This is a genomic window from Streptococcus parauberis NCFD 2020 (assembly GCF_000187935.1).
In the GTDB taxonomy this organism is placed as follows: Bacteria; Bacillota; Bacilli; order Lactobacillales; family Streptococcaceae; genus Streptococcus; species Streptococcus parauberis.
This window is the reverse complement of the sequence record NZ_AEUT02000001.1, coordinates 345,053-402,723: the sequence shown is the minus strand read 5'-3', so window position 1 is coordinate 402,723 and position 57,671 is coordinate 345,053. Positions and strand designations below refer to the sequence as shown.

General features: G+C 34.2%; 53 protein-coding genes, 4 pseudogenes and 1 other annotated feature (2 of these 58 running past the window's edge). Of the genes and pseudogenes, 9 read left to right on the top strand and 48 right to left on the bottom strand.

The genetic code is table 11. The annotated features are described in order from the left end of the window. The 6 genes and pseudogenes from SPB_RS01995 to SPB_RS01970 form a co-directional block, all read right to left on the bottom strand. Positions 1-572, bottom strand: the 5' portion of a protein-coding gene (locus SPB_RS01995) for a Crp/Fnr family transcriptional regulator (protein WP_003106078.1). It extends 133 nt beyond the left edge of the window; 572 of the gene's 705 nt are visible here — the first part of the coding sequence; it begins with the start codon at positions 570-572; its stop codon lies beyond the left edge, outside the window. Between the two features lie 144 nt (positions 573-716). After that, complete coding sequence (locus tag SPB_RS01990; protein ID WP_002292150.1) at positions 717-1,289, bottom strand: Dps family protein; 573 nt, start codon at positions 1,287-1,289, stop codon at positions 717-719. Between the two features lie 314 nt (positions 1,290-1,603). Next, positions 1,604-2,086, bottom strand: a pseudogene (locus SPB_RS01985) (IS6-like element IS1216 family transposase); the annotation flags it as partial. A gap of 113 nt (positions 2,087-2,199) precedes the next feature. Next, positions 2,200-3,915, bottom strand: coding sequence for an arsenical pump-driving ATPase (arsA, locus tag SPB_RS01980; RefSeq protein ID WP_003103190.1), 1,716 nt, complete (start codon positions 3,913-3,915; stop codon positions 2,200-2,202). Positions 3,916-3,927: 12 nt separating this feature from the next. Continuing rightward, a complete protein-coding gene (gene arsD, locus SPB_RS01975; protein ID WP_003102917.1) occupies positions 3,928-4,323 on the bottom strand; it encodes an arsenite efflux transporter metallochaperone ArsD in 396 nt (131 codons plus the stop codon). 14 nt (positions 4,324-4,337) lie between these two features. Next, positions 4,338-4,661, bottom strand: coding sequence for an ArsR/SmtB family transcription factor (locus SPB_RS01970; protein WP_003102602.1), 324 nt, complete (start codon positions 4,659-4,661; stop codon positions 4,338-4,340). 318 nt (positions 4,662-4,979) lie between these two features. Between SPB_RS01970 and SPB_RS11685 the strand changes: the two genes are divergently transcribed. Next, the gene (locus SPB_RS11685) at positions 4,980-5,453 is read left to right on the top strand and encodes a helix-turn-helix domain-containing protein (protein ID WP_139058242.1); all 474 of its coding nucleotides are present in this window, start codon (positions 4,980-4,982) and stop codon (positions 5,451-5,453) included. Then, a pseudogene (locus tag SPB_RS11680) lies at positions 5,402-6,097 on the top strand (IS3 family transposase); the annotation flags it as partial. The gene SPB_RS11685 and the pseudogene SPB_RS11680, both read left to right, overlap by 52 nt. A 90-nt stretch (positions 6,098-6,187) precedes the next feature. On the opposite strand, the gene SPB_RS01960 reads toward SPB_RS11680, so the two are convergent. Next, positions 6,188-6,742, bottom strand: coding sequence for a recombinase family protein (locus SPB_RS01960; protein ID WP_003105478.1), 555 nt, complete (start codon positions 6,740-6,742; stop codon positions 6,188-6,190). 554 nt (positions 6,743-7,296) lie between these two features. On the opposite strand from SPB_RS01960, the gene SPB_RS01955 reads away from it, so the two are divergent. Genes SPB_RS01955 through SPB_RS01940 form a run of 4 tightly spaced genes read left to right on the top strand, consistent with a single transcriptional unit; the run spans position 7,297 to position 9,260 of the window. Continuing rightward, positions 7,297-7,536 carry a GlsB/YeaQ/YmgE family stress response membrane protein gene (locus tag SPB_RS01955; protein WP_003105238.1) on the top strand — a complete coding sequence of 80 codons (240 nt, stop codon included), beginning with the start codon at positions 7,297-7,299 and terminating at the stop codon, positions 7,534-7,536. A 29-nt stretch (positions 7,537-7,565) separates the two neighbouring features. Next, positions 7,566-8,051 (top strand): alkaline shock response membrane anchor protein AmaP, encoded by a 486-nt coding sequence (amaP, locus tag SPB_RS01950; protein WP_254655058.1) that lies wholly within the window; start codon positions 7,566-7,568, stop codon positions 8,049-8,051. Further along, positions 8,017-8,298, top strand: coding sequence for a CorA family divalent cation transporter (locus SPB_RS01945; RefSeq protein WP_050795555.1), 282 nt, complete (start codon positions 8,017-8,019; stop codon positions 8,296-8,298). The genes amaP and SPB_RS01945 overlap by 35 nt, the downstream gene beginning before the upstream one ends. A 38-nt stretch (positions 8,299-8,336) precedes the next feature. After that, positions 8,337-9,260: a N(5)-(carboxyethyl)ornithine synthase gene (locus SPB_RS01940; RefSeq protein WP_003105807.1), complete on the top strand. Its 924-nt coding sequence runs from the start codon at positions 8,337-8,339 to the stop codon at positions 9,258-9,260. Between the two features lie 214 nt (positions 9,261-9,474). Here the strand turns inward: SPB_RS01940 and SPB_RS01935 are convergent, their stop codons facing one another. The 34 genes and pseudogenes from SPB_RS01935 to rplJ all read right to left on the bottom strand — a co-directional run bounded on the left by SPB_RS01935 (position 9,475) and on the right by rplJ (position 46,979). Next, a complete protein-coding gene (locus tag SPB_RS01935; protein WP_003105043.1) occupies positions 9,475-10,155 on the bottom strand; it encodes an IS6-like element ISTeha2 family transposase in 681 nt (226 codons plus the stop codon). A 430-nt stretch (positions 10,156-10,585) separates the two neighbouring features. After that, positions 10,586-11,281 carry a hypothetical protein gene (locus SPB_RS01925; protein WP_003102683.1) on the bottom strand — a complete coding sequence of 232 codons (696 nt, stop codon included), beginning with the start codon at positions 11,279-11,281 and terminating at the stop codon, positions 10,586-10,588. 457 nt (positions 11,282-11,738) lie between these two features. Next, a pseudogene (locus SPB_RS01920) lies at positions 11,739-12,330 on the bottom strand (site-specific integrase). A 104-nt stretch (positions 12,331-12,434) separates the two neighbouring features. Beyond that, positions 12,435-13,169 carry a GIY-YIG nuclease family protein gene (locus SPB_RS01915; RefSeq protein ID WP_003105789.1) on the bottom strand — a complete coding sequence of 245 codons (735 nt, stop codon included), beginning with the start codon at positions 13,167-13,169 and terminating at the stop codon, positions 12,435-12,437. 122 nt (positions 13,170-13,291) lie between these two features. Then, positions 13,292-14,452, bottom strand: coding sequence for a restriction endonuclease subunit S (locus SPB_RS10860; RefSeq protein WP_003105166.1), 1,161 nt, complete (start codon positions 14,450-14,452; stop codon positions 13,292-13,294). Beyond that, positions 14,445-16,040 carry a type I restriction-modification system subunit M gene (locus tag SPB_RS01900; RefSeq protein WP_003103147.1) on the bottom strand — a complete coding sequence of 532 codons (1,596 nt, stop codon included), beginning with the start codon at positions 16,038-16,040 and terminating at the stop codon, positions 14,445-14,447. Before SPB_RS01900 ends, SPB_RS10860 begins: the two co-directional genes overlap by 8 nt. Further along, positions 16,040-19,117, bottom strand: a complete 3,078-nt coding sequence (locus SPB_RS01895) for a type I restriction endonuclease subunit R (protein ID WP_003104424.1) — start codon at positions 19,115-19,117, stop codon at positions 16,040-16,042. Before SPB_RS01895 ends, SPB_RS01900 begins: the two co-directional genes overlap by 1 nt. 10 nt (positions 19,118-19,127) lie before the next feature. Then, positions 19,128-19,388 (bottom strand): annotated as a pseudogene (locus tag SPB_RS01890) (hypothetical protein); the annotation flags it as partial. Positions 19,389-20,639: 1,251 nt separating this feature from the next. Then, positions 20,640-20,774 carry a hypothetical protein gene (locus tag SPB_RS11580; RefSeq protein WP_003105827.1) on the bottom strand — a complete coding sequence of 45 codons (135 nt, stop codon included), beginning with the start codon at positions 20,772-20,774 and terminating at the stop codon, positions 20,640-20,642. Between the two features lie 61 nt (positions 20,775-20,835). Beyond that, positions 20,836-22,479, bottom strand: coding sequence for a helical hairpin domain-containing protein (locus SPB_RS01885; RefSeq protein ID WP_003105056.1), 1,644 nt, complete (start codon positions 22,477-22,479; stop codon positions 20,836-20,838). A 3-nt stretch (positions 22,480-22,482) separates the two neighbouring features. Continuing rightward, the gene (locus SPB_RS01880; protein ID WP_003105086.1) at positions 22,483-22,854 is read right to left on the bottom strand and encodes a plasmid mobilization protein; all 372 of its coding nucleotides are present in this window, start codon (positions 22,852-22,854) and stop codon (positions 22,483-22,485) included. A 204-nt stretch (positions 22,855-23,058) separates the two neighbouring features. After that, positions 23,059-23,319 carry a hypothetical protein gene (locus SPB_RS01875; protein WP_003103735.1) on the bottom strand — a complete coding sequence of 87 codons (261 nt, stop codon included), beginning with the start codon at positions 23,317-23,319 and terminating at the stop codon, positions 23,059-23,061. A 64-nt stretch (positions 23,320-23,383) separates the two neighbouring features. Beyond that, on the bottom strand, positions 23,384-27,235 hold the full coding sequence (locus SPB_RS01870; protein ID WP_003102858.1) for a PBECR4 domain-containing protein: 3,852 nt from the start codon (positions 27,233-27,235) through the stop codon (positions 23,384-23,386). After that, positions 27,236-28,963, bottom strand: coding sequence for a type IA DNA topoisomerase (locus SPB_RS01865; protein WP_003105435.1), 1,728 nt, complete (start codon positions 28,961-28,963; stop codon positions 27,236-27,238). It abuts the gene before it with no gap. Between the two features lie 44 nt (positions 28,964-29,007). Beyond that, positions 29,008-29,334, bottom strand: coding sequence for a hypothetical protein (locus SPB_RS01860; RefSeq protein WP_003105373.1), 327 nt, complete (start codon positions 29,332-29,334; stop codon positions 29,008-29,010). 74 nt (positions 29,335-29,408) lie between these two features. Beyond that, complete coding sequence (locus SPB_RS01855) at positions 29,409-31,241, bottom strand: VirD4-like conjugal transfer protein, CD1115 family (protein WP_003103727.1); 1,833 nt, start codon at positions 31,239-31,241, stop codon at positions 29,409-29,411. After that, positions 31,242-31,778 (bottom strand): DUF3801 domain-containing protein, encoded by a 537-nt coding sequence (locus SPB_RS01850; RefSeq protein WP_003103611.1) that lies wholly within the window; start codon positions 31,776-31,778, stop codon positions 31,242-31,244. It abuts the gene before it with no gap. 71 nt (positions 31,779-31,849) lie between these two features. Continuing rightward, entirely contained in the window at positions 31,850-32,590 is a 741-nt protein-coding gene (locus SPB_RS01845; protein ID WP_003102354.1) for an LPXTG cell wall anchor domain-containing protein, read from the bottom strand. A gap of 32 nt (positions 32,591-32,622) precedes the next feature. Continuing rightward, positions 32,623-33,423, bottom strand: a complete 801-nt coding sequence (locus tag SPB_RS01840; protein ID WP_254655057.1) for a hypothetical protein — start codon at positions 33,421-33,423, stop codon at positions 32,623-32,625. A gap of 46 nt (positions 33,424-33,469) precedes the next feature. Beyond that, the gene (locus tag SPB_RS01835; RefSeq protein ID WP_003104435.1) at positions 33,470-33,745 is read right to left on the bottom strand and encodes a hypothetical protein; all 276 of its coding nucleotides are present in this window, start codon (positions 33,743-33,745) and stop codon (positions 33,470-33,472) included. Between the two features lie 25 nt (positions 33,746-33,770). Continuing rightward, positions 33,771-34,406, bottom strand: a complete 636-nt coding sequence (locus SPB_RS01830) for a hypothetical protein (RefSeq protein ID WP_003104064.1) — start codon at positions 34,404-34,406, stop codon at positions 33,771-33,773. A gap of 16 nt (positions 34,407-34,422) precedes the next feature. After that, positions 34,423-37,014, bottom strand: a complete 2,592-nt coding sequence (locus SPB_RS01825) for a phage tail tip lysozyme (protein WP_037621091.1) — start codon at positions 37,012-37,014, stop codon at positions 34,423-34,425. Positions 37,015-37,028: 14 nt separating this feature from the next. Continuing rightward, the gene (locus tag SPB_RS01820) at positions 37,029-39,395 is read right to left on the bottom strand and encodes a VirB4-like conjugal transfer ATPase, CD1110 family (protein WP_003104744.1); all 2,367 of its coding nucleotides are present in this window, start codon (positions 39,393-39,395) and stop codon (positions 37,029-37,031) included. Further along, positions 39,355-39,705 (bottom strand): PrgI family protein, encoded by a 351-nt coding sequence (locus tag SPB_RS11435; protein ID WP_254655056.1) that lies wholly within the window; start codon positions 39,703-39,705, stop codon positions 39,355-39,357. Before SPB_RS11435 ends, SPB_RS01820 begins: the two co-directional genes overlap by 41 nt. A 73-nt stretch (positions 39,706-39,778) precedes the next feature. Next, complete coding sequence (locus tag SPB_RS01810; protein WP_003103337.1) at positions 39,779-40,084, bottom strand: hypothetical protein; 306 nt, start codon at positions 40,082-40,084, stop codon at positions 39,779-39,781. Positions 40,085-40,131: 47 nt separating this feature from the next. Continuing rightward, positions 40,132-40,863, bottom strand: a complete 732-nt coding sequence (locus tag SPB_RS01805; protein ID WP_003105550.1) for a type IV secretion system protein — start codon at positions 40,861-40,863, stop codon at positions 40,132-40,134. A gap of 20 nt (positions 40,864-40,883) precedes the next feature. Further along, on the bottom strand, positions 40,884-41,108 hold the full coding sequence (locus tag SPB_RS01800; protein ID WP_003104561.1) for a hypothetical protein: 225 nt from the start codon (positions 41,106-41,108) through the stop codon (positions 40,884-40,886). A gap of 3 nt (positions 41,109-41,111) precedes the next feature. Further along, complete coding sequence (locus SPB_RS11430; protein ID WP_254655055.1) at positions 41,112-41,699, bottom strand: YdbC family protein; 588 nt, start codon at positions 41,697-41,699, stop codon at positions 41,112-41,114. Further along, positions 41,635-42,024, bottom strand: a complete 390-nt coding sequence (locus tag SPB_RS01790) for a hypothetical protein (RefSeq protein WP_003102799.1) — start codon at positions 42,022-42,024, stop codon at positions 41,635-41,637. Before SPB_RS01790 ends, SPB_RS11430 begins: the two co-directional genes overlap by 65 nt. Positions 42,025-42,110: 86 nt before the next feature. Continuing rightward, positions 42,111-43,949: a hypothetical protein gene (locus SPB_RS01785; protein ID WP_003105145.1), complete on the bottom strand. Its 1,839-nt coding sequence runs from the start codon at positions 43,947-43,949 to the stop codon at positions 42,111-42,113. Between the two features lie 396 nt (positions 43,950-44,345). Continuing rightward, the gene (locus tag SPB_RS11315; protein WP_003104080.1) at positions 44,346-44,507 is read right to left on the bottom strand and encodes a hypothetical protein; all 162 of its coding nucleotides are present in this window, start codon (positions 44,505-44,507) and stop codon (positions 44,346-44,348) included. After that, positions 44,504-45,358: a replication initiator protein A gene (locus SPB_RS01780; protein WP_003103501.1), complete on the bottom strand. Its 855-nt coding sequence runs from the start codon at positions 45,356-45,358 to the stop codon at positions 44,504-44,506. The genes SPB_RS11315 and SPB_RS01780 overlap by 4 nt, the downstream gene beginning before the upstream one ends. Positions 45,359-46,047: 689 nt before the next feature. Next, positions 46,048-46,413: a 50S ribosomal protein L7/L12 gene (gene rplL / locus SPB_RS01775; RefSeq protein ID WP_003103838.1), complete on the bottom strand. Its 366-nt coding sequence runs from the start codon at positions 46,411-46,413 to the stop codon at positions 46,048-46,050. Between the two features lie 65 nt (positions 46,414-46,478). Beyond that, complete coding sequence (gene rplJ, locus SPB_RS01770) at positions 46,479-46,979, bottom strand: 50S ribosomal protein L10 (RefSeq protein WP_003104757.1); 501 nt, start codon at positions 46,977-46,979, stop codon at positions 46,479-46,481. A gap of 31 nt (positions 46,980-47,010) precedes the next feature. Further along, positions 47,011-47,144 (bottom strand) — a sequence feature (ribosomal protein L10 leader region). A 284-nt stretch (positions 47,145-47,428) separates the two neighbouring features. Between rplJ and SPB_RS01765 the strand changes: the two genes are divergently transcribed. Beyond that, entirely contained in the window at positions 47,429-49,537 is a 2,109-nt protein-coding gene (locus SPB_RS01765; protein ID WP_003105519.1) for an AAA family ATPase, read from the top strand. 22 nt (positions 49,538-49,559) lie between these two features. Here the strand turns inward: SPB_RS01765 and SPB_RS01760 are convergent, their stop codons facing one another. From SPB_RS01760 to SPB_RS01740, 5 genes are all read right to left on the bottom strand, one after another. Continuing rightward, positions 49,560-50,018 (bottom strand): hypothetical protein, encoded by a 459-nt coding sequence (locus SPB_RS01760; protein ID WP_003103232.1) that lies wholly within the window; start codon positions 50,016-50,018, stop codon positions 49,560-49,562. Positions 50,019-50,387: 369 nt separating this feature from the next. After that, complete coding sequence (gene yihA, locus SPB_RS01755; protein ID WP_003104323.1) at positions 50,388-50,987, bottom strand: ribosome biogenesis GTP-binding protein YihA/YsxC; 600 nt, start codon at positions 50,985-50,987, stop codon at positions 50,388-50,390. Between the two features lie 8 nt (positions 50,988-50,995). Then, positions 50,996-52,225 (bottom strand): ATP-dependent Clp protease ATP-binding subunit ClpX, encoded by a 1,230-nt coding sequence (gene clpX, locus SPB_RS01750; RefSeq protein ID WP_003103169.1) that lies wholly within the window; start codon positions 52,223-52,225, stop codon positions 50,996-50,998. A gap of 204 nt (positions 52,226-52,429) precedes the next feature. Next, positions 52,430-52,945: a dihydrofolate reductase gene (locus tag SPB_RS01745; RefSeq protein WP_003104878.1), complete on the bottom strand. Its 516-nt coding sequence runs from the start codon at positions 52,943-52,945 to the stop codon at positions 52,430-52,432. 76 nt (positions 52,946-53,021) lie between these two features. Next, positions 53,022-53,861, bottom strand: a complete 840-nt coding sequence (locus tag SPB_RS01740) for a thymidylate synthase (protein ID WP_003105934.1) — start codon at positions 53,859-53,861, stop codon at positions 53,022-53,024. A gap of 191 nt (positions 53,862-54,052) precedes the next feature. Here SPB_RS01740 and SPB_RS01735 point away from each other — a divergent pair, with 191 nt between their 5' ends. Continuing rightward, a complete protein-coding gene (locus SPB_RS01735; protein WP_003104825.1) occupies positions 54,053-55,219 on the top strand; it encodes a hydroxymethylglutaryl-CoA synthase in 1,167 nt (388 codons plus the stop codon). Further along, complete coding sequence (locus SPB_RS01730; protein ID WP_003106052.1) at positions 55,216-56,499, top strand: hydroxymethylglutaryl-CoA reductase, degradative; 1,284 nt, start codon at positions 55,216-55,218, stop codon at positions 56,497-56,499. Before SPB_RS01735 ends, SPB_RS01730 begins: the two co-directional genes overlap by 4 nt. 62 nt (positions 56,500-56,561) lie before the next feature. Here SPB_RS01730 and fni read toward each other — a convergent pair whose 3' ends face one another. Next, on the bottom strand, positions 56,562-57,557 hold the full coding sequence (gene fni, locus SPB_RS01725) for a type 2 isopentenyl-diphosphate Delta-isomerase (RefSeq protein ID WP_003102845.1): 996 nt from the start codon (positions 57,555-57,557) through the stop codon (positions 56,562-56,564). After that, a protein-coding gene (locus tag SPB_RS01720) for a phosphomevalonate kinase (protein WP_003104029.1) crosses the window boundary here: on the bottom strand, positions 57,557-57,671 show its final stretch. Its footprint extends 887 nt past the window's final position; the window shows 115 of its 1,002 coding nt (coding positions 888-1,002); the start codon falls outside the window, past its right edge — the gene reads right to left on this strand; its stop codon occupies positions 57,557-57,559. Before SPB_RS01720 ends, fni begins: the two co-directional genes overlap by 1 nt.

Sequence of the window (57,671 nt, the reverse complement as noted above, 5' to 3'; positions counted from 1 at the left end):
GAAGCAATGTCCTTTTTTGCCATCGGCAGGGTGATGGTGGGAGAGTTGCCCATTTCAGGTTCCACATTTTCTGCCAAAAATAAAATTAAACGGGTAGTTACATGCTCTACCGCCACTTGTGTGGTTTGGCGTTCGGAATTTTCTAACCGCTTGGACATTTCAGCCAGCAGTTTTAGAGAAATAGCGGGGTACTGTTCCAGAAAATCCTGGACATCCTTTTGCTGAATCATACAGACAACGGTATCTCGGGTTGCTTCGGCATATTCCTCGTGTACTGCATCCGGGTTGAACAAGGTCCATTCTCCGGTGAAATCACCAGGGTTCAAGATCCGCACTAGCTGCTCTTTGCCAGAGTCTGCCAATCGATAAATACGGATTTTCCCACGATTGATAATATATAAAGTATCCTCTTTTTCTTGTGAACGAAACAGAAACTCTCCTTTTTGATACTGTTTCGTGTGGGCTTTTTCAGCAATGTAATTCATCGCGCTACCCTCTAAGTGATTGAATATTGGAACCAAGCGGATACAGGCTGCGTGGTCGCCAATTTCATGATGGGTATGTTTAGTCAATTCATTCTCCCCCTTTATTTATTTTGTTTATATTCGCTGCTTTTATTATATAAGTCTCTTACTACAAAAAAATTGATGCACATCAAGAAAATGGAAAAAGGACTGGAAAGAATTCCAATCCCTAAATCAGCTTCTACTTTTACCTTAATCTTCATCCTCATCAAGAGCGTCATCATCTTCTAATGCTTCTTTACCAATGAACGCTTGCAGCATCCAAATGTTCTTGTCTAAGTCATTTTTAAAAGCAATCAATGTATCTTCTAAAGCATCGTCACCCTCGTCTTGAGCTAAACGAATCGCGCGAATAGTTAGGTCACGAGTGCTTCTGAAGTCCTCGATAATATTTTCAACCATGTCTTCTGCTTTAGCGTATTTATTAACTGCATCTTCCGAAAGCATCGAATATTTTTCAAATTCAACCGTTGTCGAAGCAGGTTTATGCCCAGAAGTAATTAGACGCTCCGCAAGTTTGTCGAACCATTTTTCATTTTCGTTATACAACTCTTCAAATTTTTCATGCAACGTAAAGAAATTGGCTCCTTTTACATACCAGTGATATTGGTGCAGTTTCACATGTAATGTATGCATGTTGCCTAAAAGATGATCCGCAATGGCCGCTGCATTAATTTTCGTATGATGAACATGTTCCTTGTGTTCTTGTTCTTCTTGCAATCTTTCTTGGGGTGTTCTTTCTTGAGTAGCTTTATTTTCAGTCATGATTTATTCCTCCTATAATTTTGGTTTGTTTAAAATAGCTTTCTTTGATTCCTCCTTTTTCTTTACTGAATTTAGTATAGGATAGATTTCCGTTAAAAAAATTGACGCTCATCAAGAAAAGTATTTCTTAATAGACGCCAGGCTTCTCTATTAAATTCAACTGAAATAATCAAAGGAATGAAGTCGTTCCCTCCAAACAAAAATTTCATTAAAGTAGGGCCTAAAAAAAGAATAGCAACTATACTTTGTCAAGAGACCTGACTGCTATTTTTTTGCTTGTTATTCTTCAATTACCAAATGTCTTGCCTTGCAGTATATTTAATGGTACGATGTTCTGTCCCTTGATAAAAGCCGTATTCTTTTAGTTTCTTAAAGGCATTTGTAATAGAGGGGGCTTTATCTGTGACTACAACCTTCGGTTCATCAAACTGCTTCACTAACCGCTTAAGAAAAGCATAGGCTGCTTGTGTGTCCCGTTTTTTACGTAACCAAATATCCAAGGTTAAACCATCTGCATCGATGGCTCGATACAAATAATGCCATTTTCCTTTAATTTTGATGTCCGTTTCATCCATTTTCCATGAATAAAAGGATTTTTTATTTTTCTTTTTCCAAATTTGATAGAGTAGTTTGCCATATTCTTGCACCCAACGATAAATCGTCGTATGAGAAACGTTAATGCCACGATCATATAAGATTTCTTGAACTTCACGATAGCTAAGGTTATAACGAAGATAGTAGCCCACGGCTACAATAATCACATCCTGCTGAAATTGCTTTCCTTTAAAATGATTCATCGTCATTCCTCCTGCTATCTTTTTCTATTATTCTACCTTATTTGATAGTAGATTTAAAACTTTGCAACAGAACCGAACCAATTATAATAATTTTCATAGGATAATCATTTCCTTTATTTTTCAAAGTCAGCTTGCCATTTAGCTACTGCATAGTGTTGATTAGAAAGTTTGGCAACTTTATTAATCCATTCTACTTCATTTGATGCACGTGCTTTCAAAACTTCATTCGAGGTATGAGTTGCACTCATACTTTGGTTTACTAACCACCAAGTATGTGCAATATTTGCTCTATCTAAATCATCTGCTAACCGCATTGATTCATAAACTGGAGTGGTTTCTGGTAAAGTCACCATCAAAACTTCTGTTTCATCAGAGTTTTGTAATCTTGGTAAAAGTTTTTGAATTGATTTTGGAACTTCACCACTTGTTCGTTCAACTTCTTTCGCATAGCTTTGAGTTGATTCAAGTAATAAGAGGGTATGACCAGTTGGCGCAGTATCAATTACTACAATCTCATCATCTGCTTTTTGAACAATTTCAGCGAAAGCACGAAAGACTGCAATTTCTTGCGTACATGGTGATTCCAAGTCTTCTTTAACATAGTCAAAATCATCGCCTGACATTGTTTCTCTTGCTTTGCTTAAAACTTCTTCTTTATATTCTCGAAGTTCCTTTTCTTCATCAATATGACTTAATGAGAGTCCAGAAGTATCTCCCAAGTAGAAATTAAGATGGTCCGCAGGGTCTGTAGTGGCCAGATGAACTTTTTTACCTTGCTTTTGCAAAGCTTGAGCAACTTTAATCGCTACATTAGTTTTTCCAACTCCACCTTTACCCATTGTAAAGATAATTTTTTTACCTGTTTTGACAAAATTATCAATCACAGTTGAGAGTTCTGGATATTCTCTCATTTCTGAATCAATCTCAGGCAATTCGGGTTGAACTGTATCTAAAAGGATGCGAAGTTTATCTAACCCAGTCACATTATAGGGTCTGAGTGGAATAAAGAATTGTTCATACTTACTGAGAAAGTTAGGCAAATGCTCTAAATCATCTTCTTGTTGTTTGGCAATAATCTTTGATACTTCATCGTCTGCTTGAGTTAAAAGTCCATTAATAATTAATTTTTGATTATTTATTCCGAGTTCCGCAAGTTCACCAGAAGCTCTTTTGGCTTCCTCAATTGATGCTTTTTGAGGACGTGTTACTAACATAAGCGTTGTTAATTCACCGTTAGCTAATGTTTTTACTGCTCGTTCGTAACTTTCCTTTTTATCTCCCAGTCCTGAAAGTTGACCTAAGCACGAAACACCAGTATCATTTTCATCCAGGTAGTTTGACCATGCGGAAGGAAGAGCAAGCATTCTGAGGGTATGTCCGGTTGGTGCGGTATCAAAAATGACATAGTCAAATTCATCTTTGACATCCTTATTTGTTAAGAAACCAGCAAATTCATTAAAAGAAGCAATTTCAACGGTACATGAACCTGAAAGTTGTTCTTCCATATTTTCTACAGCTGAGTCTGGTAAAATTCCTCGATATGGACCAACTATACTTTCTTTATAATCATTTGCCGCAGATACTGGGTCAAAATTTGCGACTTTTAAATTAGGAATTTCTGGAATTTCTTTTGGTTTATTGGTTAATTCTGTTTGAAATACATCTTGTAAATTAGAAGCAGGGTCAGTACTGACAAGTATTACTTTATAACCTGAATCCGCAAGACTTACTGCAGTTGCACATGCAGACGTTGTTTTGCCAACCCCACCTTTTCCTGTAAAGAACAGATATTTAGTCAATTCTAATTTTTTTGGATCGTAAGCTTTCATCATTTCTCCCTATTAACAGCAACCAGAATTTCCACCACAACATGTGGTATTAGCCTCTACTTTGACTTCTTCTTGGGAATTTGAGCAACAAGCTCCTTTTTCATTATTAATATCGCTTAGTCCAAGTTCTTCAAAAGTTGGATAGCTTTCGGTTTTGAGAATTTCTCCATCAATTAATGTGATTGGTAAAACATCATTTCCTTGATTTTGTATGAGATTCAGAACTTTTTCGTTAACCACAAACGCTTGAGGGTTACTTGTAAGATTAAAACGATAAGCTTTTACCTCTTCGTTCTCTTTCAATGTATCAAATAGGTTTGTAATACGAAGTAATTCTGAATCAACAGACGGCCCACAAACTCCAGTAGAGCAACACATCGCAGGTTCAAAAATTTCAATTTTTTTCATTATAGTTCCCTTTCTTAATTAGAACAATTACATTTTTTATCAGTACCACACACACAAGTATCTTCGTTATGTGAGAATAGAGTCATACACATGCTTTGGAATTCTTTAGCAAAATCTTCACTTAAAGTGTAATAATTCCAAGTCCCTTTTTTCTCAACAGTGATAATTTCTGCTTTTTCTAAAACCTTCATGTGATGGGACAATGCAGGTTGTGAAAAATCAAAATGCTCTAATAGGTCGCAAGCACATTTTGTTCCACATGACAGCAGGTCGACAATTTTTAAACGATTTGGCTCAGCTAATGCCTTCAAACTCATTACAATTTTTTCGTAATTCATAAAATCCTTTCCTAAACATAAACGTACGTTTATATATAATATAAACAAATGTTTATGTATTGTCAAACATAAACGACTATTTATGTTTCGATTTTTATTGTAAATTATAATTTATGTGTCAACAAAAGCCTTTCACCGTATAAAAAAGAAGTTGTCTTATGTAGTGACCCCCAAAAGATAGACTTTTCAAAAATATGAAAGGTCTTTTATTATGACAAAATATTCATTTGAACTAAAACTAAAAGTGGTTCAGGATTATGATAACGGTGTAGGGGGTGTGATTATTTAGCCAAAAAGTACCATGTCACAAACGAAGCGATTGTCAGGCGTTGGGTCAAAGCTTATAAAGAATTAGGGGCGGTTGGAATTCAGCGTAAAAGGCAAAATACAGTTTATTCAACACAATTCAAACTTAATGCGGTAAACTTATATCTAACAAGTGAAAAGTCATATAGAGAACTAGCTCATGAATTGGGAATGAATAATCCGCCACTTCTTACACGATGGGTGTCAAATTATCGCAAAAAAGGGGAATTTGCCTTTTCTAATGTTCAGGGGCGACCTAGAAAAGAGTCTGAATTGCTTGAAATAAGTATTAAGAAAGCGAAAGATGTGGTGAATGAAACAGAGCAAGAACTTGCTAGGCTTCAAAACGACAATCTTAATTTAAGAATGGAAGTTGAATATTTAAAAGGGCTGAGGAGATTACGGCAGGAACAACACAAGAGGGAAAATCCCGAGTGGTCTGTGAACTCCGACGAGAATTCAAGTTCCCACTTAAGCAACTCTTAGCCATTTCTGAACTTTCTAAAGCAACTTATTACTACTGGGTCAATAGTTTTGAACGTCCTAATAAAGACGAAATGATTGAGCAAGTCATGCTTGAAATACGTCAAGAACACACTAATGCAGGTTATCGTCCAATGGTTGAGCTATTAAAACAACGTGGAATTTATGTTAATCACAAGAAAGTTCAGCGCTTGATGAAAAAACTTGGGCTTCGTGTGACTACTTTTTGGCATAAATCTCGTAAATATAACTCTTACAAAGGTAAAGTTGGGACTGTGGCTAAGAACAAGCTCCACAGACGATTTAACACTTCTATACCACATCAGAAGATAACGACTGACACCACTGAGTTCAAATATTACGATAAAGGGGTTCAAAAGAAGCTTTATCTCAACCCCTATCTTGACCTTTTCAACAACGAAGTGATTAGCTATGAAATCTCTAAACAACCAACCTATCAAGCCATTGCGACAGCACTTCAGGAGGCTTTAGAATTGACTTCTGATTGTCTCTATCGTCGTACTTTCCACTCTGACCAAGGGTGGGCATATCAGATGAAAAACTATGTCTTTAAGCTCAAATCAAAAAAAATAATCCAATCTATGTTCTTTTGCTGTCATATCAAGGCTCATTCAATCATGGTAAATTCGTGGTAAAATAATTGCTTTTTTGATTGATGAATAGTCCTTAAATACTGTATTTATGCGGATAATCTGATTTTTTGTATTAAGTTTATTCTAAAACTTATTAATATATCTATAAATCGTTGTTCTTGACACTCCCCAAGAATCCGCAATCGACTTAATCGGCGTACCACTTTCTACCAAGGTTTTAAGAAGCTTTACGTCTTGCTCCGAAAATTTCTCAGGTCTTCCTCCAAGTCGTCCTCTTGCACGTGCAGCTTCTCTACCAGCGGCAGAACGCTCCAAAATAAGATTTCGCTCAAATTCCGCAAAAGCCGCAAACAAATGAAACATCAATTGTCCAGTCGAACTTGATTTATCCATTGTAATATTTTCTTGCAAGCTATGGAAACTTACTCCTTTATCATTAAGTGAATTAACTATGCTAATTAAGTCCTCCATATTTCTTCCTAATCTATCTAACCGCCAAACAACAATTGTATCTCCAGAACGAGAAAATTCGATGGCGGATTTTAAACCAGGTCTTTCTTTTTTACTTCCTGACATATGGTCAGTAAATATTTTTTCACAGTTATATTTTTTGAGACTATCTTTTTGTAAATCCAAATTTTGAAGTCCAGTTGAAACTCGTGCGTATCCTATATTCATTTTTTTCTCCTTCATTTTAATTTATTGTATCATAACTTAAAAATATATGTATAAATGAACATAGAATAGATTACGGGTTAATGGACAATAAATGCAAACGATTTTGAGAAATTTAATAAGAAAAGAAGAGTGTCCATAAAATGACCATTTTCTGAACACTCAAATATTGAAAAAATATAGCTCATTTTATGTCTTATTATTTGATAGTGGTCCATGAGCGGTAACCACTCCTCACTATACAACTGTTACAAGTGCTTAAGCTGAATATATTGATAACTTAATTCGACGTGCAACCAAGATTGAAAGTGGCTCTGTTAAACCCTATGAAGATAACATGCTTAAAATTGTAGCAGAAAATCGTAAATTAACGCTTGATATGAGAGTCCTCGATGATTCAATCTACTCTGACATAGACTCTAATAAATTGACTTAACGTCATACCACAACTACTGGTGTTATTAAATAAAAAAAGGAATCATATCCCTTGAATGCGCTTTCTAAATGTGTTAGATTAAAGTAAGAAACATATTATAATCTTTAGAAAGAGGTGGCTTATGATTTGGTCATTAATTGTTGGTGCATTAATCGGATTAATCGCTGGTGCGATTACAAATAAGGGAAGTTCAATGGGCTGGATTGCTAATATCTTAGCAGGGTTAGTTGGATCTTTTGTAGGTCAAGCCTTACTTGGAACTTGGGGACCTTCGCTTGCTGGCATGGCATTAATACCATCCATTATTGGAGCGGTCATTGTGGTTGCTGTTGCATCTTTCGTCCTATCTAAAATGAATTAGTAGATCTTAGGATCTAGAAAGGAGGAGTTTTGGCAACTGGAAAGAAAATAATACTCATTATCCTTGATCTCCTTTTACTTACGCTTGTTCTACCAATGACGTGGGATTATTACAATTTCATGGAGTATGATTGGAGGACAACGACCTCTAGTAACATTCCCTTCATAGGTAAATATATGATAGACTATTTGTTTTGGGGGAACATCGTTTTAATAGTCATATTAATTCTCGCCTTGATTGTAATCCTTTTTTATCCTCGAACCTATATGGATGTACAACTCACTTCAAATAATGGAGATTTAACTTTAAAGAAGTCTGCCATTGAAGGTTTTGTAGGTGAAAAAGTAAAAGAAAATGATTACCTTAAAAACTCAAAAATCGCTGTTTCACTTTTTAAAAATAAGATAAAAATTGATATAAAAGGTGAGATTATTCCTCGAGTTGAAGTGGCACAAAAAGCCCAAGTTCTGGAAAGAGAGGATGGAAACCTTAGAGTCTTTGGTAAGAGCTTATAATAAGTACCTTTCTAGCTTGGATACAATTATAAATAATAATAGTTCATTTCAGTTGAACAATATTATGAAAACATTAACTGAGCTTACAGTTGTCTTAACAATACCAACAATTACTTATGGGTTTTGGGGAATAAATCTCAAGTTGCCTTTTCAAGGTGTCCCCTATGGTTCGTTACTTGTAATTGTTATTTCACTTCTAATCAGTCTATTAGTTTGGTACTGGTTAAAAAAGAAAAAATCTCTTTAGAAAAATTTATAAAATTATAAAGAAAAGAAGAAAAAACTATGAAAATTGGCCTAGTAAAAGCAAACTTCCCTGGAGAAAGACGAGTCCCACTTCTACCAAAAGATATTAAAGATTTTAAAAATGAAATATTGGTAGAGGAGGGGTTTGGAAAATTTCTTGATATTGATGATCAAGAATACATTGACAAAGGATGTCACATTTTATCAAGAGCTGAAGTTTTTGCGGAATCAGAAGCAATCTTCTCACTAAAACTCATCCAGCCTACTGACTATTCTCATCTTAGAGAGGGACAGATGATTATAGGCTGGACACATCCTTTTGGTTCAGGACAATCGTTCATGAAAGAGCAAGCTCTGCCTAAAAAGTTAATTGTAGTAGATTTAGATAGTAACTCGCCTTGCATTTATTATGAAAATGAGATATTTGAATCAGGTATTCCGAAGGGTCTATTATATAAAAATAGTTTTTACGCAGGCTATGCAGGGGTTATAGATGCTTTATTGCAATATGGATCTATTCCAACTGAAGAGACAAAAATAGCTATTTTAGGTTCTGGAAATGTTGCGCAGGGTGCCTTTAGTAGTATCTCAAAATATTCCTCAAACATCCGAATGTATTATCGAAAAACAATGTCGATTTTCAAAGAAAATTATACAAAGTACGACATCATTATCAATGGAATTGAAATTGGGAAAGATGATGATCCAATTTTAAATCTTTCTGAACAAAAATTATTGAAAAAAGGGACTTTAATTATTGATGTAGCAGCTGATGCTGGAAATACTATTGAAGGATCTCATTTTACTAGTATAGATGTCCCTATCTACGAAAATGATGGAAAATACTATTATGTTGTTCCTAATACTCCATCACTCATCTATCGAAATGTGAGTCAAGATTTAAGTAAGATTTTAAGTGAGAATATATTTAAAGAAGACTGCTCGCGTTTTTTAATAAAATAAATAATACGACCTAAACAACTTTTGTATTATTAAAAGGAAAATATGAGATTATTTTGTTTTCCTCTAAAAATGTAAACCCTAACATTAAGTTAGGGTTTTATACTAAAAATATCCTTGAACATTCTTTAATAATTGAGTTTAAAAGAATAAGTGTTGAATGGTTCTGTTGCAAAGTTTCAATACTGAGTACAAAAGTCCCATTCTGATACTTTGACTATGCTGGTATACCCATCAAAACTTTAATTTCAGTAGATGCCGAAAAGCCGAAGAGCGTTCCATTTCTTCGGTTCTTTTTGTATATGCCTCTCAATGCTTCTATGCCCTTAATCGTAGTTGATGCAGTACGAAGACTTTGATAAAGTTTATTTCGACGTTTAACAGGTCTATGATCTTGCTCAATTAAGTTATTGAGATACTTGACTGTCCGGTGCTCAGTTTCGCTGTATAGCCCCTGCTTTTGTAACTTCCTAAAAGCACTAGCAATTGATGGTGCTTTATCTGTCACGATAACTTTCGGTTCCCCAAACTGCTTGTATAGTCGTTTAAAGAAAGCATAAGCAGACTGAGTATTTCTCTTTCGTCTTAGCCAAATATCCAGTGTCATGCCTTCTGAGTCGATTGCACGATAGAGATAATGCCACTTCCCTTTAATTTTAATATAAGTTTCGTACATTTTCCACGAATAAAAGGACTGTCTATTTTTCTTTTTCCAGATTTGATAGATCAGCTTACCATATTCTTGAACCCAACGGTAAATTGTTGTGTGAGAAACGTTAATGCCACGATCATATAACATCTCTTGAACATCACGATAACTCAAATTATAGCGAAGATAATACCCAACAGAGATAATAATCACGTCTTTTTGGAATTGTTTGCCCTTAAAATGATTCATCTGTTGTCCTCGCATTCTTTTTTATTACATTTTACAATAAATCAGGTGTTATGGGGAACTTTGCAACAGAACCAGCTTGGCTTAGCGATAAAAGGTCTAGTAAGAAACACAAAAAACGCCATTAAGCTTTTATACAAGGTACGGCAATACCTGGTATTTTTTTATAAAAAAATAGAGCCCGGCAAGGCTCTATTGCTGGTAGCACTATGATGCGCAAACCAATTCATACGTTAAGTAAAATTTATCACATCTTCTTTTTTTTGTCAAATTTACGCACTTGAATAGCGTTATATTTCAAAGAGAAAGTCCTTATACCTATTTTTAAACAGATATCATGATCACTAATAAATAATATTGCCATCGTCAAAAAATTACTTTAAATAGAAATAAAAAGACAGGAAAAAGACAGGAAGGTGATAAACCTATCTTTTTATTTTTTATCTATATTGACAAATTTTAAATCATTTTTGGAAATATTTACCTTCAAGTGTCTATCAGAATTTAGATTCAGCAAATCTTCTAAGTCTTGTGAGGCATACTTAGCCACTTTTTCTTTGCGATTTTCATTATTTAAAACATAATCGGATGTCGCATAAACAGCCTCTGTAGATTTTTCAGAAAGAAATTTTTGAGCTTCTTTTCCAGAGGTCCAACCATCAACTACTTTATCTACAAGTCCATTAGTTGACTGATCTATTTTAATATCCCCTGTTTGCTGAGAATCTACTTTAACCAGAAGAGGTTCCTTGAATGTTAGTACGTTATTTTTTATCTCAATATCTTTGCGGGTAATGCTAGATAGTTCAATTTTAAATTCCGTTTTGATAGGTATTTTAGCAGTTAGTGAACGTCCTACAAAAAATTTTGTTACTACTTTTGTCCATTCTGGCCACTTTGCTAACTCATTATTAGTGAATTCTTGGTTCTGTGTTTTTTCAACATCTGCCCCTGCAACTAAAAGCATATTTTCTTTTGAAAATTTCTTTACGACAAAGCTATATTGAGTTTTAGATGAACCATTAAACGGATTGTGGTTCTTCAAATACCACCAACCTAATCCAAGCAGTCCGACTAAAACGATAAGTAAAGCAATTTTGTTAGCTACTGATTTTCCAATTGTTTTCATACATTCTCCTAAAAATATAAGTATTTTAATTATTATAAAAATTAATGTAGGCCAATTCCTAATCACTTTTTAAAGAGTCTTGACCAGCTCTCTAAGTTTTTTTTCTAATTATCTCACATAATAATTCAGAAGTCCACTATTACAAAGTAATAGGCAATTGGAGCTATACTATAAAAGTAGACACAAGAATGAAAGGACTATTATGTCAGGATTTAAACGTTACGACGAGGACTTTAAGAAAGCGTAGGCTGCTTGTTAGAATTATTTGCTTTTAAAATGGTTCATTTGTATATCCTCACTATCTTTTTATCGCATTTAAGCAAAACTTTACCAGGTATCATGGAAAGGATAGTCAGCCATTAAAACATTGGTAGTTTTTCAAAAATGAATATTTCCTCTTACTCAAGAAATTAGTTCATAAAAGGTAAAGTATAAAGTTTTATCAATAAAAACGATATTACCCAAAATCTATTTGGTCTAATGTCGTTTCACGACTGGCTTGATCTAAACCCAAATACGTTAGTGTCATTGCTTCACTGGAATGATTTAACAAATGCATGACTAAACCAATGTTATAATTCGATTGTGTATAAACTCTATAAGCTCCTGTTTTACGCATGGTATGTGGTTCCCAAGTAATTGATAGATAAAAGGTCTCCAACGCGTGCCATGACTTTATAAAAGTGCTTCTCGGTGATATAACGATCAGGACGAGAAGTTGAAGGAAATAACCACTCTGAATTGAGATTTTGTTGCACTAGCCAATTATGATAAATTAGTAAATCTTGTTGGACAGGTTTTAAGTATAAGGTATTTGCTTTACCTGTTTTTTGATCATGAATAAAGGCAGTTTGTTTAACTGTACCATCGAGATTGAAAATATCTGATTTCTTTAATTTCATGACATCACTTACTCTTAGCAAGGTCGCTTTCCCAACCTGAAAGATTGTATAGTTACGACTACCAGCACGAAAGCTATCAAGTAAGGTGTCTTGCACCATCTTTAAGACATTAGAATCTTTGATGGGAAGAACGATTTGTTGAACCATATGAATTACCACCTTTCAAATATAACTTTTTTTCCAGTCAGTTCAGCTAATTTTTTGATTTGATTGTATAAGCCTATTTTTGAAAAATTAACATATATATGGTATTAAGTTAGTTCTATTGGTTTAGTCAACTTCGTCCCTTTAGCTGATATATGTTCTCTATTGCCAAGTATTTGTACTGTATTGGGTTCATTAGGACTCATTAAAGGAATCAATTTATCCAACTCTGCGGATAATACTAAATTAGAAACTAATTGCGTAAATACATCTCTATATGATTTCCCAGTATATAATGATTCTCCAAATATGATTGATATATGACTATTTAGAGTTGAGTTGTCACTATTATCTTCAGTTTGAATGTGTTCTGAATCAAATAAATCGATATTGGCAACATCATTCAATAGTTTCTCAACCTTATTCCATAATGACAGAGCTGAAAATTTGCTTAATTTATCAATATAGCTTTTATTTCCTTGAGTGCTATTATCTAAATCAATATTAGCAGTATTCATTTTTTCAATGATTAAACGTTCTAAAAGATCTAGTTGTGCTTTAGATAGATGCCCATCTTCACGTCCAAAAAATATTAATTTGTTCCACCATGGTTTATTTGTATTGTGTTGTTGTAACCTAGAAAAAATAGAATTAGAGGCTTGACCTACATAACGTTTATTATCTCCTAGTAATATATATATACCTGGTTTTTGAGATTCCTCAATTAATTGAATTGCTGGTAAATCGTCTTTATTGGCAATAACTACAAAAGTAGGTTCATCATAAAAAATAGAAATATTATCATTTCCAGATTCTCGATTAATAAATATATGGTATGGCATAACATCCTCCTTTTAGGGTTATTACATCATTAAAACAAATAAACAACCCCTATAATCTAGAATTTGGATTATAGGGGCTGTTTTTATTTGATTTCTTAGGGGTCATTATCTAATTATAGACCCTAAACAAACATTTTTTGTAAGTAGCCTTTTTTCTGTTCTTTCAACAAATCTAACTTCCGTTGATGAAGAGCGATAGTGTCATCTAACTGTTTGAAGAACGAACCGATTCTTTGTTGTTCTTCAAATATTGGTAAATAAACTTTTATTTTATAAAAATCTTTATGGTTTAAATCTGGAATTGTAGAAGTACCTGCTCGTATTAAGATTTCTTTTTGTATAGGTATTGATGTTAGTAAGAAATATAAAAATAATTTTGATATTTTTTTGGGATCATAATCTATCTTAAAAAAATTATTATGAAATGCTCCTTTTGTGTTAGTAACTACTTTCCCTGTGTTTCCTGTTCGTGTCATTAAAATATCATTTGTATTAGCGATTACATTTTTTGAAGGATTTTCAATATAATATTTTTTTGTATTGTTAGGATTTAAAAATTCATTAGTAATGTAAAATTCTTTATTTGGTCCAGCTTCTGTAAATCTATCAGATATAGCTATTTGTAGTCCCTGTGACAATTTAGTGAAGTCTGAAAACTTACGCTCTTCCCAATCGTCAGCAAACCCCGCAAATCGCAATTCAGGAACTTTGGCACCATTTTTAGGGAACATCTTTTGTAAAAAGCCTTTTTTCTGTTCTTTCAACAAATCTAACTTACGCTGATGAAGAGCGATAGTGTCGTCGAGTTGTTTGAAAAATGAACCAATTTTTTGCTGTTCTTCCTGACTAGGTTTATAGATTTCAAATTCTGAAAATTTAGAAATCCAATGACGTTCATGACTTTGAGGTACATATTTTATATTCTTCAACGTATTAAACATAAAATAGAAATTGTCAGAATTATCATTCAAACTAAGTAATTTCATTGCGGAACTCTTAATCTTAAAAGGGAAATCTACATAATGAGAACCAGTTGTAAAATCATCAAATATAACAACTGGATTCTCTACGGTAGCATTTTTAATCCCAGTAATCTCATCTGTATAGCCCAATAAGAAACTCTTACCTGCTGTTAAAACAGGTGTATTAAAAGTGTCATCATACTCTGTAGATTTAACAATATATTTTGTTGGTTGCTCATAGTTAAATATCTCCCCCAACTTACGCTCTTCCCAATCATCCATAAAACCTTCAAACCTTAATTGTGGACTCTTTTTACTCATCATGCCCACCTCTAAAAAGAAGACGCATCGAATCAATCAATGCTTGATTCTCTTCACTTTCTGAAAAATCGTTAATCAACGATAAGAGCACTTGCTCTTGTTGAACTAATTCTTCATTTATCTTAAGGAGATTGGTATTTACTGCAACCAAATCAACCGGTGCTTCTTCCTCAAAGGTATCGACATAACGAGGGATATTTAAGTTAAAGTCATTTTCTTGGATCTCATCAAAACTTGCAACATGAGCATATCTTTCAATATCTTCTCGCTTTTTGTAGGTAGAGACAATTTTATCAATATGTTCATCCAACAGGACATTTTGATTTTTTTGTTTTTCAAAATCTTGAGAAGCATCGATAAACAAGACATCACGCCGAGAACGGTTTTTCTTCAAAATAATAATCGTTGTCGGAATACTCGTTCCAAAAAAGATATTGGCCGGCAAGCCAATAACCGCATCAATGGCTCCCATTTCTAAAAGGGCCTGACGAATGGTTCCTTCCGCGGCTCCTCTAAAGAGCACGCCATGCGGCAGGACAATTCCCATTGTTCCCGATTCTTTCAAATGGTAAAAACCGTGAAGGAGAAAGGCAAAGTCCGCTTTAGATTTAGGCGCTAATTTTCCAAAACGCTCAAAACGAGGGTCAGAGAGAAACTTATCTGCCGCTGACCATTTCGCAGAGTAAGGAGGGTTCATGATCACAGAATCAAACTGATAAGGCTCTTCTGACGGCCAATCGGCGTCTAAAGTGTCCCCGTTATTCAGGTTCATGCGTTCTTTATCCACCCCATGAAGGATTAAGTTCATACGTGCTAAGTTAAAGGTCGTCGTATTTAGCTCTTGCCCATGATAATGGACTTGATTTGGATTGATGAGATAGCGACGGATATTAAGCATCAAAGAACCTGATCCCATCGCAGGATCGTAAATATGAAAAGGCGCTCGAGATTCTTGTCCGATCGACGTAATTTCTGACATGATGCGTGAAACAGCTTGAGGGGTATAAAACTCTCCTGCTTTTTTACCTGCACCTGCCGCAAACATCCCGATTAAATACTCATAAGCGTCTCCAATCACATCGCCATTGTGTTCAAATAAATCAATCTCATCTAAGGCACGTAAAACCTCAGTAATCGTCACATTACGTTGTTGTGCATTTGAGCCTAATTTTGTGGAGTTTAAATCAATATCCGCAAACAATCCACTAAATTCTTCTCCTTGACGTTCCAACTCATTAAAACCTGCTTGTAAGTCGGTCAAGTTAAATTCATAGTTATCAGCTTTGATGCGGTAGTGATAAAACAATTGATCGGGTTGGATAAAGTAGCCTTGTTTGGGTTGGATATTTTCGATTAAATCGTCTTTGTCTTCTTCGTACCATTCCATGAAGCCTGCATACTGAGTGGAACGTTCTGGGAAGGTATCTGTCTTCCCATTTTCTTGTTCATAAACTTCTCTCAGCTGCGCATCAGACAAGTACTTATAGAAAATTAATCCCAGTAAGTAGTTTTTATACTCACTTGCATCCATCTTCCCACGTAAGATATCCGCAGAAGCCCATAGTTGTTGATTTAAACCTGTCGCCATTATAATTCTTCTTTCCATTTTTGAAGTTGTTCAAAGTTTTGTTGTAGTCGTTCTTCTAAAACTTTTGTTCTTCTTCTGTATTTTTCACCCGTTTTGGCTTCGAACTCTTCTTTACTAAGAGTCATCGAATCCAGTAAATGGGTTAAATAAGGGATCGTTTTCTTATCGCCTTGATACTCATTCATTGCAGACTGTAGAAATTCGAAAGATAATCCAAATTCTTCAGCTTCTTTCTGAAGTTGTCTTTGAATTTCATTTTGAATCGATGTCTCTTTTAATTGAGCCACATCAATCTCTTCAGCAGTATTGACGAGTTGATCTTTCATGGTGTGATACATCTTTTGGATTTGAGGATCCTTTTGTTGGATTTCTTTTTCAAATTTTTCAACGGCTCCTGCTTCATTTAGTTGAATAGCTTTCAAAAGTTGATTAATATAAAAACTATCCACGACATCTTTATGTGTCGCATTGAGCTGCGAAGAAAAAGCAATCTCTTGTAAAAGATTCTCGAAGTCCTCCTCAGAATGCTCCTCATCCTCGAGCATTTCTTTAATCTGCGCTTTAACGTTTTCCATTTTACCTTGATATTGTGGCAACTGCTCCACCACTTCTGAAAATGCTTCAAATTCCTCTTCGTATTGATCATAGCTTCGGAGCGCTTTATAACTCTTTTCTAGCTTTTGATAAGCACTCACTTGTGCAATCATCGTTTTAAGATCGTTGGGATTATCCGATAGCTCGGCTTCGCTTTGTTTATAAAGTGTTGAACATTCGATAAATTCTCTTTTAACTTCTTCATATTCTCTTGGAATCAGTTGATCAAAGTTTTGCTTTTCATTTGAGAATAGACGAAACGTGTTTTGCACATTTTCTTTCATGGTGAAGGGTTTTCTAAAAGAGACAATTAACCCAGAATCTTTTCCTGTATAAATACGGTTGGTTCTTGAGAACGCCTGAAGGAGCTTTTGATAGTTCATTTCTCGATCAATATATAAGGTTTGAATCGTTGGAGAATCAAAGCCTGTCAATAAACGATCGACAACAATAACAAAATCTAGCCACTGACCATCCGATTGATATTGCTTTTCCTTACGGGCCAACCGTTTATTAATATTTTGATTGTAGAGTTTCTCATCTTGATAAGGAGAGACATCAAACTGTTTCGCATACTCTTTCATGATCTCTACTAATTCATCGTCTTGTTCATTTTTTTCTAATTGATCCGGATTGGTTGAGAAGGTAATAGCTACTCTTGGGAAATCTTTATCAATCAGTTGATGACGTTCATCAAATTGTCGCCCATTCAAGAGTGTCCCATTATCTTTCATTTCCTTTAAAATCCGGTAAATATGTTTGGCTTGGGCAATCGAGTGAGTGGTAAGAATGGCTGACATCGTAGGAAAACCATTCTTTACCTTGAACTTTTTGACCACACTTCTCCGATTAAAGATTTTTTGTAACATGGTCCGAATATGTTCATCTGTTTCATAAAGTTCCGTAGGCACCAATTTTTCTTGTTGTAAGACATCGTCTGGCAACTTTCCTTTATTGAGTTGGGTGACAATCACCTCTTGATCCTCTTCTGAAATCAGTGAATGATACTCGACTTGAAAGCCTAACACAGCCCCATCATCCATGGCATTTTTGGTTGTATAGGAGTGAAGGAGTGGCCCGTACTGCTGGCTCGTTGTTCTAGCAAAAGTTCCATTTTCTTGCTTTTTATTTTCTTCAAAAATAGGCGTCCCCGTTAATCCAAACCAGGTTGAATTGGGTAATATTTTCTTAATCCGCTTCATTTCCTCATCACTAACCGCACGATGAGCCTCATCAACAATGAAAACAATATGTTCTTGCCGTAGCTTCTCAAATTGATTCGAGCCTTTTTCTTCACTCTCTTGTTGGGCACTCCGCATAGCCGCAGAGAGTTTTTGAATCGTGGTCACTAAAATCGTATTATTATTTTTTGATGAAAGGAGGTTTCGAGCCAACTGTTTTTGATTTTTGATCCCAACAATCAAAGTATTGGCTACCGAATTTCCGGTCGTTTGTCCGGTATGATATTCCGAGGCAAACTTAGTAAACTCATCCTGCGTTTGAGCATCTAGGTCTGTTCTATCAACAACCATGACCGTACGATCGACACCGATCGCATTTTGTGCTAATAATTTCGTTGCGACAAAACTGGTAATGGTCTTTCCTGAACCTGTCGCATGCCAAATAAATCCTCCTTCATGCTGTGCCGCTTTTTGACGAATCTTACGAATCGCATGAATTTGGTAAGGCCTTAAAACCATGAGGAATTTTTGATTTTTTTGATCATCGACGAGAATGGTATATTGGCTAATCAATTCATGGGCATCGGGTATCCGCAAAACTGTACGAGTAAAATCAAATAAATCGGAAACCGTTTGATTGTCTTCAGTCCGCCAATTAAATAAAAACTTCTTCATCTGAGCATAGGCTTCAGCGGTATCTTCACTAGGTCTTGCAAAGTATCGGGTATCGACTTTATTTGAAATCACCATGATTTGAGTAGTTGCGTAAATCCCTTTAAAAAATCCATCTTCTGCATAACGCTGAATTTGATAATAAGCTTGCATGAAACCGTCTTTAGCGGACTCTTTTTTGAGCTCAATATGAATGATTGGGAGCCCATTAATCAGCAAACTCACATCTCCACGATCTACTCTAGAGGAATCTGGGACCACTTGGTGAACCACCTCATAAGAAGAAGTTCCTCCTGAGATATCCTTATTTCTAAAGGCTTCTAAAGTCACTTTTTTCCCATCTTCTCGCTCTAATAATACTTGAGCCACCCCGTTTTCTCCTCTAAGCCATTGAGAAGCTAAAAAAGGTGTTCCGGTCAAACGTGAAAACTCGACTTTGACTTGCTTAAATTCTTTGTCCGTTAATAGTTGTTCTTCCAATACTGCTAAATTTATTCGGTTTAAATGGCTTCTAAAGTTTTGCCAAAGTGCTTCTTCCGACTTCAAGTCCGGACGATAAGTCCACTGATTTTCTTTCTCACTTAAGATTTGTATGAACTGGTTTTCAATCATTTGTTCCGAATGACTCATTTGATCCCCCTCATTTCCATAGTTGCCACCATTTTTTAGATTCTGTTTTTACCGGCTCTTTTTCTTTTGCCTTGTTTCGTTCTTCTTCTGATAACTTCAATTGAGCTTTCAGTCGTTCAATTTCTTCCTGCGCCTCACCCCTTATCGACGAGCCATCTTTCATATCCTCCTGAAGCATTTTAAGAGCTTTCAATTCATTGATTTCTGATTTATACTCTTCTAGTAATTTTTTATCCTGTAAGGCTTGACGTTGTTGTTGGTCTAAAAGATTTTGCATATTACTTAATTGTTTAAATTGTTCATCTTTAGTGTTTTGTAAATCTTTTATCTGCTCTTTTTGATACTCAATTATATCTAGTATACCCGAATTGCTAGTTGATTTCATTGAAAAGTATATAAATCGTGCTATCCTAATCTTAAACCACTAAGAATTAGAAAGCGCACGACCTATATGACTTATAATAGCACACTTACAAAAGTTTTTGTTTATTTACTGACAAGCATTGAAGCGAATCCATTTTAGCAGATACTGTTTTCGAAAACCCATATGTTAAAGGCCTACTGTATGGAGTAGTTCACTCAAATATTAGTAAAACACTTAACAAATCTTCCGAAGATCAGATTGCCTCAAAAATAAAGATCTGCATTTCAAGTGTAATATCTAATAATGATTTAAAAATTGAATCTAGCGATATTAAAGTTGATAAAGTTGATGATGGTTATCAAGTATTATTGGATAGCTCAAAACTATTTATGATTTTTAAGAATGATGAATCATGGCTTTTAAAAACAAGACAATTAATTAGATGAAGACAAAGTTTAAACTCAAAAGTGGCCAATAGGGTATACCCTATTGGACTTATAATTAATTTTTAAGACTCCTTTTTAGCTTGCCAATTAATCTAAATGAAATATTCGTATAATTTTGTTTTATCTTCTTTAGAAGATAAAACAAAATTGCTTAAATTCCTCTCTAACTTTAAAATAAATTCTTGTGTTTGTTTGATACCGAGATAATCTGTAAAATTAACTTTTATGATAATCTCTGGAACAGGAATAGTTGGGTAAATTTCAGAAAAGTAATATCCAAGAATCGCAACTATATCTTTTTGGAAAAAAATATCATCTGTTTCTTTTGGAAAAAGATAAGGTATTGTTGTAACATATTTTTCATTCTTGAAAGAAAATTTATTTATAGAATTACCAACTCTATATAATAGCCCAAGTTCATATTTTTCAGAATTACCATTACCTATTTGTGAAAATTTTAAATCATTATTCCCAAGCTGACTTTTTTCTACAATTTCAGAATAATTTTGAATATAAGAATAGTAGACTATATCAGTTATTGGAGTAATTCCTAAATTCGCAATAGGTATACTTAATTCTGAAAATTTGGATTTAATATCCTTAAGTTCAATTCCTTCATCAGATAAGTCAAAACCTTGTTTATAACCTTCAATAGACTCTTGAATCGCTCCTATACGCAGAACAGGTTCTTTTTCTTTAAGTTCCCTCTCCTTTAGTTTTTTTCAGAATATCTTGCAACTAAAAATGCTCCAATTACTCCTAAAAAAGCTCCTCCAAAATCAATTAAATCACCTAAAGTAAATTCTGGACTGAAGGTAATTATTAAAAATACCAAACTTAATTTCATTTTATCTCCTTAATCATTTTTATTATAGCAAAAATAAAATCAATAAATAAAAAGATCTGTATTACTTTTCTACTTCATTACTTTCCTTATTTCGTGTTAAAGTTCTATTATATTCTCTAGCTTTGGAATTTTTCTCGATTTTTTCATATTGAGTAAAGTCTTTAATAATTTTATCAAATGTTTCTTTTAACCCTTTTTTCTCGATAGAAACTTCAATTACCTGTTTTTCAATTTCTTTAATATCCATGTTTGGTGATACAGATAATTCTTTTAAAACTGCTTCTGCAACCTCTATATCAATTGGATCATTAGAGTTATAATCTTCCAAAGCTGAAGCAATCCTATGAAGTCGTTCAATTTTTTCATCAAGTTTATTTAAGGATTCTTTTGTCTCTTCAATCTGTGCCAGAAAACGACTTTTTAATTCCAAAAATTGATCAGAATCAGAAATATTATGACTGACTAAATAATTATACTCTCGAACCAATAAATCTAATTTTGAAATATTAGGATTCTTTTTAAAAATGTATTCACCACTTTCTGCAGCTAGTTGATTAATTAAAATCGCTCCTTTCATAAATTTGTTACTAGAAGAATTATCAGGATTTATGAAGTAAAAGAAATCTGATTTTTTGATAAAAATATCAAAACTACCATCTTCTACCTGATCAACTAACCGACTTGGAATTTTTACCGTTCCTTCATTTGCAATGCCATATTGCATTTTAAGATAAAGCCCAGTTTCAGTTTTAGCTTCAACTTGCCAAGGTTCTATTTTAACTCTAATTTCAAAATCATCATTTTTTTCTTTTTGTAATTTATCATACTCCATTTTTATTTCAGAGAGTGAATAAACTACTTCATTTTTGGCAATTTGTTTTTCAATCTGTTCTAAAGAATATCGACCTTTTTTTGATAAGCTACTATCCCTTGTATTTCTTTTTTGTTCCCTATCAAGTAATTTATATTTAGCATATTTTCCCGAAAAATCTGTTGATACATTTAACACTTTTGCTTTTTCCTGAAAGTCTTTTAAACTAGTTGAGTGCTTTAAAAGAAACTCTAGACGTGACTTTATTTCAAGTTTGAAAACATTTTCTTTTTGATAAGCAGAATATTCTTTATGACCAAATTTATTTCTTTGTTCAATTATTTTTGCACCTTCAATATCTGCATACTTGTCAGAAATATGTTCCAACGCTTTTTTAGTTCCTTTCTGCCACCTCAACTTATTTAACGTCACAGAATTAGTAGAATTAATATAAATATGATTATGAAGATGACCCTTATCTAAGTGAGTTGCAATGACAAATTGATGACTACCTCCTGTTAATTCTAAGGCAGTTTTTCGTCCTATCTCATGAATTTGTTCAGGAGTTAAATTATCATCAGGATCAAATGATTGAATAATATGGTGAGCAAGAACATCGTTTTTTTGTAACTCTTCGTTATTAGATGGTCGACCTTTTTCTAAATTTGCTAAGTGTTTTAATTGTTTAAATTCTAAATCAGCAGATTCAACATCTACAATTAAATGTCCTGAAATAAGTTGAGAAACAACTTGCCCATCTACCACCTTAACTGGGAAATTTAAGTTAGAATCAACTAACTCTGTTCCTATCGTTTTTGCTCCATCTTCGATATATTTTATTCCTGCTGTCAATTTATTAACTGATTTTATTTGTTTTACTTTTGTAACAACCAAATTTCAACCTCTTCTATCCCTACTTTGTTTTTCAAAAATAGTTATTTCTTTATCAAAGTTATCATCCATTAATTGTTTTACAGACACTAGAGCATCTTGTAAAATTTGATAATTTTCCAAAGTAAATTCTTCAGTTGTGTTAACAAATTTTGCAAGTTGATTAATGTTAGTACCAATACGATTTATTTCAGTTCTAAGTTTAATAAGTTCAGAATAATCAACCATCACTATTTCTCCCGTCAATAACATGTAACGAGCATAAGTATTAAAATTTTTAAAGTGATGATTAGCCATTCTTCTTTTTATTAATTCATTTTCTTCAGGAGTTACTCTTATTTTTTTTTGAATTTCACGATATCGTTTTTCTTCAATCATATTAATATCCTTTCTCAATTTTCATAACAAATTAAGTAACCCCAGTTAGACTTTTCAAACTGGCAAGCATAGCACTTGGGTACCCAATCGCTGTTTTTCAAAGATTTCCCAAACCCTAATTTCTGACAAGTCAGGCATATTAGGGTTGGCCAATCTTTGAAAGTTTTGGGGAAATCCCCAAGCCCCTATTTAGTCCTTTCGACTTTAATTTATTTTAACCTGTTGAAGTATATCTTCTTTTAAGGAGCGATAATCTTCGTCTGATAAAGAGTCCAGGTAAGAGATAGTTTCTTCATATTCCTTTGCTAATTCCCTGTCTACTTCTTTCAATTCTTCAGCATCTTCATCAAGAATGGCGATAGCTTTTCTACGCTTCGCATCTATAAATATTTCATTTCTGCTATAGCCTCCATTGTCGTAATGAAATAAATTTAATAGTAATGTTGTTTCAATTGTTTCATTCATTTTTAGTTCTCTTTCTGTTTTCTTCTATTCATAAAACCAGCCGAAAGTTGAGCGACAATATCCTTTACAGGCTCATCTCGTTGTCGCTCTTGCTCTCTTTTTTTGATGTTTCTCTCGCCTGCTCTTTCTCTTCAATTTTGACAACTTTTTTAGTTTCCTTATTTTTTATACGGGCTAATTTTTCTTGAAAACCGTCTTTTGTTATTTCTTTACTTTGATATTTTTCAAGCACACTATCAATTTTTGTAATTAGATTATCAGTCTCTTTTTGGACTATTTTTATTTGTCCTTCTAAGTCTGTTAAACCTTCTTTATCTTGTGACCAGGTAGCAAGATAACCAAAACTGTATTCGCTTGTATCCATACCATAATGACTGGCAACTACAAATGCAACTGACTCAGCTTGCAACTCTTTTGTACTTCTAGACAATGGTTGTTCAATCATTTTATCTAAAGTATGTAATTCAGAATGTGCCATTTCATGAAAAAGTGTTTTTAGTGTTTGTTGCTCTGACATACCTTTTAAAATTGAAATGGAATTTGTTTGTCTTGAATAAGTACCATGTGCCCCATTTAGATCATCTGCAAATTCTACCGCAATTCCATTTGCTTCAGAAACTTTTTTTGCAGATTTATAGAGGTTACCATAATCTTGATATGTACCTTCAAGATCATAAATAGGTTTTGCTAATTCTTTGCCATCTGTTTGAGAGACGTCGAAAACTGGAACAAGTTTGAAGAATGTTTTTGTCTTTTCTTTTCCTTCTTTATCAAGAAGAACTTTCCCAGTTTCAGGATCCTTTTGCTTAACAGTAACTGGGGCAAAAATACGCATTGATTTTTCGCCTTTATTTACACTTCTATCAAAATCTTCTTTCCATTTTTTAAATGAAGCAACATATGAAGCATTTGGATTTTGTGCTAATATCAGCTGGATATTTCTTGGGGAATAATGATGAAATTTACTTAAAGCAGTCAGATATTCTTTATAGACATCTGACTTGAAATAATCTTTGACACCTTCTTTTAAGAGTTGTGATAGACCCTTACTATCTTTCTCTTGTATCATTTCAGAAACTGTTTTTGATACCTCTGAAGGAATTTTAGATTCAGGTTGACTTTGCTCTGCTTGTAAAGGATTGGAGCCAAAACTTACTTCTTCGTGATCTGATTTTCCATCTCCATCACTGTCTGCACTATATGGATTGGTTTCCAAATTTCTTTCTACTTCATCAGGAATCCCGTCTCCATCTGAGTCACGTTCTTGTTCTTCTCTTTGAGCTACAGCAATATTTATTGCTTCACTATACTCTTCATTGTTAGACATTTTTATTTCTCCATGTTCTTTAATAAGATCACTAAGTTTACTATTGATAATTTCTTTAGTAGCTAAAAAATCATGATTAAGTTCTTCTAGTTTATGTAAAACTATGTCAGGTGATTTTGAATTTAATTCTTCAGAGATTGTTTTTACTAATTCTTCCATTGAGTAAATGTTGTACTTGGGATCGACACTATTAATCATAAATGTTGTATCCCCCATGGTTACGTGAACAGATTTATTTTGTAATAAATCATCGATGTTACTTGATTCAAAATAATCAGTTGTTATTTTTGATAGCAACTCAGGATTTTGAAACTGATTTTCAAAGTACGACTCATCAGTCCAAATATAACCCTCTTCAGCATGACTTTCTAAACTAGATAATAATTCTAAAATCGCCTGATACGAATAAACATTGTCAGGTATATCAGCACGAGTAACGGTTGTAAAAAGCAAATCAATTTTTTTAAATTCTTCAAATAAATCAGGTATATTTTTTTCAAATTGATTGACTGTTGGCTTTTCATCATAGCTATCAAAAATTTGTTGCAGGATAAATATATCTTCGTCTTCAACTCCTTCTTTCATAAAATTGACAAAAGAGTTAACAATTTCTTTCGGATAACTATTTGAATAACGTAACTGAAACTTTTGTATTCTTTCATCTAAATCAACTTCACTAGAACTTGTAGACATTTCCTTTACTCCATTTTCTCTATTTTGCAATTGCTTCACAGCTTCAAACATCTGTTTCTCATCCTCTTTAACAAAATTATTATTTACTGACAATGTTCTTAGAATATTATCTTTTTCAATAAAAACACCTAAAATCACTTTCTCTTGATTGAGTGAATCAAGTTCAATATTTAAAGTCGTATTTGGTTTTAACAATGTTGCGGGAAAAGAAGATTTCTCATCTGTTCTAAAAGCTAGCATAATATCTTTATCATCTGATCGTATTGCTTTTTGAACATCTAAGCGCCCCATTTTTTCAACTGAAGTTAAATCATCAAAAACAAATGAATCTGTTTCAAATATTTCAGGTAATAAAGGTAAGAGTTTGATTTTATCCTTGAAACCATTGCTAATGGTTAAGTTAGGATATGTACCTCTACCTGAAGCAATATCATCAATAAAAGTTTCTGAAAGTGATATAACATGCTCGGCATAAACTGGTGCCATTCCTGTAAGATGCATCCAATGGCGTTTTTCAAAGTTAACCTGGAGCATTTTGACATCTTCTTGATCCTGGTAAAAATAGGTTACCTTGCTATTTGCAATTTCATTCTTATACCACATTGCCGAGTTTTGAATATCTTCAGCATAACGATTTAAATAGCGAACATCTCTATCGATAATAGGTCTCATCCTAGGACTATGACTTGACTTAATTGACCGTTCAATGTTAAAATACAAGTGAACATTGGCAGGAAAATCAGGTTGAGTTTGAATTAATTCTTCAGGCTGTGGTGCTGTCCTTGAAGGTTCGCCTTCTAAATAACCGGAATTGCGATTGAATAGTTCGCCCCCAATGTTATTAGATAGCTCTTGACTTCGGTTAAGGGCTTTTTCTTTTTCCCTTTTTAAGTAGTCATTCCAATCTATCTTATCGGCACCTTCAGTAAGCGGTGGTAAGTCCACTACTAGGTTAATTTTTTTTGATTCTAAACGATCAACAAAAGTTTTTCCTGCCTGGTCATTATCTACTGCTAAAGTAATCAAGTCATGATATTTTTCATCCCTTAAAAAATTAGTTACTTGTGATGTGTGCGCTAAAAATGTTGGGTAATTTTTAGCCTCGACTTTTTGCTTTAGAACACCCATTTCAAATAGAAGGTCTCCAACGTGTCGACTGACAGTTGACTCTTTTAGCCCATCCATAGCAACCAATCGCACATCCTGAAGAGAAGCTTTATGTAATTCATAATAGCTCATCAAATCAATAGGTGCTTCAGCAAATACTAACCGTTTAGGCTCACCAATATCAACGTGCATCCCTGTCATGCCATCTGATGCCCTCATTATTTGTTTTAAGCGCCCCCTTGTGTAAAGGTCATTATTTTTCCTTATCCCCTGAAGAGAAGCTCCTACAACGTCATTTTGAGGGTCTAGGCTCTTAAAAACAATAACTGGCTCAAATATGTCACCGCTCTTTTTTTTTGCTTGAGTGACAACTCTTTTATCGATAAAGTAGTCGATAGTTTTATCTGAGAGTTTCCGCTCTTCTTTCAAGTATTGTCTAGCTTCATAAAAATCTGTTTCATAAGGCTGAAGATAATAAGAAAAAGGCTCTCTTTCAGCTTCTTTTTCAAGATCTACAGCATCAAAATTGCCTTCTTCTAAAAAATGTTTTGCCTCTTTAAAGGTTAAATCTTGTCCTGTTTGTTCTTTACGGACAACTTGTACCATAGAAAGAACATCCCCACCAGTTGAGCGAGAAAACCAATTGTAGTAGTTACCCGAAGTATTAATAACAAAAGAATCATGTTCCTTCCAGGAAAAGGTCTGACTACCTTTTCTCTCTAATTCCATACCTAAACTATCTGCCACACCTAAAATAGAAAGCTGTTTTAAATCTTCAATTTTAGCCACCTACATCACCTCTTTTTCTAATTGTGCTGAGATTGCCTTTTTTGTTTGCTCAATAAACCAGACCTTTGACCGTTTCCCTTGACCGACTAATTGGAGAGCCGTTTCCCACTTTCCAATTGTTTCAGGGTTTGTGTACATGACCTCAAGATTATCCAAGAATAAAACCAACACTTTCCCACGATTAGTTGGAAAAAGTTGTCCTGTTTTCTTATCCCGAGTGATATAATCACGATCAATAATATTTTTAATAATACCAGCTCTTGTTGCAGGAGTTCCTAAATTATACTTTGGTAATACGTCATCCAATAAGCTACTTTCTGTCAAACGTGCTGGTGGTTTTGTTTTATCTTCTTTAAGATTTGCTTGAGTTGTCACTTGCGAACCTTGCTGATAGGGGGGCAATACTGCATCTTTATTTTCTTTTTCAGCAAGTTTTGTCCACCCTTCACTAGTCATTACATTCCCTTTTGCAACAAATTCTTGACCGTTATTTTCAAGTACTACTTGTGTTGCTTGATAACGATAATCAGACGCAAACATTAAAATTGTCCTTTTTAGAATCTCAAAATAAACAGTTTTTTCATCCCCTTTTAAATTGGCAACTTCAGTTGTGTTTTCAGTTGGTATGATCGCATAGTGTTCCATTTGTTTATCTTGGACAAACTTCTTACGTGGAGTTAAGTTAGGTAATTCTTCAGATATATTCAACAAGCTTTTATAATCCTCTAAATGCTTGATAAGGTAATCAAATTCATTAGGAGTAATTAACTTATGATCTGTTCGAGGATAAGACGTTACTCCTTTTTGGTACAAAGATTGAGTCAACTCTAAAGTATAAGTAGAGTCAAAACGATACTTTTCACTCATTTCTGATTGAAGACTTGTTAAATGATATAAATTTGGGGCTACCACAGCCTTATTTTCGCTTTGTACAGCTCTGACAACAGAATACCCATCCAGTGATTTTAAAACGCTCTGAGCGTCTTCTATGGTCGTATATTTAGCTTTGTTTTTGAAGACTGTTCCTGATTCGTCTTCTATTTCAATTTTCCAATAAGGCTCCGATTCAAATTGTTCAATAGAAAGATCATTTTCAACAATTAGGGAAACAATCGGTGTTTGTACTCGTCCAACGGACATTTTTTTATCTTTTTCACCAATAAATCCCATCTCTCCTAATTTTATTGAAGTCCATGGACTTAAATTAAAACCTACCAACCAATCAGCTTTTGCACGTGCTTCAGCCTCTTCAGCATATTGAGCAGTTTCTTGAGCTGGCCTTAATTGTTTAAAGGCCTTCACTATTCCTGATTCTGTGAGAGAATTTACCCATAACCGATATTTTATTTTTTTAAGTCCATTTGGGATAAGTCTCAAAATAAGGTAAGCAATAGCTTCCCCTTCTCGGTCAGCATCCGTTCCAATGATAATAGCATCAGCATTTTTAACTTCACTTTTGATTAGACTAAATTGTTTTTTCTTATCGGTTTTAACTTCATATTCAAATTTCTCAGGAAAAGCAGGTAAATTTTTTATATCCCAATTTTCATAGTTTTGATAAGGATTTTTGATTTCAACTAAATGACCAACAGCTGACACAACAGAGACTTGGCCATCTATTAAGTCTGTTTCAACTCGCCATACACCTTTTTCATTCTTTGCTTTTCCAAGAGCATTAGCATATTTTTTAGCCTGATTAGGCTTTTCAGCAAGTATTAAATATTTCACGTTATCACGTCCTTTCTAATCTTTATTTTTTTATTAATTATTCCTTAGTCTTCATAAATTAATTGATCAATATATTTTTGGAGATAAATAAGCTCTTCCTTCGACTCCTTTATTGGATAAACCTCAACCGTCTCTTGATATGTTTTTGAATATGTAAATAATTGAGGTGCAATTAATTTAAAATTTTGTAAATCTATTGTTTTTATAAGTGTTGAAACGAAATGATTAAGTACTTCACCTTGTGAGCTTTCTTCATTAAGGTCATAATTTAATGCAAAGTTTTTTAGAGCATCTGCCATTGTTTCTATTTCAATATTGGCAAAGACGGTATCAAAATAACCGACTCCGATTTTTTCATGTGTTGTTATCATTTTTTCACCTAACAAAAAAGAGTTAGTTCTTCTAACTCTTTCTTTCTATATTTTTTATTTATCCTACTTCCCGACTATTTAACTGGTAAACTTGTTTCTATTACCTTTGATGCTGTCGTGTGAATTAATCTTTCGTGATTAACATTAGCATCCCAATCATCCATATTTGACATTGACCTAATGTATCGATACCACTTCCCATCATCAGGGCTATTAGATAATTCTTTTGCACGTGGATGCTGAAGAACATTAGTTTTCTTATCACTAAAGACATTTTGCTTAGAAATAAATACCAATGCTTCGTCTACACCGATACGTGCAATCTCATCAGGTGTTAAGAGGTCACGTTGAGCTGTCTGTATAGATAGACTACTTGATCCCTGTGTTCCTCTCGTTTGAGAATGATTTTTTATATTGATAGTTTGTTTACCACTCCTCATTGAGAAATAGCTCATGGTTTCTTTATCATTAGTACCTAAATACAACAATGTTGCGCAGTTATTAAAGATAGTCTCCCATTCATCTTTATAGAGAGCTTTTAGTTGACTAATTGCTTGAATAATAATATCAATTGAAATTTCACGTGATCTAACTGAAGAGAGTGTTTCTGTAAAGTTTGGAAAACGTCCAAAGTTAGCAAATTCATCAAGAATTAGTCTGATATGAAGAAGACTTCCAGGATCGCATGTTTTATGCTTTCCTTGGATAATTTCATCAGCAGTTTGAGGTAATTGTCGAAACATCATAGTAAACATAGTTGTTGCAATAAAATTATATGACTTATCTGTTTCAGGAATAGCAATAAATACCGCAGTTTTTTCTGTTTGCCACTTCTCCATTTCCATAGAGTCTCTTGCAATTAAATTTCTAACCGCATCATGATCAAATACTGCAAAGCGTGAAGAAGCCACGGATAAAACAGAAGTCATAGTTTTATCTTCAAAATTTGAATTAAATAGTTCCCATTGTCTACAAGCATAGTTTCCTTCAAGTTCTTCTTCAAGTTCAGAAAACATGATTTCAACAGGGCTAGGAGTATCTTCATCTTCACGCTTAATATTACGTAATAAATCAGCAACTTGAGCTATATTTGGTTCATATTTGCCAAGTACCTTCCCATCAAAATAAAGATAGCCAATTAAAGATCTCATTAGTAGCATCTCTGCTTGATTCCAAAAATCCTCACCACTATTATCTGAGCGCTTAGTACCAGCTATGATTGCTTCAGCAACTCTATCAATATCCAATTCACTGTGCATATAATGAAAAACATTAAATTGATTTGAATTAGAAAGATTTACCAGGTCGAATACTTTTATTTTATAGCCATTATCTTCAAGCATCTTACCAGTTTCACGAACTAGTAACCCTTTAGGATCTGTGATAACAAACGAGCTATTCATTTGCATTAAATTAGGTTTTACAAAGGTAAATGTTTTACCGTCACCAGGAAGACCGACTGTTAGGGTATTCTTATTCAGTTGTTTATTAAAGGGTAACCGTTTATTGAATAGCCCCATTCTTGCATTTTGACTAAAAATCATATCATTTTCAGGTTCTTTATCTCTAAATGTTGCTAACTCCTTTACAGTTGCATACCTAGCAGAACCATATTCTTCACCATAACGATATTTTCCTTTATCATGAACACGAAGATAAAACAACATAATAATTAGAAATGCAACAGCACCTCCATATAAACTAGCTGTCGTAAATTGCAAGTCAACTAATGCTTTACTTGACCAATGATCGTACATCCAATTAAAAGATTGACTATCAAACATTGTAACTTCAATACTTTTTGGTGCAATAGAATAAAGTTTAAACAACCAATGAGTAACATAGAAGGCTATCAATCCAAATAATAAATATGGTAAAAATTTTCTTTTCTTTTGTTCAGTAACCATCTATAATTCTTTCTCTCCTTTCGCCTTGATTTTTGTTCCTTTTTCTTTAACTTTTGATTTCTTTGCGATTTCAGATTTTACTTGCTTTTTATAGTATGTAAGTTTCTCTTTGACAGACATATTTTTGGGAGTTTTAACTAAACGTTCTTGAAGCTTTTGGGATTTTTGGGAGTCCGTTAAATCATTGATTACACCTTTGAAACTAGCTTCTAGAGCTTTAATGTTTTTAGCATCAATGGCGATAATACTTGTACCATCTCCATTATCTTTTATTGAAAATCCTATATCGTACCCCTTCAAATACTCAGTGAGTCTTTCACTATTGACTTCACTTGTCATAAATGTTTCAAAATGTTTTGTTTCTCTCGTTTCAAGAAACTTATTCCAGTTGACTTCTCCACTATAAGTTTTACTCTCACGAAAATTTTTTAACTGTGAAGCCGAGTGTTCCATTGCATAATACATTGACTTTAGAACAAGTTCACCAGTCAATTTATAAACATCCGCAATTTTAATACCAATACGTTCTTGATCCATATGTTCTCCTCGAAATTGATTTAAATAAAAATAAAAGACCACAGTTTGTGGCCTTATTACTATTAATATTTTTATTTTAGTTCTTTTTTACTTTTAAACGCAAGAACCATACTTGCAAAAGCTGACAGTAAACCAAGAATTTTAAAGATAGTATTTTTACTATCACCAGTATGAGGTAAAGTTACTAATTTGTTGTCTTTTGTCTTAACTGTATAAGTATTATCACTGTTTTCTTTAGCTCCTAATTCAGTTAAAGTCTTACTAGAACCGTCTGATAACGTTGCAACACCATTTGTAATACCTGTAATAACTTTATTATTCCCAAGATCTACAGGTGCCTCAGGTGTAGGGGTCATAATTGGTGAAGTTGGTGTATTAGAACTTGCACCTGGTGTTGTTCCAGGATTTGGAGTATTAGTATCTGTACCTGGTGTTGTTCCAGGATTTGGAGTATTAGTATCTGTACCTGGTGTTGTTCCAGGATTTGGAGTATTAGTATCTGTACCTGGTGTTGTTCCAGGATTTGGAGTATTAGTATCTGTACCTGGTGTTGTTCCAGGATTTGGAGTATTAGTATCTGTTCCTGGGGTTGGAGTACTAGTATCTGTGCCTGGGGTTGGAGTGCTAGTATCTGTTCCTGGGGTTGGAGTGCTAGTATCTGTGCCTGGAGTTGGAGTGCTAGTATCTGTGCCTGGGGTTACTACACCAGTACCAGGTTGAGTCGTTCCTGCTGTAACATCTGCGGATACAGTTGTTCCTCCTAAAAGGATAGTTGCAATGGCCATAGAGCTAATTAATAATGATTTTTTCATGATTTTTCCTTTTCTTTTTTTTAAATTTTTGATTATGGATATTGAGTTTCTTTTGGTTGCTTAACAACTTCAAATCCATATCGACTAGTTGTAGCCTTTTTAACTATAATAGTAAGCCTTTTTGTTCTCACCTCGTCTTTCTCTTTAAGTGCGATAACATAGGTCAATGCTTGTCTTTTGTTTTCTCTTTGACTAACCTTTTCTAATAGAACAGATTGTAGTGTCGCTTCTTGTACAGAAATATTATTTGAAGAAATAAAATCCTTTAAATGACTATCATTTCCTGAAAAGTAATTAGGTAAAAAATAGCGACAAAAGACATCACTTTCACCTGATTCTATTTTGTTAAAAGACTGAATTGTCTTAACTGATGAATAATTAGTAGTTTCAATTTTATGTGCCTGGTTCAGTACTAGAGAAAAACTAAGAATAGAAAAGATTAAACTAAGCAAAGTTAGACAAAGCATCAACAGTTTAGGTAGATAAAAAACTTTTTTATTAGTTAAGTCCTGATTTTTTAGTGAACTTTTTTTTTCTTGCAAAGATACCTTTTCAGGTGCTGATACAGGCATTGTAAGGCTTTGTTTCTTCTTCAGCAAGGGCTCTTGTTCTTCAGGGCTGTTTCCCAACTTCTTTTTTTGAATTAAAGAGAATTTCTTCTTTTCCTTCTTTAAGCCAAAATTTGATAATGCTTCTTCTACTATCTCCTGAAGGGGGAGAGTAACGCTTGAAGTGTCTAAAACAGTCCCTTCATCAGATAGCTGTTCTAATAAGAGAATTATCTCTTCACCTCGATCAGCACTCCAAACTGATTTTTCATTAATAGCAGACAAAACATCATCCCTATTGTTAAAGTTTTCTTGAACTCGAGACTGAATATTAGTTATCCGAAACATGTGCATCATCTCCATTCTCAGAAGAACCTACCTGAGGATCATGTTCAGATTTTGCATATTCCTCAAGTTCTTCAAAACTTTTTCCAGTTTCAGATAATAAAGCAACAATTAAATCAGATTTCACTTCTGTTAGATCTTTAATAGTCTCTTTTTCTTTCTGAATAAAAATAGCTTTCTGTTTTTGAATTTTTTCCAAAGCCTGTTCCAACTTATCTTTCTTTTTATAAAGTTGTTGACTTGTATTTTTTCTAGTGACCATTCTTTCTCTCCTTTTCGGTGTCTAGTTAAGGGTTACTACTAGCTTTTGTTGAGTCTTTTATTTCTTGACTTGTTTCGGTTTCAGTTGACGAACTGCTATCTAAGGTGCCATAATCTCCAGTTGAATCTGTAAGTATAATTGATTCCATCTTATTTACTTTCAATTTACCCTTTTCATCAACATATGTTAGACGTTGAGTAACCTTATTCATAACATCTTTTTGTGCAGTTTTATAATTTTTCTTTTCATCAAGTTGAGTATTTACATAGTCCACTTGTACGATAACTTGTTTATGAGCTTCGTCAATATAAATCTCAGCATCTTTTAATTCAAAATCCACTACAAATCCTTTGTAAGTTTGACTTTGAGGTTCATTTTCCATTGAAACAGTTTGATTATAAAGAGCATCAGTCATATATTCCTTATACCTTTGTCTGTTTTCACCAAGATCTTTTTTTGTATAATAATTTAACAAAAAACTTTTTACTTGTTTTTGTGTAATATTACTTTTTGAATTTGTTGAAGTAGACTTCTCTGTTTTCGCCTTATTAGCATTATTTGAAGTGCCTTGGCCAATGCCGACACCAATTGTACAAGCCAATATAACTACTAATATATAACCTACAATTTTTAAAATTTTTATTTTTTGAGTATCAAACATAAATCTCCGTCCTTTTTTATTTTGGTGGTATTGCAAACGTATAGCAAGTTGCATTTGTTTTAACACCCCAATGTATTCTATTCTGCACACCATTATAGTTACATTCAGAAATTAGGAATGTTCCGTCAGGGTTAACGTACTCAACATAAGAAACGTGTCCGTACATGGGAATAGTACCATCAAAGCCACCCGTTGTTGAACAAACAGCACCAGCAACTGGTTTATTACTAAATTTCCAGCCTTTAAGTACAAGCCCTCTAACCCAATCTTGACCATTTCCTAGGTAGTTATAATGTGGTGAGCCAGCTTCAACAAGACGATTATAAACATACCATGTACATTGACCAGGGGGATATGTATTCCCTGCTAAAGAGCTAGAGACAGTAGCTGATGATGGGAATGTTTTTAGCTTATTTCTATAAGATTCAGGGAAATCAAAAGAACTTTGAAGGGTTTTACTTCTACCTTTTGCCCCTCCTGAAGTTGGATGTTTAAGGTAGTTTAATACTTGTTGAGCATTATTTACACGTTCTTTAGTTTTATCACCTTGATTACCTTCCCAACGACTCGCAAACTTCACCGCTAAAGTTGAAACATTTTCATTTGAGTGAAGGATTTCTTTTAAAGTCGTTATGTAATACGGACTATCACCATTTAACATAAAGTCCAATTGAAGCTCTAGGTCATACCATTTTTTATTTTTCGATTTTGCAAACTTAAGTAGCATGGTATGTCTTGTCGCTCCATCTGCTGTATCAGTCCATTGACCTAAACCAAGCCCTCTATGAAGGATATTTCCATAACGACCATTATAGATACTTGGACCACCCATTGTTAGCCAAGCCTCATCATCCCATGATGAAGCTGAAGCACCAACAGGTGGACTTAGATAATCTCCCTCAGCACGTTTAGGGTTAATAGAACTTTCAGTCCAAAAACTACCTAATGCTGAAGCAACTCCATTTTGTGTGACTTTAGGATCTTGCTTTTTTAAAAAATTATAGATGGAAGTAATTTTTTTGGCCATATCTCCTTCAATTGACATATCCGTCATAACAGATGTTGTTTGACTATATTCAACTTTAGGAAGATAAAAGCCAACATTTACCCAAGCCCACTTATTCTGTTTTTTATCTTTTAGTTTTTGATAGTAAATTTCTTGGCCTTTTCCAGAACCTACCGCTCCTATCTCTAACCCACTTTTAACAGTATCTCCATTTTTAACTCTTAGACGGTTAACATTTTTATAAGTGAATTCAGCTGTCTTTGCTTTAATAATGACGTCCGAGTTCTTAATAACAATTTTACCTTCCATAACAGCATAAAGAGGTGAACCCTTGTCTGCCTTTAAAATAGACCCATTGTAAAGTTTCGTTTTTGAAGTATAACCAAACCTTTTAGTTACGGTTAAAGGTACTATTGTATCATCATCAGGTTTGTTAGTGAGAGGATTTTCCAGCTCGTTATAGGAGATATAATAACCTAGTTCTTTTCCCTGCTCTAAAACCTCTTCATATTCCCTCTGATCATCCTTATTAAGTTTTAAATACTTATTATTAGTAGAAGTATAAATATCTGCCATTGTCTTCAGATTATCTTTATCTCCATTTAAATCACCCCAAAGTGTTGTTAAAAGCTCTTTATAGGAGTGTTTAAACTGATACCATTTTTTATCTTTTGAATCGTAATTGCTATTCAAAGTATAGTCTTCATGTTTATAGCCCATAAACGTCATGATACTATCAATATCAGTCCAATAATCAACTTCACTAGTTGATTTTTCTCGATCAATCTTTGAAAGATAAGTCCAGGAGTCAGTAAGGTCAAATTCATCTTGAGAAACGGTTGACCCACCACCACCTGATACAACACCTAATAGTGCAATTATGATGAAGCCAATCAGAATAATTAAATACGCTTTAGCTGAGAGTGGATTCTTCAAGATTGCTAAAATAGGTTTACTCATTTTTGAAGTAACATTTTTAAAAGCTTTTGCACTTTTTCCGACTTTAGAGCTATTAATTTTTGCACGAGACTTTTGATATTTATTTTTAAATTTTGTTTCCCATCGATCAGGAACAGCCGTCCGAGTAAAACCTCGACCTTTTAGAAGATTGTAAGCTTTATTTCCAACGTGATAAGTTGATTTACCAGTATTACTTCCAATTTTAAAAGAATACCGACCAATCTTTTTGGCTTGTTGAACCTCCGCATTTACCCGTCTAAACTTCTGTCTAGCATTTGATATCCCCTCAAGTCCTTCATCTTCTTGAAAAGCTGAGTCAATAGCAGATGATACTTGATAATGGCCTGCTTTAGCTATTTTTTGAACCCCAGTACCACCGTTTCTTTTGATTGCTCCTTTCTTTTTTTCCTGAGTAGTTTTGATATTATCTTTTAAACTTTTAACTTCCTTACTGTATGCCTCCTTACGTGCCTCGTGCTTTTTACCCAAATAACGCTTTTCAGCATCTGTACTTGTTTTTAGTAGCTTCTGATCATTTTTTTCAGCAATTTTATAGTTTTGTTTTGCTGTCCGTAGTTCAGACTTAGCTTCTTCGTGATCATGCAAGGCATTTTGAAGGTCTTGTCTTGTTTGTTTAGACAACAAAACACCTCCTTTTATGCATCAGTAGCAACAAGTTCAAATAACCTTGTTTGCTTAGGAATTGGATTTTCAAAAGGCACAACAACTTGACCCGCAACAATTAACCCTGTACCTTTTGATTTTGGTTTTTCAATATACCTGGTTAAAGTTGGCGTAAGTGTTATAGCTTTAGAAAGAGCTAGTAAGTCTGATTTTTTATGTTTCAACAAAATCATAAATTCACTATTTGAGACTAACTTTCTACCTTCTTCTTTGTTCATTAGTGTTTCAATATTTTGAGTGATAGCTGTAGCAATCGCACCATATTTGCGGACACGTGAATAAAGTTCTGTGAAGAAAATAGCTTGAGCTTCTTCTTTGAAGAAAAGTTGTACTTCATCAAAATAGATTCTTGTTGTCACCTTACCTTGAGACGAAACAACTTGATTCCATATATAATCTTGAATTACCATCATTGCAAATGGTTTAAGCTTACCTGTTAGTCGCTTAAGATTAAAGATTACAAAACGGTCTGTGATATCAACATTTGTTTCATGTGCAAAAACGTCCTGAGAACCTTTTGCATAGATTTCCGATTTTAGAGCTAACTCTTGTGCTTCAGGTTCTTCTTGCTCTTCAAGAATATCATGCCAATCACGAAGAGTAGGAACTCTACCTAACTTTGAAAATCTCCTATAAGTCTCACGGGTCACACGGTCAATGATAGTGTACTGGACATCTCCAATTTCATCCAAAATGGATTCAAATAAACCCATTAAAAGGTTGGATTTATCTCCAATTGGATCACTGTCTTCATCTTTTAGCTGACTCATGTCAGGTAAATCCATCAAGTTAAGGTGGGAACTAGAACCAATAAAGATATCAACTAGTTGAGCTTTAAATTCTCGCCCAATATCTGAATATTCGTCTTCGGGATCCACAATTATAATTCTGTCTTCAATATTCTTTAAATACGTTGGAATTATCTCCATCGTCTTAACTGTTACTGACTTACCTGATCCTGAACTACCTAAAACAACTCCTGAACCTGTGTTTAAATCTGCTTTACGATCAAGCGTAATAACATTATTAGATAACTGATTTTGTCCATAATATAGAGCATTTGGGCTATCTGATTTCAAATCAACATTTGTGAAGGGAACTTGAGTTGCTAGATTAGCGGTTGTCATATCTCTTACAAAACATCTCTTTACATTCAAAAAAGTGTGACCAATTGGAAGAATCGTATTGAGGCCTTCTTCTTGATGATAATAACAATCTTCAAATTCAATACCGTTTTTTCTTGAAGCTGTTTGAATTTTATCAGTAAAACCGGCAAGCTCTTCTTCATCTTTTGCCTTAAAATAAATAGCAATGATTCCAATGAATGCCTTTTGGTCATTTTCATCAATTTCTTGTTTCCAACGTTTAGTAGATTCTGAGATTTCTCTTGAACGTCCACTTACTGCTAAATCTTGATCAATTCCTTCTTGTGCACCCGATCTTTGAGCTTTAACCATTTCTGCTTTAATAGTCGTATCAGCATTGTTAATTTTTTTTATGAACTGTGAAGGCTCATAAGGTTCAGCTTGAACTGAAATTGCCAATTCTACTCCAATATCCGTTAAGCTTTTAATCAGCTTATCCGTTAAAAATGTTGGATAGTTTTTGGCATACATAACCTTAGCTACCTGGTCATTAATTCTAAATCGATTTTCTAAGAAATGGATACGATTAGGAGCAATAAAATCTTTTGAGTGTAAATCTGACAAGGCAATATCCCTGTAAGTGTATGATAACCTTCTCTTACCTTGTAAAAGCTCTATGAAGAGATCTAATCGTTCTTTTCCGTCTAACTCCTCAAAGCCAATATCCATTTGAGAGTATTGGTTTTCTAATGCACTTCCTAACTCACTCAAGTTAGAGTCTGCTTGTCCACGATTGTAAGCATCTGTTTTTAAAGTAACAAACTTTTCTACCTGAAAATTTTTAGAATCACTCGAAAAACGACTCTCTATGATGTCATTGTATTCATTTCTAAATTTATCAAATTCATCATGTTCTTGAGTAAACTTAATATTTTCAATAGCATTATCATCAATCCTACGATTAATTACTAGTAACTGGTAAACACTTCCAGCATCCAATGAGTTCAACGCTTCAGCATGTGTATCAATAACATCAATTTTTTCATCTTGACTTGAAGACACATAGGCAACATCACCTAAACGATATGTTCTTGACCATTCATTTTTAGCAATGTGCATCAGACCATTTTCAAATAAACTATTATATTTGATTGTGTTTTGTGTTGAAGCTCTTAGTGAACGTTTCAGTCTAGCTTTACGTTCTTTTTCAGCTTTAGTTAGCTTCTTTGGTTTTTTTCCAATTTTTAAAATCATCTTTTGTAAAAACATCTCCTTCCATAAATTCTGTTACATAACCTCTTTTTTGAACTTTAAGGTTAAAAATCACTTTCTCTTTAACATCTTCATCAAAGCCCATTCCGTAAATAATAAATGGAGGCGCAATGATTAATGCCACTAAATACATAAAAATTTCAGAGAGTCCAAGTAAAGAAATTGAGACCGTAAAAGAAACAACAATCATCATTCCAATAATCATGACTAAGATTCTCTTGGTCATTCCAAATGCAACTGGTCTTTCATAGTTATCAAACTGCTTTAAAAACTCACTTCCTAATTTATTCATATTTCCTCTTTCTAACCAAAATAAAAACACCTTGCAAAAGCAAAGTATTAGTTCAACTATTAAATTGTGATACTTAATTTTTTATATCTGAAATTGTTACATAAACTGATGCAATAAAACCTAATCCTAAGATTATTAAAATTGACATTCCATCAAATGGTTCAAAACTTTGATTATCTAAGAATACAACATTATAAAATCCACTAGCAATAAACCAAAATAAAGCAAAACCAAGTGACATTTTTACCCAATTTATCAATACGGATAATATAAAGAAAGTAGTTGCAATTAAAAACCCAAGAATCATCATTAAGCCTGAAAAAATAAATCCAAAGAATGATCCTATACTATGACCAAATGAAACCCCTGATTTTTTCATATTATTTCTCCTTTTTCTAATACTATTAGACCAAATTTTACTTAAAATTACATCAAATTAAGTAAGCTTTTTGCTAGTTTTTGACTTCCAAACAAAGTAATAATATATACAACGCTCTTTGCAATTGAAGCAAAGGCTGCTATACCATCTCCACTAGATGCTTTAAACAAGTCATCAGTTACTAGGGCTGGATATAACTTAACAATAATCAATAGTACCAGTCCCTGAAAGGCATAGGCTGAGAACTGTTTAATAAAGTTTAATCCAATCGGCCTTGTTTGTTCCGACATAAAGAAGGCAACAATTAATGGTGCAACTGCTTTTAAGATATACATTTGAAAAAATCTCATAAATACTAAAATATTAACACAAACATCAGCTATACGTTCAGTAAACCATGCTATCATTTTGATAACTTGTTTAAAAATCCAACCACTAATGCCTGAAGTGTCTATATCTGATTTAAATGTGTTTTTAGGAAGTACACCATTTACTAATACAATCCCTTTATTAAATACAAATACTATAAAATCAAAAATTTCAGTTGTATTATGTACCAGTACAAATGCTATAACATACCCAAGTGCTATTTCCATCCATAATTGAACAGTTAGGCTCCCTCCTTCTTGTCCTAGTCGTTTATTCCAGGATAGAACATCCATAAGGAAGAAGGCAAGTATTAAGATTGAGGCCAGCGGTATCAGTGCTGAGGATATTTTGTCAGAATAATTATTTACAGTCGAACTATATTCAGCTAGAGATTTAGTTACACTATCCATTCACTCTAGCTCCTTTCGCTTTAATTAATAGCTTGAAGAGCTGAAATAATGGCTTGACATACAGCCCCTCCAATAATTCCGATTGCTCCACCATTTACCATTGAATTTGATCCTTTTTCTTGTCGCATGGAATCATTATTATTACGTCCTCCAAAAAAGTCAATAGCTCCAGTAAGAACCCAAACAAGTCCTGTAATGACAACTACTGCTTGAACGATATGAAATACTTTAACTGCTGTATCCATATATTATTTCTCCTTATTTTCTTCTAAATTTAATTGTTTAATTGTTTTCGTAAGTTTTAGCATTTCATCTTCAAAAAGTGTAATGCCCTTACCAACTCGACTATGATCATCTTTCCAAGAACGAATATCATATTTTGGTTCTGTCTTATTCCAGGAAACTATGTTCAATTCTTTACGCCAATTTGTCTCACTTATTGATAAAGTGGCAATCTGTTTAATAATTTCAAATTGAATCGGTTCATCATTATCTTTTCTACGAATAAAATTGTTCTCTTCATTATTATTTTCTAGTTTTAAGATAGCTTTCTCAAAAGGTAGAATATACTTTTTGTATTCCCTTTCAAACACAGCTTTTTCAGAAGGATGGAAAGGTGTTAAATTTCCAAGTGAAGATACATTAAATATAATAATCTTCGAAAGATAATTAGTAACACTATCAATATAACCTTTAGAATGTACATCATCTCGATATGTTACTAAGTGTATCGAATAAATGATTTGTTCTAAGGCATTTAGTGCTTCTTTATCAAAACTTATTTTTTGAAGTAACGTTAATTCTTCTTGGTGTTGATACCTTTTGGATTGTTCCATTTTTTCTTTCCTTTCTACTCAAACGGTTGTAACCTGAGCCAGTTAGTTTTAACAAATTGGAAGAACCCAAGCGAAACCTTTTTGCTACTAGTATGCCATTTCTATTAATTAGTTTAATTTTAGGAAGAATGTTCTTATAATCAACTTTTAAGTCAACTACCGTTGCTTTTCCACCAATAAACGCTCTCTTTCTAATTGTGCCATATTTAGCTTTTAAAACCATCATGTCACCATTATCTAGATATGCCGAGGCACCACCTTCACGACCAAGTTTCTTTAAATCTTGTATTATTACAGTTAAATTTCCATCTACAAATTTATTCATTCTTTCTCTCCTTTTGGAATCAATTTGAGATTTAATAATAATAAAGCAAAAGGTATCATCTGATACCTTTTTAACTTTACCTGGTATTATTTTTCTTCTTTACGACCTTTTAAAGCAGTAAATCCGACAAATGAAACCATCAATGCACCAATTACCATTTGAATAACAGAACCTTCTGCTTTATCGCCAGTAGTTGGAAGTCCAACACTAGATTGTGCTACTGGTGTTTGTGGTGTTGGTGTACTTGGTTTATAACCAGTTGGTTTTACTGGTGTAGGTGTTGTCACCACTTTATAATAGTGTACACTCACTTTCTCATTAGCTGGTGCTGTTGGAGCAATTGGAGCTGTTACAGTTGCTTTATGAGCAGTCAATTTTGGAGCAACTGGTTTTTGAGGCACATTAGAGGCTGAACCAAAAATTCCACCTACGATAGAAGTGTTTTTCCCTGCTGTTGAATGAGTAAAACTAAATTCACGAGTGTCAGCACTAGAGAAATTCCACTTGATTCCATTACTTTCTAGTTCCCCTGCAGAACCTTGTGACACATCACCACTACCAGCTACAAAATCATTTCCTGTTTGTGAAATGTTCTTACCTGTTGTGATTTTTGCACCATTTAACCCTGACATTTTAACCGTTTGTTGGTTATCAATATCATTAAAGGTTACAACGGATACCCCTTTTGTTGTTTCAGCAGTTGCTTTATAAGATTTAACATAATTTAAAATACGACCTGATGTTGAAGCGTTACCACCTGCTCCTTCACCTGCTCCACCTTGACCAGATCCATTATAAAGTGCAAAGACTGACCAAGCGATACCGCCTTTATCATCACCCCAAATTGCAACATAAGTACCTGTGTTATATGGGCTATTGATTTCACTAAAAGTTAATTTAACATCTCCATTAGTGGTATTTTTTACCAAAATAGATCCTGTACCGTCAATTTTGAAAATATTATCAAAATTGGCATCTGTATTTTGATCAAGATTATTACCTTGTGTTGCATACATACTAGCAGTTTTAATTGTGCCATCACCAAAATCTACAACATTTTCTGACCCACTCATATGAGTAGCCCCTGGTAAACCAATTAATACTACGCCATTTTGCCATTGTAAGCCAGTATTTGAAGCAATGCCTTTTTGATAGTTAGAAAGGGCTAACAAGTAATCAGCAATTTGTTTTTTCATTTGTGCTGTTGAGGTATCCATAATACCAACACCATCTTTAACCGCTTGATTGTACAATGCAATGTTCTTAGCCATGGCTGTTGTTAAATCTGAACCAGTTAAACCCTTAGTGGCAACATATTTTGGAGTAAGGTCTTTAGTATCAGTTGTTACTTCAATACCATTCTTTTTAGCAACTGCTACTTGATCATCAACACCTTGTTCTGAATGACTTAAGTCTGATTGCCCTTCAGATACAGCTGTATCACGAGACGTTTTAGCATCAGTATATGCTTTTTGATTAGCTTCTTGTTTAGCCTTAGCTTCAGCAACTGCTTTGTCTTGATTAGATAAGTCAGTTAAAACTTCATTACTTTTGTCTACAACATTACCATCATTTAATGTCACATCAGTTGTTTCACCAGTAGTTACTTCAACTCCTGATTTTTCAGCACTAGCAACATTATATTTTAAGGTGTCTTGAGCAGAATTGATTGTTTTTTCAGCTACTGGTTGACTTGTCCCTGCTGGAACACTTGTAGGAATTTCAGCTGTTGGTGTACTTGTTGCTGGTGCAACTTGAGTAGTTGTAGGTGCTGTATTCGTTCCTGTTACTTGTTCAGCATGTACAACTCCACCAGCTGTAGCTAAAGCAATTGTAGTTGCAAGCGTTACACCAAATTTACCGAGCAACACCGAATGAGTATCCGTTTTAAACTTCCGAATTGAAAATTTTTCTTTTGATTCCATAAATGAATCCCTCCATAATTTAATAACAGTTTTTAGACGTGTTGGTCAATAATGAAATAAAGATTAATAATTCCTGTTAAGTGAATTTACACTCATGCTGTTTAGCTAATTGCTAAAACCGTAGCTTTTTACGCACCATTTATGGTAAAAATGGCTAACCTGCAATAATGCAATTTGTGACTTGCGACTAGATATGTATTTCTAGCCTCCAATCTGCCCCCAGTTTCTTTTTTATCGCATAGCCACGCTGTTTAGGACAGAGGTTGTATTTTATTTTCAATGAACTTAGTTGATTAGCTACTCTAGTAAGCATAAGACTTGAGAAGAGAGTGTATATTACGAGAAAAGTTGCCTAGTGCTTGCTAGAGTAGCCAAGGATATATTAATAACCTAAAGTTAAAGCGGTTTTATATCGTAATAAAATTTAAATAATTCTTTTTTAGTAGCTCTTGTTTTAATCAATAATTCAAATTGATTACTTGAAATATCAGCTAACCTTTGATTGACAGTGTTTAAACAACCTATCTTTCCAAGAATCAAATTTTCTATTTTCATCATCCTACCCCTTTTTTACCTCGGACAGCTTGAGTCCATTCAGCAAGAATGCCATTATAAACATATTCTGCAAGTTGTTCTGCTGAATGAATATAGTTCATATGATTCAATGCATATTCATATCGACTTTCAAAATGTAACATTGCAATATCTGCAGTTGTATTTGTAAACTTTTCCTTTATTAATTGATCATGGACTAGTTCCCAAATATACTCTTTATCATAATGAGTAACTTTATCAACTTTTCTGACAAGCATTGTTAAATCTTCCTCCTCCTCAGAATAAATCACTTTAATATCACTCTCTTTAGTCTCACTCTGTTTAATATAAGTTGAGTCGGAATTCTCGACTTCTTGAGGTCGGAATTCTCGACTTTTTGAAGACGTATTCTTCGACTTCTGGAAGTCGTATTTTCCGACTTCCGTTGATTTTACTGACTTAAAGGTCAACTGAGCTTCCTCAAAAGTCATATTTAGAATTTGAATGTCAGTGACAACATTCTTCACATATATACGGTTAGCTTTATTCAAGCCTTGTCTTACCTCATCAATGAGACCATATTTTATAAGTTCTTTTTTTAACTTTATTACTTTATCACGGCCACAACCCAAATCATTTGCAAGATCATCAATAGCATAATAAATAAAAATATCACCGTCTGCATCAACAAATCTCATATCTCCTTTTCGTGTACTATCAAGAGATGCACTCAATCGATCCCTACATAACATGAATAAGAGTTTAGCCTCTGCCTTTAACTTACTGTAATATTTTGTACCAATGATTACTTTAGGTAGTTGATAAAAGTTATCACTATTAAGTGCTTGTTCTAAAGAAATTCTCCCATGTGCCATTATCTAACCTCACCTTCTTTTAGCATCATTCCTCCTAATTCAGGAAATTTAATTAAATTGAATTGTTCAAATTCTTTAAGAGTATTTTCATCTTTTAAACGTGACCAGCCAGTACCTTTCATCAATGAAATAATAACTATATTTCTTGACAGTCTTTGCCTAGCACGTATTTTATTTATTTGATTGCATAAATATATTTTCCTTCTGACGAAAAAAGTAAAACAAAAAGAGAACGATTTCTCATTCTCTTTAATTTATTTAGTATTTTTCTTTTTCTCAAAACTTTAGATACTTACTAAGTAAGTTGTAAAAATAAGGTAGTTGATAATGTTTTATATAAATGAGTCTCATAATTGTATTACAACATTATATTCAAAATTTGACTAGTCATCGAATTGGATAAAACCAAGTCTTTCCGTTTTAACAACTATCAGTCTTACTTTATCATCTCAAATCTCCCTGTTATCATGGATAAACTTTTGACAATTCAATATAATTTTATTATTTTTGGATAACTTTTCTTCTTGAAATAAAAAAGAAAGTTAATACGAAAAATCAAAAATCCTGCCAAAGATTATTTGGCAGGATTTTTGGCAGGAAACCAAATCAATTAATCAGTTTTTTTAAATCGCTATCGACTCTAAAAGACTGGTAAATCGGGAATCCGCTCTCAAATTACTATGTGCTTCTTATTTAAGTGTGATTGTTGCTCCAGCTTCTTCAAGTTTAACTTTAAGTTCTTCAGCTTCTGCAGCAGTAACGCCTTCTTTAACGTTAGCAGGTGCTCCATCAACAAGACCTTTAGCTTCTTTAAGACCAAGTCCAGTAATTTCACGTACAACTTTGATAACGCCAACTTTTTTGTCGCCAACAGCTGTTAACTCAACGTCAAATGAATCTTTAGCAGCTTCTTCAGCACCACCAGCAGCAGCAGCAGCTACAGGAGCAGCTGCAGTTACGCCAAATTCTTCTTCGATAGCTTTTACAAGGTCGTTCAATTCAAGGATTGAAGCTTCTTTGATTTCAGCAATAATGTTTTCAATGTTTAATGCCATTGTTATTTCCTCCAAATATTTAAATATAAATTAGTGATTGTAGCCTAAGACTACTGTTTAACGCATTAAGCTGCGTCTTCTTTACTCTCTGCAACAGCTTTAACAGCATATGCAACATTGCGAACTGGTGCTTGAAGTACTGAAAGTAACATAGAAAGCATACCTTCGCGGTTTGGCAATGCAGCAAGTGCTTTGATTTCTTCAGCAGAAGACGATGCACCTTCAATTGCGCCACCTTTGATTTCAAGTGCGTCAGCAGTTTTAGCAAAGTCATTGATGATTTTAGCAGGTGCTACAACATCTTCATTTGAAAATGCTACGGCAGATGGTCCTACAAAGATATCTTTCATATCTCCAAGTCCAGCTTGTTCTGCTGCACGTGACAAAATTGAATTTTTGATAACTTTAAATTCAACGCCACTTTCACGTAGTGAACGACGTAAAACAGTATCTTGATCAACTGTTAATCCACGTGAATCAACAACTACGATACTTACTGCGTTTTTCATTTTTTCCGCAACAACATCAACTAGTTCGGCTTTTTTAGCAATAATTGCTTCACTCATTAGTTTTACCTCCGTAATTATTTTGTATGGTTAGGCACAAAAAAAATCGCACCTAAACCCAGACACGAAAGTACAATACGTTATTTTTTAATTACGTTTTGTGCCTCGGTAGGAATTTTATGAGCAATGCTCCCCTACTGTCTTAGGTCAGTTTTTTTCAAAACCTTAATTAGTATATCGTATCCGTCACCTTCTGTCAATACTTATTATCACTTTTTTTGATTATTTTTTCAAGAATAAAGGAATAATCAGACTTATAAAAAAGGTCAAAAAAGGTCAAACTTTTCTATTGACCTTTACTGACCAAAGCTATATAATAGTATCAGAAGGTGGTTGGTAAACCAATTTGTAGTATTTCAAATCAGAGATCTTACCTGATAAGCATAGACTAAAAAACTACTCCTTCGTAATTACTTTATAATATTAATAAGAACAGCGAGGAAAAAATTATGACAAACTATTATGGAAAAGACCCTTTTGGTAGCATGGATGACATTTTTAATCAATTGATGGGTAACACAGGCGGTTATCAAACTGAAAATCGTCGTTACCTAGTTAATGGGCGTGAAATGACACCTGAAGAATTTCAAGAATATCGACAAACTGGTAAGCTCAGTTCTACTGCTCCTACTCAGGAACAAGGCTATCCCCAAAATCAAAAAGAAGATGGCATTCTAAACCAATTGGGTACCAACTTAACTGAAGAAGCACGACAAGGACACTTAGATCCAGTCATTGGACGAAATAAAGAAATTCAAGATACAGCTGAAATATTAGCTCGCCGGACCAAGAACAATCCCGTTCTAGTAGGTGATGCGGGGGTTGGTAAAACAGCTGTGGTCGAAGGCTTAGCCCAAGCTATCGTTGCTGGTGACGTCCCTGCTGCCATTAAAAACAAAGAAATTATTTCTATTGATATTTCCGGCTTAGAAGCAGGTACTCAATACCGTGGTGCTTTTGAAGAAAATATTCAGAATTTAATTAAAGAAGTTAAAGAAGCCGGAAATGTTATCCTCTTCTTTGATGAAATTCATCAAATTTTAGGCGCTGGCTCAACAGGTGGTGATTCTGGTTCCAAAGGCTTGGCCGATATTCTTAAACCAGCCCTATCTCGTGGCGAGTTGACCGTCATCGGTGCGACAACTCAAGATGAATATCGAAACACTATTCTGAAAAATGCGGCCTTGGCTCGTCGTTTTAACGAAGTTAAAGTCAATGCGCCTTCTGCCGAAGATACCTTCCACATTTTGATGGGTATCAGGAATCTTTATGAGCAACACCACAACGTCATTCTTCCGGATTCTGTTTTGAAAGCAGCCGTGGATTACTCCGTTCAGTACATTCCACAGCGTAGTCTTCCTGACAAAGCCATCGATTTAATTGACATGACGGCTGCCCATTTAGCTGCGCAACACCCAGTCACTGATTTGAAGAGTCTTGAAACAGCAATTGCTAGTGAGAAAGACAAGCAAGAAAAGGCTGTCGCTGCAGAAGATTATGAGTTAGCCTTGCAAGCTAAAGTACGAATTGAAGAATTACAAAAGCAAATGGCAAACCATACCGAAGGTCAAAAAGTGACCGCAACCATCAACGATGTCGCCGAATCAGTTGAACGTCTAACCGGCGTACCAGTTTCCAATATGGGCGCAAGTGACTTAGAACGTTTGAAAGAAATTGGCAACCGACTTAGAGGACATGTCATCGGACAGGATCAAGCTGTTCAAGCAGTCGCAAAGGCTATCCGTCGTAACCGTGCCGGCTTTGATGATGGCAATCGCCCAATTGGGTCATTCCTCTTTGTTGGTCCGACCGGCGTTGGTAAAACGGAATTAGCCAAACAGCTTGCGCTTGACATGTTTGGTTCCAAGGATGCGATCATTCGTTTAGATATGTCAGAATACAGTGATCGCACTGCCGTTTCTAAATTGATTGGGACTACTGCTGGTTATGTTGGTTACGACGACAATCAATACACATTAACTGAACGTGTCCGTCGTAATCCATACTCAATTATTTTACTGGATGAAATTGAAAAAGCAGACCCACAAGTCATTACCCTACTACTCCAAGTATTAGATGATGGTCGTTTAACTGATGGCCAAGGTAATACGATTGACTTCAAAAATACTGTGATTATTGCTACATCTAATGCTGGTTTTGGCAATGAAGCATTAACGGGTCAAGAAGATCATGACCAAAAAATTATGGACCGAATCGCTCCTTATTTTAGACCTGAATTCTTAAATCGTTTTAATGGTGTGATAGAATTCTCACATCTAGAAAAAAAGGATTTGAAAGAAATTGTTGAATTAATGTTAACGGAAGTTAATCAAACAATCAATAAAAAAGGTATCACTTTAGAAGTAACAGAACCTGTTAAAGAGGAACTAATTGAATTAGGATATGACAAAGCTATGGGAGTTAGACCATTACGCCGTGTCATTGAACAAGAAATCCGTGATCGTATAACAGACTATTATTTGGAACATCCCGATGATAAACATCTAAAAGCAAATTTAGCAGATGGTCAAATTGTGATTAGTAAACAAGACAAATGACATCAAAAAGCAATAACTTTTATTAGTTACTGCTTTTTATTATTTTAAATTGAAATGACATATGATTCTTCAAAATCAATTTATCTCTGTTTTTGATGTAGTCAAAGTAACCTGATTTTTTTGAAAATAATTTTGACTTTGAATTGATTTTTTCAATCGTAATTGTGTTCATAAACCGATTAACTCTCCCCTTAAGTCCAACAATTGTGACATTTCCGGTTCTGACATCATAATGACCACCATACTCATGCACTTTTTCAATAATCATATCATCAATATATTGTTCAATAGTTGAATTTGTTGGTAACTCATTCTCCATATCTTTTAGAGTATCTGGATCTAAATCGGCAATATTAACATTTTCTTTTGATAATGCTTCTTTTATACTTGCTTGGTAGTATTTTAATATTTCATTACTTAATGACTTTCTATTAATATTTACATTAACCACTATTTTTGAATTGTCATGAAAAACAGTCATTGTCAACTTAGGTGTGGTGATGTGCTTCTTAACATCGATACTATGTCCTGACTAATCGCATCAATATTATCATTAAATTTTTCTTCTAATTGTTGGTTTAAAGAATTGCAGGCCCACTTACCTTCAATCGAAGTATTTGTATATTGGTAACATAAAATAGTTACAAATAAAATGACTAACGCCAGAATACTTAGCCCTAGTGACATTAATATGTTCCCTCTCGACAGTTTACCAGTCTTTAAAGTTTTTTTTTAATAAAATCATGTTTCTCTCCCATAAAATGATAGTAACACTTAAAAAGACTAGGGTCAAGAAATATAACAGGATAATTATTCGTATAAAAAAAGCATAGCTTAAGCTATGCTTTTTTTATATTTGATCTAAAATGGTATCCCATGCTTGGTCAATTCCAATGCGATCCACGGAAGAAAAAACAATGAACTGATCACTCTTATCAAAATTGAGTTTTTTCTTGACCATTGATTCATGTTTATTCCATTTACCACGAGGAATTTTGTCTGCTTTTGTTGCAACGACAATAACTGGAATTTCATAATATTTGAGGAAATCATACATTTGAACATCTTCCGTAGAAGGCTCATGACGTAAATCTACTAAGCTTACTACTGCACGCAAATTATCACGTGTCGTAAGATACTCTTCAATCATTTTACCCCATTTTGCACGTTCTGATTTGGAAACTTTTGCATAACCATAACCAGGAACGTCAACAAATCGTAATTTGTCATCAATATTGAAGAAATTTAGTAATTGAGTTTTTCCAGGTTTACTAGAAGTTCTAGCTAAATTTTTACGACCTAAAATGGTATTGATAAAACTAGATTTTCCTACATTTGAACGACCAGCTAAGGCAATTTCTGGTAAATCATCATCTGGATAATGTGATTGATTAGCCGCACTAAGAAGAATGGAAGCGTTATGTGTATTTAATAATTGTTCTTCTGCCATTTTTTCCTCTATGCAGTTTCTAAGATAGGTTTACTATCTCCAGAAACGGCTTCTTTTGTAATAATTACCTTAGTAATATCTTCCTGGCTAGGTATATCAAACATGATATCTAACATGGTTTCTTCAATAATTGATCTTAAACCACGCGCACCAGTATTACGGTCTATCGCTTTTGAAGCAATGGCTTCAAGAGCTTCTTGATTAAATTCAAGTTCAACACCATCATATGATAATAAAGCTTGATATTGTTTGACCAAGGCATTTTTTGGTTCAGTCAGAATCTGAATTAAATCGCCAATTGATAACTGTTCCAAAGCGGCTACGACAGGTAAACGCCCAATAAATTCGGGAATTAAACCAAATTTTTGAATATCTTCAGCAATAATTTCTTGCATATATGAGGCTTCATCATCAATCTTACGACTACTTTGACCAAAACCAATAATCTTTTCACCAAGACGTTGTTTAACAATTTCTTCAATGCCATCAAAAGCACCACCAACGATAAACAAAATATTCTTGGTATCGATTTGAATCATTTCTTGGTTAGGATGTTTGCGTCCACCTTGTGGTGGAACACTAGCTACTGTACCTTCAATAATTTTCAGCAAAGCTTGTTGGACACCTTCACCTGAAACATCACGAGTGATTGACATATTTTCGCCTTTTTTAGCGATTTTATCAATCTCATCAACATAAATGATCCCACGCTCAGCTCGTTCAACATTGTAATCCGCTGCTTGGATCAGTTTTAAAAGAATGTTCTCAACGTCTTCACCTACATATCCAGCTTCTGTCAAAGATGTAGCGTCAGCGATTGCAAAAGGAACATTTAAGCTTTTTGCCAAGGTTTGAGCTAGGAAAGTCTTACCAGAACCAGTAGGACCAATCATCATGATATTTGATTTTTGGAGTTCCACTTCTTCTTCATCACGGCTTTCTTTATATGAAATCCGTTTGTAATGATTATAGACTGCAACAGCTAAGGCACGTTTAGCACGATCTTGACCGACTACATATTGATTTAAAGCTTCTAAAAGTTCTTTTGGTTTTGGAACTTCAGTCAAATCAGCCAAGACTTCTTCAGCTAATTCTTCTTTAATAATTTCTTGTGATAAAGCAACACACTCATTACAAATGAATACATTGTTACCTGCAATAATTTTTTTTACTTCATCTTGGCTCTTGCCACAAAACGAACAATGAACCTTGATTTCGTTACTACGATTACTTGCCATTTTTCCTCTAACTTTCTCTATCTAACTATTAAAATAGCGTGCCATAAAAGGCATGAATTGTATTAACTAAATTTGTCAGTGCATTTAATAAAAATAGAATTCCTAAACCATAACGATTTTTACGCAATGCTGGGATTGCACAAAGGATGCAAATAACACATAAAAATGCTGTAAAAACGCCAAATATACTCCGTTGCATGACTTCTACTTTCCTCCAACCGTTTTATTATTTTCGAAAACGTGAACTGTGAAATCATAAGGATTTTTTTCATCTTTTTCAAAATATTGAGAATTGACTTCTGTGAACTGACTTAAATCCAATTCTGGACTATAGGTATCTCCATCAAATTGATGATTAACTAGTGTTTTAATAATTTTGTCAAAATGACCATCAAAGGCCTTCAAAACTTTACTGCCACCGATAATATAGAGATTTTTTTCTTGTGTCTTAAACCAGTCAAGGACTTGTTCGACACTTGTCATGGTTAATACACCATCAACTTGATACTGATCATCTGAAGTTAAAACTATTGTTTGTCGATTTGGTAAAAGACGTCTCTGCATTCCTTCAAAAGTCACTCGTCCCATAAGAATCGTATGGTTTAATGTTGTCTTTTTAAAATGTTGCAGTTCTTTTGGAAGATGCCAAGGTAAGATACCATTGACACCAATAACTCCATTTTCATCTTCAGCCCAAATGGCAATAATTTCCTTTGTCATACTAGTTTTCCTTCAATCTAAACTCTATCTATTCTACCAAAATTATAGCAATTTTGCTTGTAAAAAAATCGCTACTTTAAATTGCTAAATCAAATTTCAGCTGTGGCTTAACTGGACTATAATCAATCAATTCAAAATCTTCAGCTTTAATGTCAAAGAAATTTGTGCCATCTGGAACATTCAACATTAATTGTGGCATACAGTCACTTTCTTTTCTTCTTAATAATTCTTCAGCTTGCGGAAATTGGTTGTCGTAAATGTGTAAGTTGTTAATAAAATAGAAGAACTTACCAACTTTCCAGCCAAAATGTTTTGCAACCATCATTTGTAGTGCAACATATTGCATAGCATTGATATGGTGAGCTACCAACATGTCATTGGAACGTTGCACTAGTGTTGCATCCAAATAAATAGTTCCGTCGACACGGCGGACATCAAACATTGTTTGGAAAGCACATGGCAATAAGCCCTCACTTTCTTCAAAAGCTTGGTAATCCCATAAGGAAATAACGTTACGTCTATTCCAAGGATTATCTTCAAGTTGTTTCAAAATTTTATTGATGATGTCATGTTTTTTAACAACTGCACCATAACGCTGACCAATTGTTCTTGTGTCTCCTACTTCCCAATCATTCCAGTAGTGGACATTATATTTTTCTTCCAAAATGTCTAAACTATTTGATTGGTCTTGATAGATCCAGAGTAATTCTTTAATCGCTGATTTAATTGGAATTGGACGTAATGTTGTAATAGGAAATTCTCCCTTTGAGAGATCATACTCGGCAAAGGCACCAGTAATATACTTAGAATTAGCAGTTTTGCCGTCCTTATATTTTGGTCTAGCTTGTTCACTATAAACGCCTTGTTCCATAATTTTTTGAATATTGTCTTTGAATAGCTTATCTGCTTTTGTCATAAGGATATCCTTCCACCTTTTAATTCTGTTTATTATTTTACCAAATTATAGAAAAAATGCTAGGAGAAATGTCTTTGTCCCACTTTAGAGGCTTGAAATAATGGTAAAGTATAACTAATATACTTTTATAATCTTTCTTTTTAAGAAAATATGTTAAAATATTATAGATAAAATTTACAAAGAGGAAATAAATGAAAATAGGGATAGATAAAATTGGCTTCGCTACAAGTCAATATGTATTAACAATGGAATCATTAGCCCAAGCTCGTCAAACTGAGCTAGCAAAATATCAAAAAGGGTTAATGATTGATGCCATTAGTATCACTCCAATAACTGAAGATATTGTGACTTTAGCAGCAAATGCTTGTCAAGAAATATTAAGTGACCAAGATAAAGAAGAAATTGACATGATTATCTTGGCTACAGAAACGGGAATTGATCAATCTAAAGCAGCAAGTGTTTATATCCATGGATTATTAGATATCCAGCCATTTGCACGAGCAATTGAGATGAAAGAAGCTTGCTATGCTGCTACTGCAGCTCTCGACTATGCCAATGCTCATATCGCTATGAATCCTGATGCTAAAGTTTTAGTCATTGCCAGTGACATTGCCAGGTATGGAATTGCTTCAGGTGGTGAACCAACTCAAGGGGCTGGAAGTATTGCCATGCTAATTTCAAAAAATCCTCGCATCCTTTCACTAAATAACGATAATATTGCTCAAACTCGTGATATTATGGACTTCTGGCGTCCAAATTACTCAACAACACCTTTCGTTAACGGTCGCTTTTCAACAGAACAATACTTGGATACTTTAGCAACAACTTGGGAAAAATATCAAAGTAAAACACACAAATCGTTAAATGATTTTGCTGCATTTTGCTTTCATATTCCATTTCCCAAACAAGCACTTAAGGGCTTAAAAACCTTAATGGATGATTCTGTTTCAGAAGAAAAAAAGGCACAATTAGAAAATGCTTTTAATGATTCTATCCGCTTCAGCCGTCAGGTAGGAAACATCTATACTGGATCTTTATATATGTCACTCCTATCACTTCTGGAAAGTAATAAGACTTTGCAAGTAGGCGATAATATTCTCTTCTTCTCATACGGCTCAGGGGCTGTCTGTGAAATCTTTTCAGGCCAATTAGAAGCTGGTTATGCAGATATGTTGTCGATTTCTCACCAAGAAGTTCTAGATCAACGTCATGAAATTTCTATTGAGGAGTATGAAGCCCTCTTTTATGAAGAAGCTGAACGCGATGATGCCGGAAATGTTAATTTACCAACCTACAAAACCGGAGACTATCGACTCGATGGCCTTAGAGAACACAAAAGGATTTATCTAAAAAAATGACAGATAATCAACTAAACTGGTCAGGATTTTATAAAAAAACAATTGCTGAACGATATCAGTTACTGGCATCAGGCAACTTATTGACTCCTGATACTTTTCAAAGTTTACAAAATGAAGAGCTCCTACACATAGAGACTGCTAATCAAATGTCTGAAAATGTCATTGGTCGATTAGCACTTCCATTTAGTATTGTACCTGATTTTAAGGTCAACGGTAAAACCTACCACTTACCTTACGTAACAGAGGAACCTTCAGTTGTCGCTGCTGCTTCATATGCTGCAAAACTCATCGGACGCGCAGGCGGATTCCAAGCTCACATTCAGAATCGACAAATGATTGGTCAAGTTGCCCTTTATGATGTTCCTAATTTGGAATCAGCCCAAGCTGCTATTATGCATGAGACCGAAAGTCTCATCGAAAAAGCCAATCTTGCTTATCCTTCTATTGTCAAAAGAGGAGGCGGTGCTAGAAGAATTAGCTTAACCATCAAAGACCAATTCTTGATTGTCTACTTAACCGTAGATACTCAGGAAGCTATGGGAGCTAATATGGTAAATACGATGATGGAAGCCTTGGTTGATGATTTGATTGACTTGAGTAAAGGTAAGCCACTCATGGCCATCTTATCAAACTATGCAACAGAATCATTGGTTACAGCCAGTTGTCAAGTTCCTTTCCATTATCTCAGCCGTGACAAAGTTGAAGCAAAAGAGTTAGCCAATAAGATGGGCTTAGCCAGTCAATTAGCTCAAGTTGACCCTTACCGAGCTGCAACTCATAACAAAGGTATTTTTAATGGCATCGATGCTATTGTTTTAGCAACCGGGAATGACTGGCGAGCAATTGAATCTGGTGCTCATGCCTATGCATCTAAGGATGGCTTATATAAGGGCCTGACTACTTGGCATGCTGATTTTGAGACTGAGATGATTAAAGGAACAATTACGATACCAATGCCCATCGCCACAAAAGGTGGTTCAATTGGCCTTAACCCAAGTGTTGTCATTGCTCATGATCTCTTAAATCAACCAACTGCTAAAGAGCTATCAATGATTATTGCATCAGTTGGGCTAGCTCAAAATTTTGCAGCAATTAAAGCATTGACTAACAAGGGTATCCAAGCTGGCCACATGAAATTACATGCTAAGTCATTAGCTATGCTAGCTGGCGCTAGTTCTGCTGAAACTCCTCAACTTTTACAATTATTACTAAAAGAAAAGCACATGAATTTAGAGACTACAAAAGTGCTCTTACAAAGCCTTCGAAATAAAAAGATTTGAGTTTCTCAAATCTTTTTTTCTTGTCTTCTTTTTGAAAAAAACATTTGAATTTCTTCAAATGTTTAGGAGTTTGCATCTTTTAATCTGCCATATAGTAAATAATCAACTTGTTTCAAGTCAGCTACTGTTTTGCAATTTAGGGCGCACATAATGATAGCTAAGTCTTCTTTCCATCCATTGACAATTGCAATAACTTTTTCTTCGGGATATCTTTCAACTAAGGAAAGCATGGTTCGTGACATTCCAACGGCACGCGCACCTAAGATTAAACTTTTTACAATATCCAAAGGATTTCTAACGCCACCTGAAGCTAAAATTTCCACTTCATTTGACATATCTTGAATATTTAATAAGGTCTGAACAGTGCTTTGGCCCCAATTATTAAGATAAGAGCGTCCTTCACCTCGTTGATTTTCAATATAGGCAAAGGAGGTTCCACCTCGGCCAGAAATGTCAAAAGTCTTGATGCCAATATCTCGAGCCCGTTCAATTGTTTTGCGATCCATGCCAAATCCAACTTCTTTTAATACAAGAGGTACTTTTATTTGTTCAACATAATCTTTCAGATTACTTTCCCAATTTTTAAAAGTTCTTTCACCTTCAGGCATCAGTAACTCTTGCATCAGATTGATATGAATTTGTAAGAAAATAGGATCCATATCCGCAACTGTCTGAAGACCCAAGTCAACTGACTTGTCCAATCCAATGTTGGTTGCAAGGAGCATCTTGGGAGCAACTTGTCGCAATTGAAAAGATGATTTAACTTGTGGATTATTTAAAGCAGGGCTATAGGACCCAGTCACCATAGGAATGCCAGTAGCTTCAGCTACTCGAGCCAATTTTTCGTTGACAGCTTTGCCTTTTTCACTACCACCAGTCATGGCATTAATATAAAAAGGAAAGTCAAAGTCTTGATCTGCAAAATGTGTCGATAAGTCAACATCTTTTAAATCAAAACTAGGCAATGATGAATGAATCAATTCTATTTCGTCAAAGGAATTATAGTCTGATTCGTACTTTAAAGCATATTTTATATGATCATTTTTACGGTTGGTCATTAGTCACCCAATCTTTCCTGATAGATTACATGGATTTCTTCTTTGGCCCATCTCTCCTTGAGGATATCACTTTCACTTTCATTAAAAACAAAAGCAATACCACAATCGCCACCG

Excerpts from the sequence above, each read along its gene's own strand:
- SPB_RS01990 (WP_002292150.1), bottom strand. The coding sequence starts at position 1,289 with ATGACTGAAAATAAAGCTACTCAAGAAAGAACACCCCAAGAAAGATTG.
- arsA (WP_003103190.1), bottom strand. The coding sequence starts at position 3,915 with ATGAAAGCTTACGATCCAAAAAAATTAGAATTGACTAAATATCTGTTC.
- arsD (WP_003102917.1), bottom strand. The coding sequence starts at position 4,323 with ATGAAAAAAATTGAAATTTTTGAACCTGCGATGTGTTGCTCTACTGGA.
- SPB_RS01970 (WP_003102602.1), bottom strand. The coding sequence starts at position 4,661 with ATGAATTACGAAAAAATTGTAATGAGTTTGAAGGCATTAGCTGAGCCA.
- SPB_RS01960 (WP_003105478.1), bottom strand. The coding sequence starts at position 6,742 with ATGAATATAGGATACGCACGAGTTTCAACTGGACTTCAAAATTTGGAT.
- SPB_RS01955 (WP_003105238.1), top strand. The coding sequence starts at position 7,297 with ATGATTTGGTCATTAATTGTTGGTGCATTAATCGGATTAATCGCTGGT.
- SPB_RS01945 (WP_050795555.1), top strand. The coding sequence starts at position 8,017 with ATGGAAACCTTAGAGTCTTTGGTAAGAGCTTATAATAAGTACCTTTCT.
- SPB_RS01940 (WP_003105807.1), top strand. The coding sequence starts at position 8,337 with ATGAAAATTGGCCTAGTAAAAGCAAACTTCCCTGGAGAAAGACGAGTC.
- SPB_RS01935 (WP_003105043.1), bottom strand. The coding sequence starts at position 10,155 with ATGAATCATTTTAAGGGCAAACAATTCCAAAAAGACGTGATTATTATC.
- SPB_RS01925 (WP_003102683.1), bottom strand. The coding sequence starts at position 11,281 with ATGAAAACAATTGGAAAATCAGTAGCTAACAAAATTGCTTTACTTATC.
- SPB_RS01915 (WP_003105789.1), bottom strand. The coding sequence starts at position 13,169 with ATGCCATACCATATATTTATTAATCGAGAATCTGGAAATGATAATATT.
- SPB_RS10860 (WP_003105166.1), bottom strand. The coding sequence starts at position 14,452 with ATGAGTAAAAAGAGTCCACAATTAAGGTTTGAAGGTTTTATGGATGAT.
- SPB_RS01900 (WP_003103147.1), bottom strand. The coding sequence starts at position 16,040 with ATGGCGACAGGTTTAAATCAACAACTATGGGCTTCTGCGGATATCTTA.
- SPB_RS01895 (WP_003104424.1), bottom strand. The coding sequence starts at position 19,117 with ATGAGTCATTCGGAACAAATGATTGAAAACCAGTTCATACAAATCTTA.
- SPB_RS11580 (WP_003105827.1), bottom strand. The coding sequence starts at position 20,774 with ATGAAATTAAGTTTGGTATTTTTAATAATTACCTTCAGTCCAGAATTT.
- SPB_RS01880 (WP_003105086.1), bottom strand. The coding sequence starts at position 22,854 with ATGATTGAAGAAAAACGATATCGTGAAATTCAAAAAAAAATAAGAGTA.
- SPB_RS01875 (WP_003103735.1), bottom strand. The coding sequence starts at position 23,319 with ATGAATGAAACAATTGAAACAACATTACTATTAAATTTATTTCATTAC.
- SPB_RS01860 (WP_003105373.1), bottom strand. The coding sequence starts at position 29,334 with ATGATAACAACACATGAAAAAATCGGAGTCGGTTATTTTGATACCGTC.
- SPB_RS01855 (WP_003103727.1), bottom strand. The coding sequence starts at position 31,241 with ATGGTTACTGAACAAAAGAAAAGAAAATTTTTACCATATTTATTATTT.
- SPB_RS01850 (WP_003103611.1), bottom strand. The coding sequence starts at position 31,778 with ATGGATCAAGAACGTATTGGTATTAAAATTGCGGATGTTTATAAATTG.
- SPB_RS01845 (WP_003102354.1), bottom strand. The coding sequence starts at position 32,590 with ATGAAAAAATCATTATTAATTAGCTCTATGGCCATTGCAACTATCCTT.
- SPB_RS01835 (WP_003104435.1), bottom strand. The coding sequence starts at position 33,745 with ATGGTCACTAGAAAAAATACAAGTCAACAACTTTATAAAAAGAAAGAT.
- SPB_RS01830 (WP_003104064.1), bottom strand. The coding sequence starts at position 34,406 with ATGTTTGATACTCAAAAAATAAAAATTTTAAAAATTGTAGGTTATATA.
- SPB_RS01820 (WP_003104744.1), bottom strand. The coding sequence starts at position 39,395 with ATGATTTTAAAAATTGGAAAAAAACCAAAGAAGCTAACTAAAGCTGAA.
- SPB_RS11435 (WP_254655056.1), bottom strand. The coding sequence starts at position 39,705 with ATGAATAAATTAGGAAGTGAGTTTTTAAAGCAGTTTGATAACTATGAA.
- SPB_RS01810 (WP_003103337.1), bottom strand. The coding sequence starts at position 40,084 with ATGAAAAAATCAGGGGTTTCATTTGGTCATAGTATAGGATCATTCTTT.
- SPB_RS01805 (WP_003105550.1), bottom strand. The coding sequence starts at position 40,863 with ATGGATAGTGTAACTAAATCTCTAGCTGAATATAGTTCGACTGTAAAT.
- SPB_RS01800 (WP_003104561.1), bottom strand. The coding sequence starts at position 41,108 with ATGGATACAGCAGTTAAAGTATTTCATATCGTTCAAGCAGTAGTTGTC.
- SPB_RS11430 (WP_254655055.1), bottom strand. The coding sequence starts at position 41,699 with ATGGAACAATCCAAAAGGTATCAACACCAAGAAGAATTAACGTTACTT.
- SPB_RS01790 (WP_003102799.1), bottom strand. The coding sequence starts at position 42,024 with ATGAATAAATTTGTAGATGGAAATTTAACTGTAATAATACAAGATTTA.
- SPB_RS01785 (WP_003105145.1), bottom strand. The coding sequence starts at position 43,949 with ATGGAATCAAAAGAAAAATTTTCAATTCGGAAGTTTAAAACGGATACT.
- SPB_RS11315 (WP_003104080.1), bottom strand. The coding sequence starts at position 44,507 with ATGATGAAAATAGAAAATTTGATTCTTGGAAAGATAGGTTGTTTAAAC.
- SPB_RS01780 (WP_003103501.1), bottom strand. The coding sequence starts at position 45,358 with ATGGCACATGGGAGAATTTCTTTAGAACAAGCACTTAATAGTGATAAC.
- rplL (WP_003103838.1), bottom strand. The coding sequence starts at position 46,413 with ATGGCATTAAACATTGAAAACATTATTGCTGAAATCAAAGAAGCTTCA.
- rplJ (WP_003104757.1), bottom strand. The coding sequence starts at position 46,979 with ATGAGTGAAGCAATTATTGCTAAAAAAGCCGAACTAGTTGATGTTGTT.
- SPB_RS01765 (WP_003105519.1), top strand. The coding sequence starts at position 47,429 with ATGACAAACTATTATGGAAAAGACCCTTTTGGTAGCATGGATGACATT.
- SPB_RS01760 (WP_003103232.1), bottom strand. The coding sequence starts at position 50,018 with ATGACTGTTTTTCATGACAATTCAAAAATAGTGGTTAATGTAAATATT.
- yihA (WP_003104323.1), bottom strand. The coding sequence starts at position 50,987 with ATGGCAGAAGAACAATTATTAAATACACATAACGCTTCCATTCTTCTT.
- clpX (WP_003103169.1), bottom strand. The coding sequence starts at position 52,225 with ATGGCAAGTAATCGTAGTAACGAAATCAAGGTTCATTGTTCGTTTTGT.
- SPB_RS01745 (WP_003104878.1), bottom strand. The coding sequence starts at position 52,945 with ATGACAAAGGAAATTATTGCCATTTGGGCTGAAGATGAAAATGGAGTT.
- SPB_RS01740 (WP_003105934.1), bottom strand. The coding sequence starts at position 53,861 with ATGACAAAAGCAGATAAGCTATTCAAAGACAATATTCAAAAAATTATG.
- SPB_RS01735 (WP_003104825.1), top strand. The coding sequence starts at position 54,053 with ATGAAAATAGGGATAGATAAAATTGGCTTCGCTACAAGTCAATATGTA.
- SPB_RS01730 (WP_003106052.1), top strand. The coding sequence starts at position 55,216 with ATGACAGATAATCAACTAAACTGGTCAGGATTTTATAAAAAAACAATT.
- fni (WP_003102845.1), bottom strand. The coding sequence starts at position 57,557 with ATGACCAACCGTAAAAATGATCATATAAAATATGCTTTAAAGTACGAA.